This window comes from Halobellus captivus (assembly GCF_003697845.1).
GTDB classification, from domain to species: domain Archaea; phylum Halobacteriota; class Halobacteria; order Halobacteriales; family Haloferacaceae; genus Halorubrum; species Halorubrum glutamatedens.
On sequence record NZ_RDQE01000002.1, the window covers coordinates 57070 to 112935 of the forward strand.

Annotated in this window: 57 protein-coding genes (2 of these 57 cut by a window edge); 30 read left to right on the forward strand and 27 right to left on the reverse strand. The window is 68.0% G+C overall.

Annotated features, from left to right (window positions below):
* Positions 1-1140, forward strand: partial view of an outer membrane protein assembly factor BamB family protein gene (locus EAO78_RS02340; RefSeq protein WP_162498045.1) — the 3' portion only. The gene continues 330 nt to the left of window position 1, outside the view; only the last 1140 of its 1470 coding nucleotides appear in the window; its start codon lies beyond the left edge, outside the window; it ends in the stop codon at positions 1138-1140.
* A gap of 33 nt (positions 1141-1173) precedes the next feature.
* Here the strand turns inward: EAO78_RS02340 and EAO78_RS02345 are convergent, their stop codons facing one another.
* Entirely contained in the window at positions 1174-1656 is a 483-nt protein-coding gene (locus EAO78_RS02345) for a hypothetical protein (protein WP_122104258.1), read from the reverse strand.
* Between the two features lie 112 nt (positions 1657-1768).
* A complete protein-coding gene (locus EAO78_RS02350; protein WP_122104259.1) occupies positions 1769-4303 on the reverse strand; it encodes a methyl-accepting chemotaxis protein in 2535 nt (844 codons plus the stop codon).
* 157 nt (positions 4304-4460) lie between these two features.
* On the opposite strand from EAO78_RS02350, the gene EAO78_RS02355 reads away from it, so the two are divergent.
* The 3 genes from EAO78_RS02355 (at position 4461) to EAO78_RS02365 (ending at position 6961) form a co-directional block, all read left to right on the forward strand.
* On the forward strand, positions 4461-4778 hold the full coding sequence (locus EAO78_RS02355) for a DUF5785 family protein (RefSeq protein ID WP_122104260.1): 318 nt from the start codon (positions 4461-4463) through the stop codon (positions 4776-4778).
* A gap of 90 nt (positions 4779-4868) precedes the next feature.
* Entirely contained in the window at positions 4869-5924 is a 1056-nt protein-coding gene (locus EAO78_RS02360; RefSeq protein WP_122104261.1) for a DUF1611 domain-containing protein, read from the forward strand.
* Positions 5921-6961, forward strand: coding sequence for a dipeptide epimerase (locus tag EAO78_RS02365; RefSeq protein WP_122104262.1), 1041 nt, complete (start codon positions 5921-5923; stop codon positions 6959-6961). Before EAO78_RS02360 ends, EAO78_RS02365 begins: the two co-directional genes overlap by 4 nt.
* A gap of 36 nt (positions 6962-6997) precedes the next feature.
* Here the strand turns inward: EAO78_RS02365 and EAO78_RS02370 are convergent, their stop codons facing one another.
* Together EAO78_RS02370 and gpmI are read right to left on the reverse strand one after the other, a co-directional pair.
* Positions 6998-8140: a thiolase family protein gene (locus EAO78_RS02370; protein WP_122104263.1), complete on the reverse strand. Its 1143-nt coding sequence runs from the start codon at positions 8138-8140 to the stop codon at positions 6998-7000.
* Between the two features lie 71 nt (positions 8141-8211).
* The gene (gene gpmI, locus EAO78_RS02375) at positions 8212-9789 is read right to left on the reverse strand and encodes a 2,3-bisphosphoglycerate-independent phosphoglycerate mutase (RefSeq protein WP_122104264.1); all 1578 of its coding nucleotides are present in this window, start codon (positions 9787-9789) and stop codon (positions 8212-8214) included.
* A 206-nt stretch (positions 9790-9995) separates the two neighbouring features.
* Between gpmI and EAO78_RS02380 the strand changes: the two genes are divergently transcribed.
* The 3 genes from EAO78_RS02380 to deoC all read left to right on the forward strand — a co-directional run bounded on the left by EAO78_RS02380 (position 9996) and on the right by deoC (position 12402).
* A complete protein-coding gene (locus tag EAO78_RS02380) occupies positions 9996-10655 on the forward strand; it encodes an ArsR/SmtB family transcription factor (RefSeq protein WP_122104265.1) in 660 nt (219 codons plus the stop codon).
* 115 nt (positions 10656-10770) lie between these two features.
* On the forward strand, positions 10771-11691 hold the full coding sequence (locus tag EAO78_RS02385; protein WP_122104266.1) for a DMT family transporter: 921 nt from the start codon (positions 10771-10773) through the stop codon (positions 11689-11691).
* 72 nt (positions 11692-11763) lie between these two features.
* Positions 11764-12402: a deoxyribose-phosphate aldolase gene (gene deoC, locus EAO78_RS02390; protein ID WP_122104267.1), complete on the forward strand. Its 639-nt coding sequence runs from the start codon at positions 11764-11766 to the stop codon at positions 12400-12402.
* Positions 12403-12421: 19 nt separating this feature from the next.
* On the opposite strand, the gene EAO78_RS02395 is transcribed toward deoC, so the two are convergent.
* Positions 12422-14827, reverse strand: a complete 2406-nt coding sequence (locus EAO78_RS02395; protein ID WP_122104268.1) for an amino acid permease — start codon at positions 14825-14827, stop codon at positions 12422-12424.
* Between the two features lie 230 nt (positions 14828-15057).
* On the opposite strand from EAO78_RS02395, the gene EAO78_RS02400 reads away from it, so the two are divergent.
* Together EAO78_RS02400 and EAO78_RS02405 are read left to right on the forward strand one after the other, a co-directional pair.
* Positions 15058-15375: a BolA family protein gene (locus EAO78_RS02400; RefSeq protein WP_122104269.1), complete on the forward strand. Its 318-nt coding sequence runs from the start codon at positions 15058-15060 to the stop codon at positions 15373-15375.
* A 57-nt stretch (positions 15376-15432) separates the two neighbouring features.
* Positions 15433-15639, forward strand: a complete 207-nt coding sequence (locus EAO78_RS02405) for a hypothetical protein (protein WP_122104270.1) — start codon at positions 15433-15435, stop codon at positions 15637-15639.
* 76 nt (positions 15640-15715) lie between these two features.
* Here EAO78_RS02405 and EAO78_RS02410 read toward each other — a convergent pair whose 3' ends face one another.
* The 5 genes from EAO78_RS02410 to EAO78_RS02430 all read right to left on the reverse strand — a co-directional run bounded on the left by EAO78_RS02410 (position 15716) and on the right by EAO78_RS02430 (position 20942).
* Positions 15716-16507: a MogA/MoaB family molybdenum cofactor biosynthesis protein gene (locus EAO78_RS02410; protein ID WP_122104271.1), complete on the reverse strand. Its 792-nt coding sequence runs from the start codon at positions 16505-16507 to the stop codon at positions 15716-15718.
* A gap of 55 nt (positions 16508-16562) precedes the next feature.
* Positions 16563-16976 (reverse strand): DUF7124 domain-containing protein, encoded by a 414-nt coding sequence (locus EAO78_RS02415; RefSeq protein ID WP_122104272.1) that lies wholly within the window; start codon positions 16974-16976, stop codon positions 16563-16565.
* A 107-nt stretch (positions 16977-17083) separates the two neighbouring features.
* A complete protein-coding gene (locus EAO78_RS02420) occupies positions 17084-17272 on the reverse strand; it encodes a hypothetical protein (protein ID WP_122104522.1) in 189 nt (62 codons plus the stop codon).
* 77 nt (positions 17273-17349) lie between these two features.
* A complete protein-coding gene (locus EAO78_RS02425) occupies positions 17350-19542 on the reverse strand; it encodes a PAS domain S-box protein (RefSeq protein WP_122104273.1) in 2193 nt (730 codons plus the stop codon).
* Positions 19543-19700: 158 nt separating this feature from the next.
* A complete protein-coding gene (locus tag EAO78_RS02430; RefSeq protein WP_122104274.1) occupies positions 19701-20942 on the reverse strand; it encodes an NAD(P)/FAD-dependent oxidoreductase in 1242 nt (413 codons plus the stop codon).
* Between the two features lie 162 nt (positions 20943-21104).
* Here EAO78_RS02430 and EAO78_RS02435 point away from each other — a divergent pair, with 162 nt between their 5' ends.
* Entirely contained in the window at positions 21105-21701 is a 597-nt protein-coding gene (locus EAO78_RS02435) for a DUF6149 family protein (RefSeq protein ID WP_122104275.1), read from the forward strand.
* Positions 21702-21767: 66 nt separating this feature from the next.
* On the opposite strand, the gene EAO78_RS02440 is transcribed toward EAO78_RS02435, so the two are convergent.
* Complete coding sequence (locus tag EAO78_RS02440; RefSeq protein WP_122104276.1) at positions 21768-23267, reverse strand: FAD-dependent oxidoreductase; 1500 nt, start codon at positions 23265-23267, stop codon at positions 21768-21770.
* A gap of 5 nt (positions 23268-23272) precedes the next feature.
* Positions 23273-23968, reverse strand: coding sequence for a GNAT family N-acetyltransferase (locus EAO78_RS02445; RefSeq protein WP_122104277.1), 696 nt, complete (start codon positions 23966-23968; stop codon positions 23273-23275).
* A 110-nt stretch (positions 23969-24078) separates the two neighbouring features.
* Between EAO78_RS02445 and EAO78_RS02450 the strand changes: the two genes are divergently transcribed.
* Entirely contained in the window at positions 24079-24660 is a 582-nt protein-coding gene (locus EAO78_RS02450) for a class I SAM-dependent methyltransferase (RefSeq protein ID WP_122104278.1), read from the forward strand.
* 80 nt (positions 24661-24740) lie between these two features.
* On the opposite strand, the gene EAO78_RS02455 is transcribed toward EAO78_RS02450, so the two are convergent.
* Positions 24741-26156, reverse strand: coding sequence for an ATP-binding protein (locus EAO78_RS02455; protein ID WP_122104279.1), 1416 nt, complete (start codon positions 26154-26156; stop codon positions 24741-24743).
* 108 nt (positions 26157-26264) lie between these two features.
* Between EAO78_RS02455 and idi the strand changes: the two genes are divergently transcribed.
* A complete protein-coding gene (gene idi, locus EAO78_RS02460; RefSeq protein ID WP_122104280.1) occupies positions 26265-26861 on the forward strand; it encodes an isopentenyl-diphosphate Delta-isomerase in 597 nt (198 codons plus the stop codon).
* A 30-nt stretch (positions 26862-26891) separates the two neighbouring features.
* Positions 26892-27647 carry a DUF2064 domain-containing protein gene (locus EAO78_RS02465; protein WP_122104281.1) on the forward strand — a complete coding sequence of 252 codons (756 nt, stop codon included), beginning with the start codon at positions 26892-26894 and terminating at the stop codon, positions 27645-27647.
* Between the two features lie 46 nt (positions 27648-27693).
* On the opposite strand, the gene EAO78_RS02470 is transcribed toward EAO78_RS02465, so the two are convergent.
* The 5 genes from EAO78_RS02470 to EAO78_RS02490 all read right to left on the reverse strand — a co-directional run bounded on the left by EAO78_RS02470 (position 27694) and on the right by EAO78_RS02490 (position 33286).
* Entirely contained in the window at positions 27694-29649 is a 1956-nt protein-coding gene (locus EAO78_RS02470) for a molybdopterin biosynthesis protein (protein WP_122104282.1), read from the reverse strand.
* On the reverse strand, positions 29646-30914 hold the full coding sequence (locus tag EAO78_RS02475) for a molybdopterin molybdotransferase MoeA (RefSeq protein WP_122104283.1): 1269 nt from the start codon (positions 30912-30914) through the stop codon (positions 29646-29648). Before EAO78_RS02475 ends, EAO78_RS02470 begins: the two co-directional genes overlap by 4 nt.
* A 114-nt stretch (positions 30915-31028) precedes the next feature.
* Positions 31029-31916 (reverse strand): CehA/McbA family metallohydrolase, encoded by an 888-nt coding sequence (locus tag EAO78_RS02480; RefSeq protein WP_122104284.1) that lies wholly within the window; start codon positions 31914-31916, stop codon positions 31029-31031.
* A 118-nt stretch (positions 31917-32034) separates the two neighbouring features.
* Positions 32035-32976: a cell division protein CdpA domain-containing protein gene (locus EAO78_RS02485; RefSeq protein WP_122104285.1), complete on the reverse strand. Its 942-nt coding sequence runs from the start codon at positions 32974-32976 to the stop codon at positions 32035-32037.
* Between the two features lie 73 nt (positions 32977-33049).
* On the reverse strand, positions 33050-33286 hold the full coding sequence (locus tag EAO78_RS02490) for a hypothetical protein (protein WP_122104286.1): 237 nt from the start codon (positions 33284-33286) through the stop codon (positions 33050-33052).
* A gap of 127 nt (positions 33287-33413) precedes the next feature.
* Here EAO78_RS02490 and EAO78_RS02495 point away from each other — a divergent pair, with 127 nt between their 5' ends.
* The 5 genes from EAO78_RS02495 to EAO78_RS02515 are packed head-to-tail and all read left to right on the forward strand — an operon-like array spanning position 33414 to position 36259.
* Positions 33414-33605, forward strand: a complete 192-nt coding sequence (locus EAO78_RS02495; protein ID WP_122104287.1) for a zf-TFIIB domain-containing protein — start codon at positions 33414-33416, stop codon at positions 33603-33605.
* A gap of 3 nt (positions 33606-33608) precedes the next feature.
* Positions 33609-34376, forward strand: a complete 768-nt coding sequence (locus EAO78_RS02500; RefSeq protein ID WP_122104288.1) for a hypothetical protein — start codon at positions 33609-33611, stop codon at positions 34374-34376.
* 3 nt (positions 34377-34379) lie between these two features.
* Positions 34380-34718 (forward strand): hypothetical protein, encoded by a 339-nt coding sequence (locus tag EAO78_RS02505; protein WP_122104289.1) that lies wholly within the window; start codon positions 34380-34382, stop codon positions 34716-34718.
* 24 nt (positions 34719-34742) lie between these two features.
* Positions 34743-35198 (forward strand): nucleoside deaminase, encoded by a 456-nt coding sequence (locus tag EAO78_RS02510; protein ID WP_122104290.1) that lies wholly within the window; start codon positions 34743-34745, stop codon positions 35196-35198.
* 2 nt (positions 35199-35200) lie between these two features.
* Complete coding sequence (locus tag EAO78_RS02515) at positions 35201-36259, forward strand: carbohydrate kinase family protein (RefSeq protein ID WP_122104291.1); 1059 nt, start codon at positions 35201-35203, stop codon at positions 36257-36259.
* A 50-nt stretch (positions 36260-36309) separates the two neighbouring features.
* Here EAO78_RS02515 and EAO78_RS02520 read toward each other — a convergent pair whose 3' ends face one another.
* Positions 36310-37137 (reverse strand): BtpA/SgcQ family protein, encoded by an 828-nt coding sequence (locus tag EAO78_RS02520; protein ID WP_122104292.1) that lies wholly within the window; start codon positions 37135-37137, stop codon positions 36310-36312.
* Positions 37138-37248: 111 nt separating this feature from the next.
* On the opposite strand from EAO78_RS02520, the gene EAO78_RS02525 reads away from it, so the two are divergent.
* The 4 genes from EAO78_RS02525 to EAO78_RS02540 all read left to right on the forward strand — a co-directional run bounded on the left by EAO78_RS02525 (position 37249) and on the right by EAO78_RS02540 (position 39391).
* Entirely contained in the window at positions 37249-37599 is a 351-nt protein-coding gene (locus EAO78_RS02525) for a 4a-hydroxytetrahydrobiopterin dehydratase (protein ID WP_122104293.1), read from the forward strand.
* Positions 37600-37680: 81 nt separating this feature from the next.
* Positions 37681-38169: a hypothetical protein gene (locus EAO78_RS02530; protein WP_122104294.1), complete on the forward strand. Its 489-nt coding sequence runs from the start codon at positions 37681-37683 to the stop codon at positions 38167-38169.
* A 210-nt stretch (positions 38170-38379) separates the two neighbouring features.
* Positions 38380-38676 carry a hypothetical protein gene (locus tag EAO78_RS02535; RefSeq protein ID WP_122104295.1) on the forward strand — a complete coding sequence of 99 codons (297 nt, stop codon included), beginning with the start codon at positions 38380-38382 and terminating at the stop codon, positions 38674-38676.
* A gap of 1 nt (position 38677) precedes the next feature.
* Complete coding sequence (locus EAO78_RS02540; protein WP_122104296.1) at positions 38678-39391, forward strand: DUF4382 domain-containing protein; 714 nt, start codon at positions 38678-38680, stop codon at positions 39389-39391.
* Between the two features lie 13 nt (positions 39392-39404).
* Here the strand turns inward: EAO78_RS02540 and EAO78_RS02545 are convergent, their stop codons facing one another.
* Together EAO78_RS02545 and EAO78_RS02550 are read right to left on the reverse strand one after the other, a co-directional pair.
* Positions 39405-40781 (reverse strand): FAD-binding oxidoreductase, encoded by a 1377-nt coding sequence (locus EAO78_RS02545; protein WP_122104297.1) that lies wholly within the window; start codon positions 40779-40781, stop codon positions 39405-39407.
* Between the two features lie 70 nt (positions 40782-40851).
* Entirely contained in the window at positions 40852-42021 is a 1170-nt protein-coding gene (locus EAO78_RS02550) for a pyridoxal phosphate-dependent aminotransferase (protein ID WP_122104298.1), read from the reverse strand.
* Positions 42022-42215: 194 nt separating this feature from the next.
* Between EAO78_RS02550 and EAO78_RS02555 the strand changes: the two genes are divergently transcribed.
* The 8 genes from EAO78_RS02555 (at position 42216) to EAO78_RS02590 (ending at position 50819) form a co-directional block, all read left to right on the forward strand.
* The gene (locus tag EAO78_RS02555; protein WP_122104299.1) at positions 42216-43334 is read left to right on the forward strand and encodes an ABC transporter substrate-binding protein; all 1119 of its coding nucleotides are present in this window, start codon (positions 42216-42218) and stop codon (positions 43332-43334) included.
* 1 nt (position 43335) lies between these two features.
* The gene (locus tag EAO78_RS02560) at positions 43336-44469 is read left to right on the forward strand and encodes an ABC transporter ATP-binding protein (protein ID WP_122104300.1); all 1134 of its coding nucleotides are present in this window, start codon (positions 43336-43338) and stop codon (positions 44467-44469) included.
* A complete protein-coding gene (locus EAO78_RS02565; protein ID WP_238987603.1) occupies positions 44469-45431 on the forward strand; it encodes an ABC transporter permease in 963 nt (320 codons plus the stop codon). The genes EAO78_RS02560 and EAO78_RS02565 overlap by 1 nt, the downstream gene beginning before the upstream one ends.
* A complete protein-coding gene (locus EAO78_RS02570; RefSeq protein WP_238987604.1) occupies positions 45428-46261 on the forward strand; it encodes an ABC transporter permease in 834 nt (277 codons plus the stop codon). The genes EAO78_RS02565 and EAO78_RS02570 overlap by 4 nt, the downstream gene beginning before the upstream one ends.
* Before the next feature lie 76 nt (positions 46262-46337).
* On the forward strand, positions 46338-46541 hold the full coding sequence (locus EAO78_RS02575) for a hypothetical protein (RefSeq protein ID WP_122104301.1): 204 nt from the start codon (positions 46338-46340) through the stop codon (positions 46539-46541).
* 80 nt (positions 46542-46621) lie between these two features.
* Complete coding sequence (locus tag EAO78_RS02580) at positions 46622-47461, forward strand: acyl-CoA thioesterase family protein (RefSeq protein ID WP_122104525.1); 840 nt, start codon at positions 46622-46624, stop codon at positions 47459-47461.
* A gap of 368 nt (positions 47462-47829) precedes the next feature.
* Positions 47830-49059: an AAA family ATPase gene (locus tag EAO78_RS02585; protein ID WP_122104302.1), complete on the forward strand. Its 1230-nt coding sequence runs from the start codon at positions 47830-47832 to the stop codon at positions 49057-49059.
* The gene (locus EAO78_RS02590) at positions 49059-50819 is read left to right on the forward strand and encodes a 5-methylcytosine restriction system specificity protein McrC (RefSeq protein WP_122104303.1); all 1761 of its coding nucleotides are present in this window, start codon (positions 49059-49061) and stop codon (positions 50817-50819) included. The genes EAO78_RS02585 and EAO78_RS02590 overlap by 1 nt, the downstream gene beginning before the upstream one ends.
* A 4-nt stretch (positions 50820-50823) precedes the next feature.
* Here EAO78_RS02590 and EAO78_RS02595 read toward each other — a convergent pair whose 3' ends face one another.
* The 6 genes from EAO78_RS02595 to EAO78_RS02610 all read right to left on the reverse strand — a co-directional run.
* Positions 50824-51207 carry a hypothetical protein gene (locus EAO78_RS02595; protein ID WP_122104304.1) on the reverse strand — a complete coding sequence of 128 codons (384 nt, stop codon included), beginning with the start codon at positions 51205-51207 and terminating at the stop codon, positions 50824-50826.
* A gap of 155 nt (positions 51208-51362) precedes the next feature.
* Positions 51363-51500, reverse strand: coding sequence for a hypothetical protein (locus tag EAO78_RS18050; protein ID WP_203227810.1), 138 nt, complete (start codon positions 51498-51500; stop codon positions 51363-51365).
* 2 nt (positions 51501-51502) lie between these two features.
* Positions 51503-52054, reverse strand: coding sequence for a type II toxin-antitoxin system death-on-curing family toxin (locus EAO78_RS02600; RefSeq protein ID WP_122104305.1), 552 nt, complete (start codon positions 52052-52054; stop codon positions 51503-51505).
* 10 nt (positions 52055-52064) lie between these two features.
* Entirely contained in the window at positions 52065-54725 is a 2661-nt protein-coding gene (locus tag EAO78_RS02605; RefSeq protein ID WP_122104306.1) for a DUF1156 domain-containing protein, read from the reverse strand.
* Between the two features lie 189 nt (positions 54726-54914).
* Positions 54915-55646 carry a hypothetical protein gene (locus EAO78_RS17635; protein ID WP_136516477.1) on the reverse strand — a complete coding sequence of 244 codons (732 nt, stop codon included), beginning with the start codon at positions 55644-55646 and terminating at the stop codon, positions 54915-54917.
* 90 nt (positions 55647-55736) lie between these two features.
* On the reverse strand, positions 55737-55866 hold the end of the coding sequence (locus EAO78_RS02610) for a DUF499 domain-containing protein (RefSeq protein WP_122104307.1). Its footprint extends 3086 nt past the window's final position; 130 of the gene's 3216 nt are visible here — the last part of the coding sequence; its start codon lies beyond the right edge, outside the window — the gene reads right to left on this strand; it ends in the stop codon at positions 55737-55739.

Here is a 55866-nt window from a genome sequence, read left to right on the forward strand (position 1 = left end):
GGCGCGGAGTCGGTCATCGCGGTCACGACCGAGGGGACGGTTCTGGCGGTCGATCGGGACACCGGCGAGGAGCGGTGGTCGCTCGGCGTGAGCGGCCAACCGGGCGCGCCGACGATCCGTGACGAGACCGCGTACGTGGCCGACTCGGAGGGGACGGTGTACGCGTTCGCGACGTCGTCCGGCGAACTGGAGTGGTCGAAGGCGCTGGACGCGCGGTTCGATACCGACGGGAACAACGCCCCGGGGCTGTTGCTCCCGGCGGTCGCCGTGGGCGAGGAGTCGCTGTACGTCAACGTTCCCGACTCGCAGGCACCCCCTTCACGCCTGGTCGCGCTCTCGTTCGAGGGCGAGGTCGAATGGGAGTACTCGATCGAAGCCAGCGTCCTGTCGCCGCCGGCGGTCACGGAGGGCGGGGTGGTCGTGAAGACGCAGAAACACCTTCGGCTCGTGTCGTCGACCGGCGGCGTCGAGCAGTGGGCCGTCGACCTCCGCGGAGAGGCACATCACCCGCTGGCGGCCGGAAACGGCCTCGTCGCGGTCGTCGACGACGACCCGTTCGAGGCCCTTCGCTGTAACGCGTACGACCTCGAGACCGGCGAGCTCCGGTGGCGGTACTCGCTGGAGGAGGGTCGGCGAAGCGGAGGCGCGACGATCGCCGGCGGGATGGTGTACTTCGTGGCGACGACGGGCTCGCGAAGCGGGACGGTCGTCGGAGTCGGCCTGGAGGACGGCCTCGAACGGTTCTCGATCGACGTGGACAACCCGGCTATCGGGTACGGGCCCGTGCCGGTTCCCGACGGCATCTTCGTTCCCGACGGCACGTCCTCACGGCTGGTCACCACGGAGGCGTTCGACGGCCGCTCCGCCGAGGAGACGGACTCGACGTCGGAGGAGACGTCCGAGGAGACGTCCACGGAGGACGGCGGGTCCGACGGCGGATCGACGGCCGCGGACGACGACGGCGGCGGTTCGATAACTGATGAGGAGTCCTCGGCCACCGACGAGTCGGGAGCGACCACCGACGACTCCGGTTGGAACCTCCCGTCCCTGTCCGTGATAGAGAGCGTCATCGTGATCACGACGTCGCTCGCGAGCGCGCTGTACGGCGCGATCCGCGTCGCCGCGCGCTCCGAGAAGTGACCGTATCGCACGTCGTGGCCGGCGCGCTCGGTCTCACCCGTTCGTCGCCGTCCCGTCGAGTACCGTCCGGTCGAACACCGTCTCGTCGCCGTGTCGAACGATGATCCGGTCAGGGACCGGCGCGTCGACGAACGCGACGTCGACCTCGTAGGGATGGGCCTCGCCGACGTCCGGACACGCCTCTCCCTCCCAGTCGGGGTCGTCCTCCGTCGTCAGCCGCAACAGGAGTCGGGCGGGCGTCAGGTCGGCCTCGAGGAGGGTGACGCGGTAACACTCCCGTGCGCCGTCGAGCAACCGTCCCCTGACGACGAGGCGCGGCGGGTCGGCCTGGAGCGCTCGATGGAGTTCGGCGGCGTCCCGTGGACTCCCCACCTCGGGATCGAACCCGCCGGCGTGCTCGCGGCGGAGGGTCACTTCCGCTCCATCGACCGCCTCGGGGATCTCGCTCCACGGAGGCGTCGGACAACCGGCGAGCGGAACGGTCGCCGCGACCGCGAGGAGGGCTCTGCGTCGCATGCGCGGAGGACGGCGAGAATCGACCAAGTGTCTTGTGTGCGATCGAGCGTGTCGGCGTCGGAAGCGACCCGGCGTCGAACCCGATCCACCGCCGGGACGACCGAGTCGCCGCTCAGTCGTCGTCGGGTCCGACCGCGTCGTCCGGTCTGAAGTCGTCATCCGGCCTGAAGCCGTCGTCCGGCCTGAAGTCGTCGGCCGGTCTGAACCCGTCGTCGCGCTCCTCCGACCGGAACGCGTCGTCGCCGCCGTCGGTCTCGACGGCGGAACTCGAATGACCGTCGGATCCCGGCGTTGCGGCCGATCCGGCCGAGTCGTCCGCGTCGCCGAGGGAGGAACCGCCGGCGTCGCCCGCCACGTCGGTCTCGAGCTCGAAGCCGTCCTCCCGCTCCTCGCGGGCCTCGAACTCCTCGGCCAGAGTTCTGAGCTCGTCGGCGCGCGTCGAGAGCGACTCCGCGCTCGTCGAGATCTGTGCGAGCGCCGCGGTCTGTTCCTCGGCCGCGGCCGAGACGTTCTGTGCCTCGCTCGCCGTCTCGACGCTCACCTCGGCGACCTCGTCGATCATCGAGACCGCCTCCTGCGTGGAGTCCGCCTGGTCGTCGGTCGCGTCGTTGATCGACTGGATCCCGGCGTTGACGTCGGAGACGTCCTCCACTATCGTCTCCAGCGTGTCGACCGTCTCGTCGACCACGCCGCGACCCTGCTCGACGTCGTCCTCCATCGCGAACATGTCGTCCGCCACGGAGTGAGTCGACTCCTCGACGCCCTCGATCAGGGACTCGACCTCCGTCGTCGCCTCCGCGGTCTCCTCGGCGAGCTCTTTCACCTCGCGGGCGACGACGGCGAACCCTTCGCCGGCCTCGCCGGCTCGCGCGGCCTCGATCGACGCGTTGAGCGCGAGGATGTTGGTCTGCTCGGCGATGTCGTCGATCAGCCCCACCACCTCGCCGATCCGCTCGACCTCGTCGCGAAGCGCCGTCATCTCCTCGACGGTACTGCCCATCTCCGACTCGATCCGGTCCATGTGGTCGATCGCCTCGTTCGCCTTCTCGCGGCCCTCCTCGCCGGCGGTCGCCGTCTCCGCCGACCGTCCGGCCAGCTCGTCGGTCGAGGAGGCGATCTCCTCGACGGTCGCCGAGAGGTCGTTGAGCTCGGCGGCCGCGGTCGAGAGGTGTTGCTCCTGTCGTTCGGTGCCGACGGAGATCTCCTCGACGCTCTCGGCGACGTCGACGCTCGTCGACTCCACCTCCTCGCTGGAGGCGGTCACCTCGGAGCTCTGGTCGCCCACGGCCTCGGCGGCGTCCTGGATGGCGACGACGAGCGCCTCCATCCGGTCGAGCATCCCGTTCAGCGACTCGGCGATATCGGCCATCGCCTCGCTCTCGCTTTCGGGATCGAGCCGACGAGTGAGGTCGCCCTCGGCGATCGCGTCGATCGTCTCGCCGTAGTCGTCCGCCTTCGTCTCGAGGTGCGCCGAGAACGCCTCCGCCTCCTCGCGGGTGGCGGCGGCCTCCTCGGCGGACTCCTCGGCGGCCGCGATCTGCTCGCGCAGCGTCCGACGGATGCGGTCGATGAGCCCGGACAGTTCGCCGAACTCGTCGACGCGCGATCGGTCGATGTCGACCTCGAGGTCGCCCGACTCGATCGCCCGGGCGTACCCACGAAGCTCGTCGACGGAGCGGTTCACGTCCCTCGAGATCAGGATCCCCACGGCGAGGAGTCCGAGTATCGCGATCCCGATCAGCAACAGGACGCTCCGGGTCACGTCGTCGACGGTGCCGTACACCGCCCGTTCGGGTGCCGCGACGACGACGGCCCACGGCTTCCCGTCGACCGGGACGGTGGCCGCGACGAGCCGGTTCGCGTCGACGACGTCCTGTTCCGCGTCGGACACCTCGTCGACCCGCGACTCGGTCACGTCCGACCGCAGGTGTGGAAGCTCCTCGACGAGGAAGTAGTCGTTCAGGATCGCGTCTCCGTCGGCGGCGAGCGCGACCCGGCCGGTCCGCGTCGAGACGGTCTCTACGTTCCCGCCCTCGACCGGGGACGTCAACAGCGCTCCTCGCTGTGAGAGGTCGGCGGTGACCACGATCGCCTTGTCCGTATCGGTGGTGACCGGGCTGACGAAGCCGATGCGCTTCTCGCCCTCGACGGCGTAGGGTTCGAACGAGCGAGCGTCCTCGTGACTCTCGAACGCGCTGGAGTCCACCGCCCACGGTCGATCGGCGATCGTGTGTATCGTTCCCTCCTTCATCGGCGAGGTACTCACCACTATCGCGTCGGTCGAGAGGTCGTAATAGTGGACGTCGACCACGTACTCGGGGAGGGCCCGTTCGTTGTTTCGGAGTTCTTGTCGGATGGTGTGCTGGTTCGACGTTCGGATCCGACGGGACGACGAGATCCGCTCCGCGTGTCCCTCCCCTTCGTCGATGAATCCCTCGATCCCCTCCGCCTCGCGGTCGGCAGAGGAGATCAGCGTGTTCTGCGCGTCGGATTCGACGCTGGCTTGAACCTGATCGAACGTCAGCACGCCGGCACCGAGCAACACCGCCGAGACGACCAGTATCGCGCCCGAGATCTTGAAGAAGTAGCGGCCACGAAGCCGATCGTAGAGACGTCGGAGGACGCCCGATCCGTCGTCAGTAGGCATTGTTACGCCGTTTTTCCGACTGGGTGATAAAGCCACTCAGCCAGTTATTGGTACTGATACTTGGGGTGGACCGGCAGGTTCGATCGCCGGGCGAGCCCCGTGCCACCGCGTCCCGGTTTTCGTAACCACTATCCCCGCCCTCGCCGAACCTGCGGGCATGGACTGGCCACACGACCCCGACGGCGAACAGGGGAGCGAGGGCATGCGGCAGTACGGCCACGCGGTGCTCGCGAAGAAGATCGACGAGGAGGAGGACTTCCCGCTCTCGGCGGCCGACTACGTCGAGGAGTACGGCGACCACCCGATCCGGATCGACTACGAGACGGTCGTCTCCGTCGAGGAGATCTTCGAGGGCGTCGAGAAGGAGGAGTTCGCGGACTTCGTCGAGTTCCACCAGGAGCTCGGCCGAGCGATGCGCGAGAACGGCTACTGGTTCTACGAGGGCGCGGATCGGTTCGTCGGCGGATCGGCGTAGTTCGCCGACGGGTACGCCGATCGACGATTCGGCTCGATCGAGCGATCCGGCTCCGTCCCATTTAAGCCGCCCCGGAGTGACCGACTCGCCATGAGTAGCGAACGGATAGTCGTTCTCGCCCACGAGAAGTTCCCGGACGAAGCGAAGACCGCGCTCGGCGTGATGCGGTACGGCGACCAGACGGTCGAGGCCGTCCTCGACCGCGACCGCGCCGGCGACCGCGTCGCCGATCACGAGCCCGACCTCGCCGACGCGCCGATCGTCGACTCCTTCGAGGAGGCGCTCGCCGCGGCCGAGGGCGGCGTCGACGCGCTCTACATCGGTATCGCGCCGATCGGCGGCGGCTTCGACGAGACCTGGCGCGACGACGTTCGCGCCGCGATCGCGGCGGGCTGTGACGTCGTCAGCGGGCTCCACTACTTCCTTAACGAGGACGAGGAGTTCGTCGATCTGGCGGCCGAACACGGCGTCGAACTCCGCGACGTTCGAAAGCCTCCCGAGGACCTCGGCGTCGCGACCGGCCGCTCCGACGACGTCGACGCCGACGTGGTGCTCACGGTCGGAACCGACTGCTCGGTGGGGAAGATGACCGCCTCCCTGGAGATCGTCGAGGCCGCCCGCGACCGCGGTATCGACGCCGCGCTCGTTCCCACCGGCCAGACGGGAATCATGATCGCCGGCTGGGGGAACCCGATCGATCGCGTGGTATCCGACTTCACCGCCGGCGCGGTCGAGGAGATGCTCCTCGAGATCGGCGACGACCACGACCTGCTCGTCGTCGAGGGCCAGGGGACCATCATCCACCCCGCCTACTCGGCGGTCACCTGCGGGATCCTCCACGGGTCGATGGCCGACGGGCTCGTGCTCTGTCACGCCGCCGGCCGCGAGTCGATCCACGGCTACGAGGGGTTCGATCTCCCGCCGTTTTCCGACTACGTCGACCTCTACGAGGACCTCTCCGAGCCGGTCCACGAGACCTCCGTCGTCGCCGGCGCGGTCAACACGAAGGACGTCGGCGACGACGACGAGGCGGCCGACGTGGTCGACGCGTTCGGCGAGGAGGTGGGCGTTCCGGCCGCCGACCCGGTCCGCCACGGGGCCGACCGGATCGTCGACGGGATCGTCGACGAGGTGCTCGAGGGATGAGCCTCGAGGCCGGCTTCGAACGGGTCGCGATGGAGCTCGACGAGCCGTTCACGATCGCCCGGAGCACCCAAACGGAGGCCGAGAACCTGATCGTCCGCGTGACCGACGACGACGGGACGACGGGGATCGGCGGCGCGGCCCCCGCGAGACACTACGGCGAGACAGCCGACACCGTCGCCGCGGTGCTCCCGGAGCTGCTCGACGTCGTCGAGGACGTGGGCGACCCGCACGCGCTGACGACGATCGAAGGGCGAATGAAGGAGGTCGTCCGCGACAATCCGGCCGCCCGCTGTGCGGTCTCGATCGCGCTCCACGACCTGGCCGCGAAGCGGCTCGACGTTCCCCTGTACAGGCTGTGGGGGCTCGAGGCCTCGTCGACGCCGGACTCCTCCTTCACGATCGGGATCGATTCGGTCGAGCGGATGCGCGAGAAGACGGCCGACGCGGCCGACGCGGGCTACCCGATCCTGAAGGTGAAACTCGGCGGCGACCGCGACCGCGAGATCGTCGAGACGGTCCGGGAGGCCGCGCCCGACGCGACGATCCGCGTCGACGCCAACGAGGCGTGGACGCCCCGCGAGACCGTCGCGAAGAGCGAGTGGCTCGCGGAGCTGGGCGTGGAGTTCATCGAGCAGCCGGTTCCGGCCGAGGACCCCGAGGGACTGAAGTTCGCCTACGAGCGCTCGGCGCTGCCGATCGCGGCCGACGAGTCCTGCGTCACCGCCGCGGATATTCCCGCGATCGCCGACCGGTGTGACATCGCGAACCTCAAGCTGATGAAGACGGGCGGACTGCTCGAGGCGCGGCGGGCGATCGCGACCGCGCGCTCGCACGGCCTCGAGGTCATGCTCGGCTGTATGGTCGAGTCGAACGCCTCGATCGCGGCCGCGACCCACCTCGCGCCGCTCCTGGATTACGCCGACCTCGACGGCTCGCTGCTGCTCGCCGAGGACCCCTTCGACGGCCCGGACCTCGCGAGCGGCGTGATCCCGCTCTCGGACGCCGATCGTGCCGGAACCGGCGCGGTCAGGCGGTAGCTCCGAGGCCACCGTCCCCGCGCTCCGGACCGCCGACTACCGCAGGAACTCGACCGCGGCCCCCTGTCCGAACCCGACACACAGCGTCGCGAGCCCGCGCTCCGCGTCCCGCTTCTCCATCTCGTGGAGCAGCGTGACGGGCAGCCGCGCGCCGGAGGCCCCGAGCGGGTGGCCGATCGCGATCGCGCCGCCGTTGACGTTGTAGACGTCCTCGTCGATCCCGAGCTCGCGGCGGGCGTACTCACACTGGGAGGCGAACGCCTCGTTGAGCTCGACGAGGTCGTAGTCGTCGATCGTCGTCCCGGCGCGGTCGAGCAGATCCCGGGTGGCGGGGACCGGCCCGATCCCCATCACGGTCGGGTCGACGCCGGCGACCGCGTTCGTCCCCACCTCCGCGAGCACGTCCAGCCCGTGGTCCTCGGCGAACGCCCGGCTCGTGACGACCGTCAGCGCCGCGCCGTCGGAGATCTGCGAGGCGTTCCCGGCGGTGACGGTCCCGTCGCCGGTGAACGCCGGAGACAGCTCGGCGAGCGTTTCGGGGGTCGTGTCGGGGCGGATCCCCTCGTCCTCGTCGACGAGCCCGTCCGCGGTCTCGACGGGGACGATCTCGTCGTCGAAGCGGCCCGAATCGGTCGCCTCCGCGGCGCGACGGTGGCTCCGGGCGGCGTACTCGTCCTGCGCCTCCCGGCTCACGTCGTACTCCTCCGCGACCTTCTCGGCGGTCATCCCCATCTGGAGCTGGAAGACGTTGTACCGCTCGGAGAGCTCCGGATGGAGATGCTGGTAGGAGTCGCCGTCCATCGGGACGCGGCTCATGTTCTCGACGCCGCCGGCGATCACGCAGTCGCGGTTGCCCGCGGTGACCGCGTCGGCCGCGGAAATGATCGCCTGCATCGAGGAGGCACACCAGCGGTTGATCGAGGTCGCCGGCACCGACTCGCCGAGCTCCGAGAGCAGCGCGATCACCCGGGCCACGTTGTTGTCCTGTTCGGTCCGCTGCTGGGCGACCCCCCACATCAGGTCGTCGACGTGGTCGCTCGAGAGCCCCGTCTCCGCGAGCGCGTGGTCGACGAGCCGCGTCGAGAGGTCCTCGCTCCGGACGTCCGCGAAGACGCCGCCGTCCCGTCCCTGTGGCGTTCGATACGCGGCCGCGATCACCGGCGTCGTGGCGTCGGTCATGCCGGAACGGAGACCCGTGACGGGCTTAAATGGGCGTGGAACCGTGGAGAATCCTCCCGCAGTTTATCGTTTCATCGATCGGGGGCTTCGAGCAGGCTCTCGCCGGTCATCCCCGCCGGCCGGTCGAGCCCCATGAGCTCCAACGCGGTCGGCGCGACGTCACACAGCGAGCCGCCCGCCCGAACCGTTCGGCCGCCGTCGTCGCCGTCGGGCGTCAGGTAGACGAACGGGACGGGATTGTAGGTGTGTGCGGTGTGGGGGTCCTCGGGCGTTCCCATGTCGTCGGCGTTGCCGTGGTCGGCGGTGACGACCGCGTGGCCGCCGGCGTCGGCGACCGCCTCGAGCAGCCGGGAGAGCTGCGTGTCGACCGCCTCGACCGCCTCGACGGCCGCCTCGAAGTCGCCGGTGTGGCCCACCATGTCCGGGTTCGCGTAGTTCAACACGACCATGTCCGGGTCGTCGGTCCCGATCACGCGGATCGCCTCGTCGGTGAGCTCTCGGGCCGACATCTCCGGTTCGAGGTCGTAGGTCGGCACGTCCGGGCTCTCGACGATCGACCGAAGCTCCCCGGGGAACTCGACCTCCCGACCGCCGTTGAGGAAGTAGGTGACGTGCGGGTACTTCTCCGACTCGGCGATCCGGAGCTGGGTACCGTCGGCCGCGGAGACGACCTCGCCGATCGTGTTCGTCGGGAGCTCGGGCGGGAACGCCACGGGGAACGCGAACGTCTCGTCGTACTCCGTCATGGTCACCAACCCGATCTCGGGTCGGTCAACCTCGAACCCCCACTCCGGTTCGGTCCCGGTGAGCAGTCTGACCAGCTGGCGCGCGCGGTCCGCGCGGAAGTTGAAGAACACGACGGCGTCGCCGTCGGCGAGGGCGGGTTCGCCGGTAACGAGGGTCGGCTCGACGAACTCGTCGGTCTCGCCGCGGGCGTGTGCCTCCCGGGCGGCCGCGACCGCCGACTCGGCCTCGTGGGGTGCATCGCGGTTCACGATCGCGTCGTACGCCCGCCTCGTCCGATCCCAGTTCTCGTCGCGGTCCATCGCGTGATACCGGCCGGCCACGGTCGCGACCGCCCCGGTGCCGCGCTCGGCCGCGTGTTCCTCCACCGACGCGAGGAACTCGTCCGCGATCTCCGGGGCCGTGTCGCGGCCGTCGGTGAACGCGTGGGTCGTCGCGGGCACGCCCGCCTCGGCGGCCGCGTCGATCAGCGCCTCGAGGTGTGAGACGTGCGAGTGGACGCCGCCGTCCGAGACGAGTCCCATGAAGTGGACGCGACCGCCGGTCGCCGCGACGTGCTCGAACGCCGAGGCGATGGCGTCGTTGTCGAGGAACGACCCCTCGGCGAGCGCGTCCGTGATCCGGGTGTACGCCTGCTTGACGACTCGACCCGCGCCGATGTTGAGGTGGCCGACCTCCGAGTTGCCCATCTGCCCGTCGGGGAGCCCCACGCGCCGACCGTGAACGACGAGCGACCCGTACGCCCCCCGTTCGGCCGCGGCGTCGAACGTCGGGGTGTCGGCGGTCGCGACCGCGTCACGTCCCTGCGAGTCCGGGACGTGGGGGTCGACCGGTTCGAGCCCGGTCCGGTGTGGCGAGTCGCGGCCGAGACCCCAACCGTCGAGTACGACGAGTGCTGTCCGCATACCTCATCCACCCCGCCGCGCGGTAATTACCCTTCGCTCCGGACGCGGTGACGCCCCACGACGCCCCACGACGACCCGCGACGACCCGCGACGCCCCACGACGGCTCCTTCGGGTCGGAGTCCGTCGTTCGGGGCGGCTCGGCCCGTCGCTATCGGCCGATCGCGGGAAGCCAACCTTTTGTCCGTCCGACGCTAACCACACGTTAATGGACTCCGCGGTACTGCTCGATCTCCTCGGGAACGAGAACCGGCGACGCATCCTCCGACTGCTCGCCGAGAAACCCTGCTACGTCACGGAGATCTCGGAGTACCTCGGCGTGAGCCCGAAGGCCGTCATCGACCACCTCCGCAAGCTGGAGGAGGCCGGGCTGATCGAATCGACCACCGACGACCAACGGCGGAAGTACTTCCGTATCACCCGGAGCCTGCGGCTCGAGGTGAGCGTCTCTCCCTACGGATTCGGCGCGAAGAGCGCGTACCCCGCCAGCAAGGGTCTCGACATGTCCGGACGGTGTCCGCACCTCTCGATCGAGGTCCCCGACGGCGGCGAGGGCACGGACGAGATCGCCGACCTCGCCGCCGAGTACGGGCGGCTCCGCGAGCTCGACCGGGAGCTGTCGGTCGCCAAGCGGTGGGTCCACGGCCGCGTCGAGGACGCGCTCGCGGAGATAGACGAGCGGCTCGGCACCGAGGCGGACAGCCGGTTTTACGCCGCCGTGCTCGCCGCCCTGGCGGAGACCGACGGCTCCGTCGAGGCCGTCGTCGAGGAGGTCGGCGCGCCCGAGAACGCCGTCGTCGACGCCCTTCGGCGGCTCGCCGACGTCGGCGTCGTCACCCGTGACGGCGAGCGGTTCCGGATACGGTGAGTTCGCCGCCGACCGTCCCCGACGGTCGACTTCGTCGTCATGGGGACCCGTTCCGGCAGCCGGCGGCGGCGGCCGCTTTCGGAAGCTTTTGGCGGGGCGACTACCCACCTCCGACGTGAGCCGCTACCGTAACCTCTCGTTGTTCCTCCTCCTCGCCGCCGTGTGGGGCTCGGCGTTCATGGCGATAAACGCCGGGCTGGCGTACTTCCCGCCCGTGCTGTTCGCCGCCGTTCGGTACGACGTCGCCGGCGTGGTGATGCTCGCCTACGCGGCGTACGTCGTCGACGACCCGATCCCCCGCGGTCGCGGCGAGTGGAAGCTCGTCGCCGTCGGCGCGGTGCTCCTCATCGCGGCCTACCACGCCTTCCTGTTCGTCGGCCAGACGGACCCCGAGGTGACGAGCGCGGTCGCGTCCGTCACCGTCGGTCTCTCGCCGGTGTTGACGACGGTGTTCGCGCGGGCGTTCCTCCCCTCCGAACGCCTGACGGTTCTCGGCGTCCTCGGCCTCCTGATCGGGCTCGCCGGCGCGGGCGTGCTGGCCGCGCCCGACCCCTCGAACCTCGCCGCGGGCGGGACCGTCGCGAAGTTCCTCGTGTTCCTCGCGGCCGCGTCGTTCGCGCTCGGGTCGGTGCTCACCCGCGCGCTCGACGTGGGAATGGAGATAGAGACCATGGAGGCGTGGTCGATGCTGTTCGGCGCGGCGATCATGCACGTCGTCGCGTTCGGGCTCGGCGAGTCGGTGGCCGAGGTGGTCTGGACGACCGAGGCGCTGCTCGCGCTCGGCTACCTCGCGGTGGTCGCCAGCGGTTTCGGCTACCTCGTCTACTTCCACCTGCTCGACCGGGTCGGGCCGATCGAGATCAACCTCGTCTCCTACGTCGCGCCCGTGTTCGCGGCGCTCTCCGGCTGGCTCGTGTTGAACGAGGGGCTCACCCCGAACACGGTCGCCGGCTTCCTGCTCATCTGTTGCGGGTTCGCGCTCGTCAAGCGCGCGGCGATCCGCGAGGAGCTCCGGCGGCGGGGCGTGGGAGCGTAGTCCCGTCGAGCGTCAGGTCGGCGAACCGTTCCGACCCAGCAGGCCTTTGTCGCGTCCACACGAGTCGCCGGTATGAACCGACAGGAGATCGCCGCCCGGATCGACCACACCGTGCTCGGCCCGACGACGACGTTCGAGGACGTCGAACGCGTCCTCAGGGAGGCCGACACGCACGGGATGAACGTCTGTATTCCGCCGTGTTACCTCACGGAGGCGAGCGAGCACGACGCGACCCCGGACACGGTCGCGACCGTCGTGGGGTTCCCGCACGGCCAGTCGTCGATGGGCACCAAACGCGACGAGGCCGTCAACGCCTGGAACGACGGGGCCGACGAGATCGACCTCGTGATCAACGTCGGCCGGCTGAAGGCCGGCGAGGACGACGCGGTCGCGGCGGAACTCGCCGAGGTCGTCGCGGCCGTCCCGGTCCCGGTGAAGGTCATCATCGAGACCGCGCTCCTGACCGACGCCGAGAAACGCCGGGCCTGCGAGGCCGCCGTCGACGCCGACGCCGACATGGTGAAGACGTCGACCGGCTTCGCCGACGGCGGCGCGACGGTCCCCGACGTGACGTTGATGAGCGAGTATCTCCCGGTGAAGGCCTCCGGCGGCGTCGGCTCCTACGAGGAGGCGATGGCGATGTTCGACGCCGGCGCGGAGCGGATCGGCGCCTCCTCGGGGGTCGCGATCGTCGAGGGCGCGCCGGAGTGAACGAGAGGGTAGGAGGGGATTAGCGGTCGTCGCGAGCGTTCTCGTCGCTGCGGGCGTTCTCGTCGCCGTTCCCGGACGCCTCCTCACCCTCGGACGCCTCTTCGACCGCGGGCGTGTTCGGCTCGGACTCCACGCCGACCTCCGCGTACGAGTCGGCGCGGTCGCGGGAGCCGGACCCGAACAGCCGGTCGAAAAGGCCGCGGTCGTGGCGCTTCTCCGCGAGCAGCACCGAACACTCGACCTCGTAGAGCACGTCGAGCACGAGCGAGCCGCGGACCAGCCGCGAGAGCAGTCCCTTCTCCGTCGCGCCGATCACGAGCAGGGTCGCGTCGCGGGCGGCCTCGGCGATCCGCGACTCCACGTCGCCGGACTCGACGCGGAGCTCCGCGTCCCCGAGGCCGTTCTCGACCGCCCACGACTCGAGGAAGGCCTCCCCCGCCGCCCGGTCGTCGGCGACGTGAAGCAGCGTGACCTCGGATCCGAACTCGAGCTGGAGCGTCCGGGCGACCGCCGCCGACAGCTCCGAGTCGGGACCGCCCGCGGTCGGGACGAGGATCCGGGAGGCGTCGAACCCGCGATCCCGGAACACGAGGAAGTCACACGGCAGCGAGTGGGCGAGTTCGTCGACCGCCGACTCCGCGCGTCCCGGCGCGCCGTGGGAGTTCTCGCCCCAGCCCATCACCGTCAGGTCCGCGCCGTAGGTCCGCGCGGCGTCGAAGACCTCCTCGAACACGCGGTGTGAGAGGACGACGTGGGTCTCCACGTCGACGCCGAACGTCTCGGCGTCCTCCTTGGCCCGGTCGAGCAGGTCGTGGGCCGCGTCGTGCGCGCCGCGGTCGCGGGCGGCCTCCAGCGACGTCTGGTCCGGCACGTTCGCGATGTTGATCGCGACGACCGTCCCGTCGCGCTGCTTGGCGATCGCGGACGCCAGCGTGATCAGGTGCTCCTCCGTCCGCGGGTTCGCGATCGGCACCATCACCCGGTAGTCGCCGCCGCTGGGTTGGAGGGAGGTCGCGGCCGACACCGCAGCTTCGGGGAGTTCCTCCGAGCGGTCGAGGATCCACGTTCCCAACACGCCGCGAGCTTCGACCTTCGAGCGAGCGTACCCGAAGTACCAGAGGGCGGCGAAGACGACCAACCCGGCCGAGAGCAGGATGATCCGGGGGTTGATGTACGCGATCAGCGCGAACGACGACACCGTGCCGATGAGCGGAACGATCGGGTAGAAGGGCACCTCGAAGTCGGGGTCGTACCCCTCGACCTCGGACTCGCGCATCACGATGAGCGCGAGGTTCAACAGCCCGTAGACGATGAGGTGGAGCACGGACCCCATCGTCGACAGCGACTCGACGCCGCCGGCGACGAGGAACGCGAGAATGAGCCCGCCGGTGAGCGCGATCGACTTGTACGGCGTCCCGAAGCGCTCGTGGATCTCGTTGAGTTTCGGGGTGACGATCTTCTCGCGACCCATCGCGAAGTTGATCCGCGACGACGAGAGGATCGACGCGTTGGCCGAGGACGCGGTCGCGAGCAGGCCGCCGATGAGCAGCATCGCGGCCCCGATCCCGCCGAGCGAGTAGCCGAACACCGCGTAGTTACCGAACAGCAGCCTTGCGGCGTCGACGACGGCGGTCTCGTTGTTCGCGACGAGTTCGTTCGGGACCGCCGCGAGCAACACCACGAGGAACAGCGCGTACACGACGGTGACGATGACGACCGACCCGAGGACCGCGAGCGGGAGGTTCCGTCCGGGGTTCTTGATCTCCTCGGCGACCGAGGTGATCTGGACGAATCCCAGATACGAGACGAAGATGATCCCCGTCACGGGGAGCACCTGGCTCGTCGTGCCCTGCGGCGCGATCGGTCGCAACGACTCCATGTCGGCGTTCAACAGTCCGACGACCGTGAAGACGGCGAGGATGCCCAGAAGCGACATGACGATGACGATCTGGAGCCCGCCCGTCTCCTTCGCGCCGAAGTAGTTGACCGCGATGAAAAGCAACGCGCCGGCGAGCCCGATCACCTGTGCGGCCTCCAGCGTGAGCGGACCGACACCGACCGATCCGAGCCCGACGAGCGCGTTGACGTACTCGCCGAAGCCGTACATGTAGAACGCGGAGGCGAACGCGAGGCCGAGCCAGTTCGCCCAGCCGGCGATCGAACCGAAGAGCGGCCCGAGCGCTCTGTTGACGTAGAAGTACGCGCCGCCGGACTTCGGCATCGCCGTGCCGAGTTCCGAGGCCGAAAGCGCCGTGAACAGCGCGATCACGCCGCCGAGGACGAACGTGGCCGCCGCGAGCGGGCCGGCACGTGCGACCGCGGTGCCGGGCAGCACGAAGATGCCGGCACCGATCATGGTCCCGATACCGATCGTGAGCGCCGCGAGCGGCCCGAGGTCCTTCGCGAGTTCCTCGTCGCCGCTCACGCGCGCCCCTCCGTCGTGACGTCGTCGTCGACGATCGACACGACTGGCTTCGAACACGGGGTCATGGAGTACACTCTCTCGGCAAGGGATTTAGTCGGTTCGTTCATCTTCCGGCGGGCGGACGACGAGCGAGCCGGCGTGCAACGAGCGAGCCGGCGTGGCGTCTCGTGAGGCGTCCCCGCCCGGGAGATCCCGGTCGGTTTTTGCCCGTACACGACGGAAGGAGAACCATGACCATCGACACGGCACGGGTCGAGGAGCTGATCGAGTCGGGGATCCCGGACGCGGTCGCGCGGGTGTCGACCCCGCGGATCCACGACGACGAGGACGAGGACGCCCACTTCGCCGCGGTCGTCGTCTCGCCCGCCTTCGATGGCGAGTCGCTCGTCGACCAGCACCAGCGGGTGTACGACGCCGTCGGCGACCACATGACCCGCTCGGTCCACGCGCTGGAGATCAAGACGTACACGCCCGAGGCGTACGCCGAACACGGCGACGGGAACCTGGACGACGACCTCCGGACGGCCGGACTGCTCCCGGTCGAATAGCGTCGAGCGGGTGCGACCTCCGGGAGGCTTTCGGTCCCGGCGATCGTCGGTCCTCGCATGAGCCCGTCACCCTCCACGCTCGATCGGCTCCGAGACGCCTCCTGGCCGGTCGTGATGCCCTTCGTCCTCCTCTTTCTCGCCGGCGTGTACCGCCGAGCGAGCCGGATCGATCCCGCGTTCGGCCTCGTCGTCGTCGCGTTCCTCGTCATGAACGGCGGGCTCGTCGCGCTCGGCGGATGGGCGGCGGGCCGGGAGCGGGACTGACGTTCGGGCCGGGAGCGGGACTGACTCCGCGGTTCGGGGGCGACGAGGGATCTTCGACCCGGAAGGGAGGACCGGTTCAGCGATCGGTGGCGTCCGCGTCGGCGTCGCCATCACCGTCGTCGTTTTCGTCGCCGTCGCCGCCGATGTCCGCGCTGGCATCGTCGACATCGCCGTCGCCACCGTCGGACGATTCCGCGCCCCGATCGGCCAACCCCGTGAGATGACCGACCTCCGGGAGGATGATCTCCTCGACGCCGAGGCGAACCGCGTTCTCCGAGCCGGGGAGACAACAGACCAGGGTTCCGTCGACGACGCCCGCGGTCGCGCGCGATCCGACCGTTCGCGTGCCGATCTCCTCGGCCGAGAGCCGGCGGAACAGCTCGCCGAAGCCGGGTAACTCCTTCTCGAAGAGCGGGTCGACCGCCTCGGGCGTGACGTCGTCGGGGGTCACGCCCGTGCCGCCGGTCGTCACGATGGCGTCGGTGTCCTCGCGTCGCGCGAGCCGGTCGACGGTCCCCTGAACCCCGTCGAAGTCGTCGTCGACGAGCTCGCGAACCGCGACCTCGTGGCCCGCGTCCTCGAAGGTCTCCACGATCCGGTCGCCGGAGGCGTCCTCGTCCAGTGATCGAGACGAGGAGACCGTGACGACGGCGACTGCGACCGTCGCCGCGTCGTGTGCGTGATGGTCGTGGCCGCCGTGATCGTCGTGGTCGTGGCCGCCGTGATCGTCGTGGTCGTGGCTATCGTGGCCGCCGTGATCGTCGTGGTCGTGGCTATCGTGGCCGCCGTGATCGTCGTGGTCGTGGCTATCGTGGCCGCCGTGACTATCGTCGACGTGACCGTGATGATCGTGATCGTCGTCGCTCATGTACGGCCGTTCGTTCGGGGACGTGAAAACGTCACTCGTCGCGGGCGGGGGCCTCTCAGGGCCAGTCGTCGCGGGAGGCCTCCTCGGATTCCTCGGCCTCCTCCGGCGTCGCGAGGGTCCACCCTGCGGCCTCCGCGGCGTCCTCGACGTCGAGGAACTCCCAGCCGGTCGCCTCGGCGACCGCGGCGTCGTCCTCGTCGACGCCGACGAAGACGTGCCGGTCGGTGTCGAACTGGCTCCTGATGTTCTCCAAGCTCTCCTCGACGCCGCGCGGTCCGGAGAAGAAGTCCTGGCGCACGCGGTGTTTCCGGGTGAAGTTCGTGACGACGTACGTCGGCTTCTCGCTTACGACCCCGACGTACTCCGTCCACTGTCGGGCGCCGCTGAACACCGCGTTCGGGTCGGCGAGTGTCTTCAGCGCCTCGAGTTCGAACCCCAGCGTCATGTCGCTTGATCCGCCGCTGTCCATGCCTCACCTTTCGCGTCGCGGGCGAAAACGACTTCGCTTCTCGCGTGAGTCGCGATCGAGAACTCCGAGCGAGAAACGAACGCGAACGACCGAGGGTCACGGCCGACTCAGCGGGCGCGGATCCGGTAGTAGTCGGTGAACTTCACCACGTCGCCGTCCTCGAGGTCCGCCGACTCCGGCGCGGTCCGCGGCCGCCCCGCCAGCTCGGCGACGGCCGCCTGCGTCGCCTCGTCGAGCTCGTCGTAGTGACGGACCCGCGCGTCGGGTGGCACTCTCCCGGTGCGACGCAGCCGCATCCGTCGTCCCTCGTCTCGGAACGCCATATGGTACTATTTATCATGGTATTTGTTAACTCTTTTGGAGAGGTCGGCGGTCACGGGTCGTCGGCGCGAACGTCGCGGCGCGGCAGCGTGACCGTCACGACGATGCCTCGAGGATCGGCGTCCGCGACCGTCGCCGACCCGCCGGACTGCTGGAGCACCCAATACACGAGCCACAGGCCCAGTCCGCTGCCGTGATACAGCGCGTCGACCGCCCGGCCGGTCTCCAACACGTCGCGGTTCATCCCGTCCAGTCCGGGCCCGTCGTCCGTGACCTCGATCACCACCGTCTCCGCCGTTGTCCCCACGGAGACCTCGACGGACGGCCGGTCCCGGTCGTGATGGACGATGGCGTTGTGGATCAGCTCCTCTATCGCTCGATCGATCCACTCGGTCGCGGACGCGACGGCCTCGCCTTCCGCCGGCGTCGACGCCGAGACCGTCGCCGCGGGGAACTCCGCCGCCGTCGACTCGACGAGCTGGTCGACCGTCTCGCCGACGTCGACCGGCTCCGGCTCCGTCGGGTCGCTCAGCACCTCGGTGATGTGATGGGCCTTCTCGCTCGTCGTCAGGAGTTCGTCGGCACGCGAGACGATGGCGGACGCCGACTCGGCGAGGTCGGCGGCGTCCGCCTCGGTGGTCGTCCCCGCGTCCCGGTCGAGGACCTGTTTCGCTCGACCGCGGATCACGGTCAGGGCGTTCCGGAGGTTGTGTTGTAACACCCGATCGACGACGCGGAGCTGACGGGTCCGGTTCTCGCTGTCGGTCACGTCCCGAAGGACGCCGACGACTCCGGCCGCTTCGACGTTCTCCCCGGAGGCGTCGAGCGGGTAGTAGCGCACGTCGAACGTGCGAATCCCCCGGTCCGGATGGGTCCGCGTCGTCCGGTACTCGATCGAGTGCCCCCGGAGCGCGCGGTCGACGTGGCGTTTCACGTCCGGATACTGCTCGTCGTCGACGACGTCGCCGACCGTGAGCCCGCTCACGTCCGTATCCCCGATCCCGTGGTACGTCCGGTATTGTCGGTTGGCGAATAGGAACCGTCCGTCGTGGTCGACGGCGGCGATCAGGTCCGTCGCGCCGTCGATGGCGTGTTTGAACTGCTCCAGCTCCCGCTCGCGGGCCTTGATGTCGGTCACGTCCCGACAGATCGCGAACGTCCCCGCCAGCTCGCCGTCGGCGTCGTAGTACGGGTACCGCCGCGTGCTGAACGTCGCCTCGCGCCCGCTCCGCTCGAACGTCGGAGTGACCTCGTACTCGGCCGTCTCCTCGGTCTCGAGCACGTCCGTCCGGCGTTCGTCGATCGTCGTCGCCGTCTCGGGATCCATGAACGCGAACTCGTCGTTCCCGTACAACTCCTCCCGCGGGACGCCCGCGAACTCGCTTACGGCCTCGTTGAGCAGTTCGAACTCGCCCTCGAGGTTCTGTAACAGGATGGGCTCCTCCAACTGCTCGACGATGGCACGATACCGTTCCAGTCGTCCCACGGCCGCCTTCCGCTCGGTGATGTCCGTCTGGATCGCGACGAACCGCGTGACGGTTCCCGCCTCGTCGAGGACCGGCGCGATGGTCTGGTGGGCGTGATACAACTCGCCGTTCTTCCGCCGGTCGACGATCTCCTCCTCCCACACCTCGCCCGCGCGGATGGTCTCCCACAGCGACTCGAAGTAGTCGTCGGACATCCTCGCGGAGTTGAGTATCGCCGGCGTCTCGCCGATCGCCTCCTCGGCCTCGTAGCCGGTGTGTTCGGTGAACGCCGGGTTGACGTACTCGATCGTTCCGTCGGGGTCGGTGACGTAGATCGCGTGGCCCGCCTGCTCGACCAGGTTTCGAAACGTCCGTCGCCTGTCGCCCTCGGCGTGCTCCCGAAAGGTGCCGGTGTACACGCTCCCTCCGTCGGCCTCGTGGTCGTGGAACCGAGCCGAGAAGGCGTGGACCTCCCCGTCGACGGACGCGATCGGGATCGTGACGTCGCCCGCTCCGACGAGTCGCTCGGGGTCCCCGAGACGCGCACGGAGCGAACGCGCTCGCCGTTCGGCGGTTTCGTCGGGGATCAGCGACGTGATCCGCCGACCGAGGAGGTCGTCGGGGGCGTACCCGAGCACCGATTCGACCGCCGGGTTCGCGTAGACGACCGCCCCCCCGTCGTCGAGCGAGATCACCGGGTCGGAACTCCCCTCGACGAACGACGCGAGGACCCCGTCGTCGAACGAGTCCGGCCGGTCGTCGGGGGTGTGGCGTGACATTACCGATCCGCAGGTCGTCACGACGTGAAAAGGTACTGCTCCCTTCGAGAAGGTGGGAAGGCGGCGCGGGAGACAGCTTCGGGGGTGACCCCTGACTGCCGTCCGGTCAGTGTTCCGCCGGTCGGTCCTGCTCCGCCGGTCGGCGCTCGGCCGGCCGGTCAGTGCTCCGTCGTCGACGCGGCCAGGTCGTCGACGGAGAAGCCGGGCTCCATCAGAAGCTCCGTCTGACCGCTCACGTCCCGCTTCTCACGCATCAGCTGTTTGAACGCCGACTGCGGCGAGAGGTCGCCGATGAGCACGCCGCCGACGATCCGACCGTCCTTCAGCGCGACGCGACGCCACTCCCCCTCGTCGGTGGTCGCCTCCACCGAGTCGTCGCCGAGCGTCGGATGACCGAACGAGAGGAAGGGGAAGTCGAAGTGCGTGATGGAGTACGAGGAGACCCACTCGAACTCCGCGCTGCCGTACTCGGTCATGTTGCGGGCGGCGATCGTCCCCTGCTCCTTCGCCGACCCCCACGAGCCGTTCTTGGCCTGCTGGCCGAGGACGAGGTCCTCGAAGGTGGTGACGTCGCCGGCGGCGAACACGTTGTCGACGTTCGTCCGCATGTACTCGTCGACGACGATCCCGTCGTCGGTCTCGATGGGCGTCCCCTCGACGATCTCCGTGTTCATGTTCAACCCGATCGCCACGCCCGCGAAGTCGCACTCGTAGCGCTCGCCGTTCGGGTCGACGGCCGCCTCGACGCGCCCGTCGTCGTCGACCTCGAAGCGGTCCACGCCCGAGTCGAACACCGGCTCCACGCCGCGCTCGCGCATCGCCTCGTGCATGATCTCCGCGCCCTCGTTGGAGAGGGCGTACCGCCACCAGGAGTCGCCGCGCATCAGGTACTTCGCCTCCACGTCCTGCGCGCCGCAGATCGCCGCGAAGTCGATGCCGAGCAGTCCCGCGCCGACGATGACGCCCCGCTCGGCGCCCTCGACGCTCTCCTTGATCCGCCGGGCGTCCTGGAACGTCCAGAAGTGGTGGATCCCCTCGGCGTCGGCGTTCTCGACCGGTAGCTGCTGGGGCGTGCCGCCGATCGCCAGGAGCAGCGAGTCGTACTCGACGACCTCGTCCTCGTGGGTTCGGATCGCGTCGTTCTCGACGTCGATGTCGACGACCAGCGTGTTCAACCGGAGGTCGACGTCGTGGTCGTCGTACCACGACTCGTCGTGGATCGAGATCGGCGCTTCGGGGAGTTTCCCCTTCGCGAACTCCTTTATCAGGATCCGGTTGTAGAGGGACTCCCCCTCCTCGGTGATGACCGTGATCTCGGCGTCAGGCGCTTCCTCGCGGAGGGTCTCCGCCGCGGAGGCCCCCGCGATCCCGTCCCCGACGATCACGTACGAATCGCTCATGGGCGGCGTTTCGGATTGGGGGTTAATGTGGATTGTCATCCGCGTTCAGAACCGTGACAGTCCCTCGCTCGCCCCTCGTGACCGTCCCCTCCCTCCGGAATTCGCGTCCCGGAGCGGCCGCGGTCGCCACAGATTCAAGGTCGTCGCCGCCCAACACGCGGTATGAAGATCCGGCAGAACATCCGCCACTGGGCCGCGAAGAAGGCGCTCACGACCCCGGTGGTCGGCGACGTCGCCAACGACAAGCTCGTCGACCTCCACACGAGCATCTTCCTCAACAAGGCCGACGAGGAGCGCCGGGAGGAGCGGAGGGAACACCTCGACGACTTCTTCGACGCGACGATGGACGCCTACGTCGCCGCCCTCGAGGCCGGCTTCCCGGAGGCGGAGGCCCGCGAGATCACCCACGTACAGGCCAACTTCGACTTCTTCAATCACGGGTGGACGGAGATGATGGAGATCCCCGGCGACGAGCTGGAGGAGCACTACCGCCGGTACGAGTCGTTCTTCTCGAGATACGGGATCACGATCGACGACCCGCTCGGGGAGTTCCGCCCGGCCGACGGGATCGCGGACGCGCCGGAGACCCCGGAGCGACTCGAGACGCCGGAGTACGAGAACGCTCTCGCCGGCTTCGCCGACGACGTGTACGTGGAGACCGACGACGGCGAGACGGTCGTCGGCGGCGACACCGAGGAGCCCGAGGAGGTCGATCCCGCCGCCGCGCCCGGGCTCGACGAGGACGAAGCGAGCGCCTGAGCGGGGCGAAGCCAGCGCCCGGGCGGAGCCCTCGGGGTGAACCGACGGTCCCTCTCCCGGTCCATCTCAGCCCCACTCGAAGCCGGATCCGTCCCGCTCGCTCGCCGGATCCGCCGTCGGTTCGGGATCCACCGTCGTTCCGTGATCCGCCGTCGTCCCGGAGTTCGTCGCCGTTTCGGCGTCCATCACCGCTCCGGCTTCCGTCGGCGTTCCCGGATCCATCAACGCCTCGGCGGCCGCGACGCCCGCGGCGACCCGCGCCTCCGGCGACCCGCCGAACGGGTCGACGTGGCTCCCCGGGCCGGCGTACGTGACGCCCGGTATCCCGGCCGCGGCGAGGTCGACCGGCACGCGCTCGCCGGGGGACCTCGCCACGGCCGCGGCGGGATCGCGAGCGACGTGGATCGATCGAACGTCCTCCCTCGAAAACGACGGAAACAGGTCCTCGAGCGCCGAGAGCCATCGATCCCGGACCGATCCGTCGTCGCCGTCGGCGGGTCCTCCTCCGCGGCCGACCAGATACGTCAGGTGCTCGCCGCCGTATCGGGCGGGCGGGACCAGGTCCGTGTGCGCCAACAGCGTTCCGAACGGTGCGTCCCCGCCGCCGGAGAGCGCCCCGGGCTCGACCGTCATCCGCCACGAGTCGACGATCGGCTCGGCCGTCGTGACGAGCGCACACGTCCCGGGGACCGCCTCGACGCCGGGATCGACCCCCGACACGTCCCGAAGCGTCGACGGACCGCCGGCGACGACGACGCCCGCACACTCGACGATCCGACGGCCCGCCGGCGTCTCGACGGTCACCGCCACCGCGGCGTCGGAACCGACACGGCCGCCCGCAGCGTCGGTGCCGCCACGGCCGCCCACGGGATCTACCCGGATGACGCGGCTCCCCGTTCTAACCGCCCCTTCACCGATCGATTCGATGATCGCGTCCACGAGGCGGCCGGTCGAGCCGTCGACGTAGTCGACCGCCGTCCCGCGCCGGTTCCGCGCCGCCCACGATCGGAGCCACGGCGCGAGCCACGCCGCGGAGACCTCGCCGGCGCGGTCGCCGAACGCCGCGCGGAGGTCCGGCTCGACGTACCCCTCGTAGGTCGTACGCGACGCCCGATCGACGACGAACCTCTCGGCCGTCGTCGCGTCGAGATCGGCACGGGAAACGGACCCGTCGCTTCCGTCGTCGCTCGCGTCATCGAGGGCCCGAACCGCGCGTGTGAGGCGCACGAATCGAACCGCGTCGACGACCCCGGTTCCCGGATACGCCAGCCGTTCCCACGGGGCGTCGAGCCGGTGGACGACCCCGTCGCGGTAGCGGGCGGTCCGGCCGCGTCGCCGGGCGATCCGGTCGCCGAGGCCGAGATCGGCCGCGAGCGACGGGAGGGCGTCGGCCGTCGGGGAGACGTAGTGCGGGAACCGCTCCAGGGGGTCGCCGGCGGTGTCGACGGTACGCGCGCGGCCGCCGACCGCGTCGCTCGCCTCGAAGACCCGGACCTCGTGGCCCGCTTCCCGGAGCCTGGCGGCCGCCGAGAGTCCGGCGAGCCCGCCGCCGACGACGACGTACATGTCGTCTAGGACGGGCCGTCGTCGGTAAGTGTGTTGCGGGGATCGGTCGGGTCGGCGGGATCGGTCGGGTTGACGAGGTCGGGCGGACCGGCGGAACCGTCCCCTTCGCCGTCGAGCCGCTCGGCGAGGAACCGTCGAACCGCATCGGGGGCGTCGCCGTCGCGGTCGCGGAAGACGGTCAGGCCGGCGCGGTACCGCTCGAGGTCGTCGTGGTTCGATGCGGGCGAGTCGGCGGATCGCTCCAGTTCGAGTTCGGCGAGTCCCGTCTCCTCGCCGGTGTAGGCGAACCCGCACTTGTAGAGCGCTTCGTAGGCGAACGGGTTGTTGACCGCGATCCGGACGCGGTCGTACCCCGCGTCCGCGAGCCACGGGACGGTCCGTCGGATCAGCTCGGGACCGACCCCCTCGCCGCGTCGCGCGACGTGGACGGTGACGTATCGGAGCCGACAGCACGCGGGGTCGGTACGGTCCGGCGAGAACGAGACCGCCGCGAGGACGTCCGTCTCGAACTCGTCCGGATCGACGGTCTCGGGAAGCGGCTCCGCGGGCGTCCACTCGGGAACGGCGTCGGAGCCGTCCCCGGTCCGGAGGAGCGCCTTGCCCGTGTCGCCGACGACGAACTTCCCGGCGTACGCGAACGCCCGGTAGTCGAGCCGGCACGTCGTCCCCTCGCCCGGCGCACCGGGCACCGTGAACTCCATGCACGGGAACACGCGTTCCGGCCGCTAAACCGTCCCGGTGGGACGTGCAGGGACCGCCGGCAGCCACTTCGACCGAGGCATATAACTCCGCGCCGGCCGCACCGGACGCCATGTACGGCCTCGGCGACGTCCGCTTCTTCGACCGGATCGCGCCGCTGTACGACCTCGTCATGCCGCCCGCGAACGGCGCGGCGCTCTCGGCGGGGTTCGACCGGGCGGAGCGACCGATCGACCGGCTGCTCGACGTCGGCGGCGGCTCCGGGCGCGCGTCGGCCGCGCTGACGGGTCCCGACGTCACCGTCGTCGACGTCTCGTCCGGGATGCTCCGTCGGGCGCGGAACGCACGGGGACTGTCGGCGGTCGCCGGCGACGCGGGGCGACTCCCGTTCCGCGACGGGAGCGTCGACGCGGTCATGGTCGTCGACGCGTTCCACCACCTGCCGGACCGGGAGGCCGCGCTCCGGGAGGCGGGGCGGGTCGTCGCGCCCGGCGGCGTCCTCGTCGTTCGCGAGTTCGATCCCACGCACCCGCTCGGGCGGCTCCTCGTCGCCGCCGAGCACGCGATCGGCATGGGGTCGCGGTTCTCGACGCCCGACGCGCTCGCGGACGACATGGAGGCGGCCGGATTCGACCCGGCGGTCGTCGACCGCGGGTTCGGCTACACCGTCTCGGGGGTGCGAGCCGATCGCTGAAGGGGTCCGTCTACGGCGACCCGTCGAGTTAGTCTAAAAAGCGGTCCGTGTGCGAGTAGCCTGAAAACCGGTCCGTGCGACTAGTCCTGCGGGTGGCCGTGCGCGTGGGCGTCGTCGTCGTGCTCGTGGCCCTCTCCGTGGTCGTGGCCGCCGCCGTGGTCGGGTCCGCTGTCGTCGGTCTCGCCGAGCACCTCCGCGCCCTCGCCGTCGATCATGTCCATGTTCTTGAGGTTGTCCCGCTCCTCGAAGTCCGCGACCGCCTCCATGACGTCCTCCTGGGTGATCGTCATGCGGTCCTCGGTCAGCGCGCCCAGGACGGCCTCCCGAAGCACCATGCGGAGGTCCGACCCCGTGAGGCCGGTGGTTCGGTCGGCGACCTCCTCCGGGTCGAAGTCGGCGATCTTCATCTCGCGGGTAACCACGCGGAGGATGTCGGCGCGCATGTTCCGGTCGGGCTTGGGGAAGTTGACGATCTCGTCGAAGCGCCGCCAGGCGGCCGCGTCGAGCTGGTCCGGGTGGTTCGTCGCGCCGATGAGGAGCACCTCGTCGCGGACGAGCGACACCTCGTCGATCGACTTGAGCAGGGTGTTGACCGCGCGCTTGAGCGCGGCGTGTTCGTCCGAGCGGCGCGTCTTCGCGACCGAGTCGAACTCGTCGATGAAGAGGATACACGGCGAGAGCCGCTTCGCCACCTCGAAGGTCTTCTCGACGTTCTTGGCCGTCTCGCCGAGGTACTGGCTCGTGATCATCGACATCTTCACCTCGACGAGCGGGATCCCGAGCTGGTGGGCGAGCGCCCGCGAGACCGTGGTCTTCCCGGTCCCCGGCGGGCCGACGAAGAGCAGCTTTCCGATCTCGCGGAGCCCGATGCTCGCGAGGTACTCGCGGTGTTCGATCGCCTTGACGATCTTCTGGATCTCCTCCTCCTGGTCGCCGGTCAACACGAGGTCGGCGAGCGTGGTCTCGATCTCCTCGGGCGCGCGGACGTTGACGAGGTCGAGCATCTCGCCGTCCTCGTCCTCGTCGAAGTACTCCTCGAGGAGCGCGTCGATCCAGACGCGGTCCGCCTCGATCGGCCGGACGTTGTCCCGCGCCTCCTCGTGGGAGACGGGCGCGTCGAGGCCGTCGGCGGCCGCGAGCGCCGCGACGAGCGTCGGGTTCGAGGCGATCCGGTCGGCGTCGGCGTGATCGCGGTACCACTCCAAGCCCATCGCCGGTTGGGTGAGCGTGATCTCGCCGGAGAACTCGGTGTGTTGGGTGAAGAGGAGGTCGGAGACCGCGTCCCAGGGCCGTTCGACGCCGGTCGCCGTTCGGGTGCTGGCGTCCGTCGCCTTCAGCGGGCGCTCGACGCCGCCGGGGGCGTCCTCGACCGCGTCGTCCGACCAGAACACCCGGCGGAACCGGGGCGGGAGGTCGTTCTCGTCGAGGTCGCGGTTCTCGGTGTAGAAGTGCGTGGTCAGAACGAACTCGACAACGTCGAGCGCCGGGTCACTCATCCCCGTTGGGTAGCCGTGGCAGGCGTTTAAGCGCGTCGAACCGAGACCGGATCCGCGCTCTCCGCGCCGTATCGAACCCTTATTAGTCTCGGTGTGAGACGGGGAGGTATGAGTTCCGACGACGCCGAGGCTCCCGATCCCGACGGCGGGGGTTCCGACGCCGACATCGACCACGAGAACGCCACACAGGACGTCGTCGCCGTCGATCCGGACGACGCGCCCCAGGGCACCGTCAACCGGCTCGACGCCCACACCGGCGACGGGATCCGCCACCGGGCGTTCACCTGTCTCGTCTTCGATACCGACGGCCGAGTCCTGCTGGCCCAGCGCGCGCCGACCAAGCGGCTGTGGGACGGCCACTGGGACGGCACCGTCGCCTCCCACCCCGTCGAGGGACAGTCCCAGGAGGACGCGACCGCGACGCGCCTCGAGGAGGAACTGGGTATCACGCCCGACCAGTACGACGACCTCCGGGTCACGGACCGGTTCGAGTACAAGCGCTACTACCCCAACGAGGGCGTCGAGTGGGAGGTGTGTGCGGTTCTGAAGGTCACGCTCGAGGACACCGACCTCGATCCCGACCCCGCCGAGATCGGCGGCCGGATGTGGGTCGACTACGAGCACCTCCACGAGAACCCCGCGCTGTACCGCCAGCTTCGCCTCTGTCCCTGGTTCGAGATCGCGATGCGACGCGACTTCGCGTAGTTCAAGGCGGAGCCGCGATTCCCTCCCCCTATGACCGTCGTCGTCGTGTTTGCGAACCCGCCCCGCGAGGGGCTCGTCGCGACCGGGCTGGCGGAGTCGACCCCGCTCTCGACCGCCGAGGCCGCCGACCTGTACGAGGCCGCCTTCCGCGACGCCGTGCTCGCGGTCGACCGCTCCGGCGGCGAACTGCTCGTCAACTATCCCGACGAGGACTCCCTCCCCGAGCCCCATCGAACCGACACCCCGCCCGAGGCCGAACTCCGCGCGCTGGTGGCCGACACGCTCGGCGGGACCGGCGACGTCCGCTTCGAGCGGCAGGTCGGCTCGACGTTCGGCGCGCGCGCCGGCAACACCGTCACGCACCTGCTCCGCGAGGAGGGAGCGGACTCGGTCGCGGTCGTGACGCCGACCGCGCCGCTGCTCTCGCGGACGACGATCGACTCGGCGGCGATGAAACTCCGGACGAACGAGGTCGTGATCGGACCCTCGACCCGGGGACGGGCGTACTACGCGGGCTTCGCCGAGCCGATCGACTTCGAGGGCGCGTTCGACTCCCCCGCGCTCCCGACGCTCGCCGCCCGCGGGAGCGACGCGGGCCACGACGTGGACTTCGTCGGGTCGCTCCCCTCCCTCGAGACGCGCGCCGACCTCCTCGACACGCTCCCGCTGCTGCGGGCGCGTTTCGCCGCGGAGCGGATCGTCCCCGACTACACCTCGGCGTTCGTCCACGAGCACGGCCTCGACGTGGTCGTCGAGGACGGCGAGGAACGGATCGTTCGGGACTGAGGTTCGGGCGCGTGGACATGAGTTCCGCGTCATCGACGCGATCCGCCTACGCCGAGTAGCCCGCGATCCCCTCGATCAGCGTCGCGATCCCGTCGTCATCGAGTTCGTCCGCGAGCGACGCCACCGCCTCGCGGTCGGCCCGGTCGGCCGCCGCGCGGACGGCGACCGGCTGCTCGCCGAGCGGGACGAACCCACAGTCCAGCCGTTCGGCCGTCTCGCGCAGGGCGAGCCCGGCGTCGGCGTCGCCGGCGAGCACCCGCCGGACCGGGCTCTCGAACGCCCGGAGCGTCAGCACGTAGCCGTCGATCCGCTCGGTCAACTCGCCCGGCGAGGCCGACCGCTCGGCCGCGAGGTCCTCGAGCGCGTCGTCGAGTCCCCGTCGGAGTCCCGTCCCGGTCGGCCGGTTGACGAACCGGAGGTCGCGGTCGACGAGGTCCGCGAGCCCCTCGACCCCCTCGGGGTTGTCGGCGGGCACGACGAGGCCCCACTCCCGCCTCCACTCGCCGAGGACGACGTCGTCGACCTCGCGATCGGTCGGCCCCGCCGTCACGGCGACGTCGGGGACGCCGTCGCGGAGCCGGCGGTATCCCTCACGTGAGCCGACCGGGAGGTACCGCGGGTTCTCGAGCCGGTCGAGCAGGCGGTTGACCGCGGGGTCGTCCTCGCCGACGCCGAGCAGGGTCGGCGGCCGGACGTCCGGCGAGAACAGCTGGACCGTGACGGGCTCGCCCGCTTCCAGATACTCCGTGTCGGGGTCGACGGCGACGACGCCGTCTGCCTCGACGAGGCTCGTCGTCGCGCCCGACCCCTTGTCGACGGGGTAGACGAGGGGTCTCTCCCGAGCGCCCGCCGGTCCGTCCGCCGCCGTTTCGTCGCCCAAGTCCAACAGCCCGACGGGCATCAGCCGGAGCCGTCCCTCGCCGTAGCGCTCGCGGACCGCCATCCGTCCCTCGACGGTCGCGGTCCGCGGCTCCGGGAGCCCGGCGGCCTCGCGGACCGCCGGCGCGACGAACGTCCGGAAGATCGTCAGCGCGGAGACCGGGTAGCCGGGGAGCCCGACGTAGGCGGACTCGCCGCCGTCGGCGCGGTCGAGCCGCCCGACCAGCATCGGCTTGCCCGGCTTGACCGCGACGCCGTGGAGCAGGAGCTCGCCCCGCTCCTCGATCACGCGGTAGATCACGTCGACCGCGCTCGCGGAGGTCGACCCCGACGAGAGGACGAGGTCGCACTCGTCGGCCGCCTCCCGGAGCAGCCGCTCCATCTCCGCGTAGTCGTCGCCGGCGTGCGGGTAGAGGACGGGCTCGCCGCCGGCCTCCGCGACCCCCGCGGCGATCGTCGTCGAGTTCACGTCGTAGATCTCGCCGCTCGAGGGGTCGAGTTCGTCGCCGGGGCGCACCAGCTCGTCGCCCGTGGAGACGATCCCCACCCGCGGTCGACCGCGGACGGGGACCTCGTCGACGCCGAGCGCCGAGAGCAACCCGATCTCGCGGGGAGTGAGACGGGTTCCGGGACCGAGCGCGCGAGCCCCCGCGGCGATGTCCGCGCCCGCGGCCATCACGTGGTCGCCCGGCGCGACCGAGGTCCGGAACGCGATCCGATCCGTCCCGTCTCCTCCCCCCGCCGACTCGTCCGTGCGCTCGACCATCACCACCGCGTCCGCGCCGTCCGGCATCACGGCCCCGGTCGACACCTCCGCGCAGGTCCCGGACTCGACGGTCACCTCGGGAGTCGCCCCCGCGTGGACCGCGCCGACGAGGTCGAGCTCGACCGGGTCCGCCTCGTCGGCGCCGAACGTGTCGCGGGCGCGGACCGCGTAGCCGTCCATCGACGCGCGGTCGAACCCCGGCACGTCGATGCCGGCGTCGACCCGTTCGGCGAGCACCCGTCCCCTGGCCTCCGCGAGCGGGACCGATTCGGGCTCCGGCACCAGATCCAGCGACGCGATGGCGTCGCGGGCAGCGTCGGGCTCGGCGAGGTCGCGGAACTCCTTGCGCTCCGTCATTCCGTCACCTCCCAGAGCTCGACGTCGACCACGGCGCCGGCGTCGAGCCCCTCCCTCCGCTCCGGGACGACGACCCAGCCGTCCGCGAGCGCGACGCTCGAGAGGACGCCCGACCCGCTCGCGCGGGTGGGCGTCGCGACGAACGCGGGGCCGTCCGCGTCGCGGTCGGCGTCCCCGTTGCGGTCGGCGTCGACCTCGTCGGACAGCTTCACGCGGGCGAACGTCCGCGTGCCGGGCTCGCTCGCGACCTTGCGGTCGAGTCGCGCGCGCCGGGTCGCGAACGGGTCGGCGGTCGTTCCGCCCACGCGCTTCTGCACGGGACGAAGGAACTGGACCGCGTTGACGATACAGGCCACGGGGTACCCCGGAAGCGACACCACGGGCGTCCCGTCCACGCGACCGAGACACACCGGGTGACCGGGTTTGAGCGCGACGCCGTGGACCAGGACCTCGCCGAGGTCGTCGACGACCTCCGGGAGGAGGTCGCGCTCGCCGACCGAGGAGCCGCCGGTGGTGACGACCACGTCGGCGTCGAGGTCGCGCTCGATCGCGGCCGCGAGCGCGTCCTCGTCGTCGGTGACGACCTCCCGGTACCGGGCCTCGCCGCCCCACCGCTCGACCAGCCGCGAGACGGTGAGCCCGTTCGTCTCGATCACCTCGCCCGGGGCGGGATCCGCCTGGACGAGCTCCTCGCCGGTCGGGATCACTGCCACGGTCGGACGCTCGTGGACGACGACCTCGTCGAGGCCGACCGACTTACACAGCCCCAGATCGGACGGTCGGAGGGTCTCGCCCGCCTCGTAGAGGCGCTGGCCGTCCGCGACGTCCTCGCCGGCCGCGCCGACGTTCTCGCCGGCCGCGACCGCGTCGAACGTCTCGACCTCGTCGCCGACCGACTCGACGTGTTCGATCATCACGACCGCGTCCGCGCCGTCGGGAAGGGCGCTCCCCGTGTGAACCCGGGCCGCCTCGCCGGGTGCGATCGACCCGTCCCCGCGGTCCCGCTCCCGCAGGACGGCCGGCGACCGGTCGGACGCGCCGAAGGTGTCCTCCGCGCGGACCGCGTACCCGTCCATCGCCGCCCGGTCGTAGCCCGGCACCGGTGCGGGCGCGTCGATCGGCTCGGCGAGGACTCGCCCGTCGGCGTCGGGGAGGGGGACCGTCTCGGTCCGGCCGTGGGCCTCGGCGGCGTCGACCAGCGTCGCCCGCGCCTCGGCGACGCGAGTCCGTCGCTTGAACCCGGCCTCGTGTCTGTCGTGGCTCATGGCCGTCCGTTTCGCCTCCGCGGGCAAAAACCCCGCTTCCCCGGCGGTCGCCGGACCGAGCGGTTCGGCGGATCGAACGGTTCGGCGGATCGCCCGGCCTTCCGATCCGCGGACCTACCTGAACCACGAGAGCGCCCGTCCGAACCGGTGGACCCCCTGTGAGAGGCCGACCCGAGCCATCGAGGCGGCCTCCGCGGCCCCGCGTACCGCGGCGGCCGTCCCGCGGCCGACGCCCGTCCGGGCGTAGTACCCGGACTTCCGTCCGGCGGCGACCAGGTAGTGTCTCGCCGCCATCGGGACCGGCGCGCGCTTCCCGCTCGCGCTCGTCGTCCCCTCGCGGACGGCCGCGAGGACGTCCGCTGCGGTGACGTCGTCGACCGACGTTCGTCCCCGGACCGTCAACTCGGTGAACGCCCGGCCGACGTAGTTCAGGTGGTGGGCGTCGCTGGCGGCGACGCCGGGGTAGCCGTGGAGCGCGGCGAAGCGCCTGGCGCGACGGTTGCGATAGCCGGTGAACAGCCAGGCGTTGAACACCTCGATGGCGTCGACTTCGTCGATTTCGCCGGGCGAGTCGCGACCGTCGGCCGTGTCACCACCGTCGGCCGCGTCGGAATCCGGCTCGGGGACGGGGACGTGTCGCCGCCGGACCCCGTGACGCGACCGCTGGAAGGGATGCGGAACGACCGCGATCCCGCCGTGGTCGTGGATCCACGTCACCGTCTCCGCGTAGGACTTCCGCCGCGGCGGCATCCGGTCGACCCCGATCGCGAGCAGGTGGCCGTGAGCGGTCGACACCTCGACGCCGGGGATGCCGATGAGCCCGTATTCGGGGGCGAGTTCGGCCGCGCGTCTCGACTCGCCCATCGTGTCGTGGTCGGTGATCACGACCGCGTCGAGGCCGATGTCCGCGGCGTGTTCCAAGATCAGATCGACCGGCTCGTGGCCGTCGTAGCTGTCCTCGGAGTGGACGTGTAGGTCGATCCTGACGGTGACGCTGGACACGTCCACGGGTAGGCCGTCGACGATATATAAAGGTCCGATGCGCCGCCGTCGTCGATCGAGTGCCGAAGGCGGGATCGGAAGCGAACGGCGGGGATCGGCGGGACGACGAGCCGATGCCCTAACCGAACAGCCCGCGGATCCGGTCGACGACCGACTCCTCGTCGGCCTCCGCCAGCTCCTCGGCCTGCTGCCGTTCGCGGAGCTCGCGCAGCGCGGCGGCCTGGTCGTCGGTCCCCTCGCCGCTCGCGGTGTTCGCCTCGCCGCCCTGGAGTCCCTTGAGCTGGGAGACCGCGTCGTTCACCGTCCCGGAGGTCGTCCGCGTCTCGGTTGCCGACCCCGAGAGCGCGTCGCTGTCGACGTCGACGTTGTCGACGGCGGTCGTGTTCAGCTCCAGCCGGCGGCCCTCCGAGCGCTCGACGCCGCCCCAGGTGAGCTCCGCGTCGTCGAGCTCGCGCTCGATGTCTGCGCGGACCTGCTCGTCGGTGACCGTTTCGGTCCCCGAGCTCCCGTCACCGCCCGAACCGGCGTCGTCGGCCGCGCCGCCGGCCGCCGCGGCTCCGACTCCGCCCGCCGCTCCCGCCGCCGACGCCTGCTCGACGCGGTGGGCGACGAGCGCCGCGCCGGTCGCGCCGATGACGGCGACGAGCCCGACGCTGTAGAGGGCGACGACCTGCGCGCTGTAGTCCGGCGGCTCGGGGACGTTCCAGTCGTGGGGATACACGCTGACGAACCACGCCACCGCGACGAGACAGACCGCCGCGCCGCCGCTCCCGAGGTAGAGCATGCGGCGGTCGACCGGGAGGAGGACCACGACGCCGAGGAGGAGCCCCGGGAGTCCGAGGGCGGCGGCGACCGCGGCCACCTGTCGGACCGAGTACGTCGAGAGCGTGTTCGACGGCAACGTCGCGCTGTAGAGGAACACGGCTATTCCGACGATCCCCAGGCCGAGCCCCACGAAGAAGAGCCCGAACCCGGCGTACACGTCGACGGCCCGGTCCGGGTCGCCGATGTACCGTCGGTAGTAGCCGAAAAGCGGGTTCGTCTCGCTCGGATCGCTCATGTCTCGACGTTTCCGCCGAGTCTAATGATTGTTGCCCCCGCGTCCGCGGGTCGGCTCACCCCTCGCCGTGGCCTCAGCTCGCCGGCTCCATCTCCTCCCAGCCGGCCGCGTCGCCGCGCAGCAGCGATCCGACGATCCAGACGACCGCGTCGACGCCGCGGTCCGCCTCGAGGTCTCCCCGCTCGACGCGTTCCACGAACCGATCCAGGTCGTCGAGGTCGATCCGTCCGCAGGCCACCGCGTCCGTGATCGTGTCCGTGTCGCTTTCCAGCACGCCGAGAAGGTTCGTGTCGACCGCGTTCGCTCCCATTACAAAAAGAACTACAAACCGAGTTAATATACTAGTATCGGTTCATTCGATGTGATATACTCATGAAATAATCCCGTTCGACCCCTGTGTTTTTCACGGCCGGCGTCCACCACTCACCCGAGAGACCGTGTCGACCGAGTGCCCGCGCTGTGGATCCGCGCTGACGACGTTCACGCTCGGCGGGGCCGAGGCCGTCGGCTGTGACGCCTGCGGCTACGCCGGCGTCGAGGTCGACCACTCCGGCGAGCCCCGCATCGTCGAGAGCTGGGAGGAGGCGCTCGAACGGTTCGGCGGGGAGAGCAAGCGTAGAGAGGAGTGAGGAATGTCATCGCTCGATATCACCGACGACCACCGAGAACGCATCGAGGCGCTCCGCGCGGAGCTGGCCGACCGACACGCCGGCCCGTACGCGACCGTGGGGACCGGGGAGGTCCTCTCGTATCTGCTCGACCTCGCCGAGGCCGTCGACGACCCGGACCGCTCGGCCGACGCCGATCGGCTGGCAACCGGGGAATCCGGCTCCGAAGCCGATACCGAGGGCGTCGACGACGAGGGTTCCGACGCCGACGGGAGATCGGAACCCTTCGACCGGGAGTCGGCCCGCGAGACGCTCCGCGAACGCAACCGGAGACACGGCGATCCCGAGGAGGCGGAGCGCTCGGACCTGTACTCGATCGCCGCCGCGTTCGACGTCGCCGGCCGCAGCGACATGGCCAAGGACGAGCTGGTCGAGGCGATCCTCGACGCGGCCGCGGGGCTGGCGGACGACCCCTTCGCCCACGTGGACGTGACGGTTTCCGGGGCCGACGCCGACGCGGCCGACGTAGACGACGCGGCCGACGCAAACGACGTAGACGACGAGAACGCCGAGGACGACGCGGACGGCGAGGCCGATAACGGAAACGAGAACGACGCGGCCGACGGCGGTGCCGGCCAGCTGAACGCGATGATGAGCCTGCTCGACACCCACGACGACAAGTGGCGGGAGGGCGACGGCGACGCGCGGTACGAGGTGGAACTGCCCGACGGGGACGTCGAGACGGCCCGCACCAAGGACGACGTGCGGGCGCTCCTGTTCAGGAACTACTGACCCATGGGACTCCTCACGAGGCTTCGCGAGTGGTTCGGCGGCCTGCTCGGCGGTTCGAGGGAGACGGACGAGGCGGCCGACGAGGAGACGGCCGGATCGGAGCCGACGGAACCGGCGGGACCGGACGACGAACGACTCGATCCGGGTGCAGCCACCGAGACCAGGTCGGACGCACCCGACGACGCGGTCGACAAGCTCCGGGAGCTACGGCAGGCTTCGCCGCCCGAGGAGGAGATGGAGGAGAAGAAGGGGAACGAGGAAACGAAGGAGAGGGAGGAGAAGGAGGGATCGGCCGACGAAACCGAACCGGACGAGCCCGCCGCCGGCGACGGGAAGCGTTAGGTCGCGGCGGTCGAAGGAACGGACATGCGCACGGACCAGGAACACGTCGCGCGGACGATCGAACTCGCCGAGGAGGCGACCGCGGACGGGAACACCCCGTTCGGCGCGCTGTTGGTCGTCGACGGCGAGGTGCGAAGGGAGTCGAAGAACACGACCCTGACCGACGAGGACGTCTCCGCACATCCGGAGCTCAAGCTGGCTCGATGGGCCGGCCGCGAGCTCTCGGCCGAGGAGCTGGCCGACTGTACGATGTACGCGAGCACCGAGCCGTGTCCGATGTGTACCGCCGCGATCCACTACACCGGGATCGACCGCGTCGTCTTCGGCGTCGCGGGCGAGACGCTCCACGAGCTCACCGGCGGGGGGATCCCGATCCCCGCCGCCGAGGCGATCCGGCGGGCCGACGGCGACACTACCGTGGAGGGACCGATCGCGACCGAGGCCGCGATGGCCGTTCACCGCTCCTTCTACGGGGAGTGACGATGCCGTCCGAGAACGTCGACGGCTCCGAGAACGTCGACGGCACCGAGCCCGCCGAACGCGCCGAAACCCCCACCGATCCGCCGCGAGTCACCACCATCGGCGCGGCCGCGGTCGACGAGTGGTACGCCGTCTCGAACCTCCCGGAGCCGGACGGCGGCGCGTACGCGAGCGAGGTCGAGACCGCGCCGGGCGGCGTCGGCGCGAACGTCGCGGTCGGTCTCGATCGGCTCGGCCGCGACGTCGGACTGGTCAGCCGCGTCGGCGACGACGAGTACGGTCGCCTGGCGCGCTCCTGGCTGGCCGAGACCGGCGTCGACGGGTCACGGGTCGAGGTCGGGGACGACCCGACGACGCGGTCGGTGATCCTCAGCGCGCCGGACGGCGAGCGCGCCATCGTCACCGCCGGGGAGAGCGTCCGGGAGCTCCGGCTCGACTCGGCGACCCTCGAGTCGGTCGTCGGGAGCGAGGTCGTCTTCCTCACGGCGTACGCGCCGGACCGGGTCGCACGCGCGGTGCTCGAACGTGTTCTCGACGCGCCCGAGGCCGACCGGCCGGCGCTCGTCTTCGACCTCTCGGGGCCGGTCGCGGAACTCGCCGGTCGCGGGACCGAACCGGGGACGGTCCACGGCTACCTCCACCACGCCGACCTCTTCGTCGCCGGCGGCGTCGCCGCGCCCGCCTACTTCGGCGGACGCGAGGCCGCAGTCGACCGGCTCGCCGCGGTCCGCACCCCGTCCGTCGGCCCCGCGGTCCTCACCCACGGCGCGGACGGGATGACCGTGATCGCCGACGGCGAGACGACACGGGTCGACGCGTTCGAGGTCGACGTCGTCGACACGACCGGCGCGGGCGACGCGTTCCTCGCCGGCCTGATCGATCGGTGGCTCCTAACGGAACGCGACCCGACGGCGGGTCCATCGAAGGCGCTCGTCGACGCCGTCCGATTCGCGGCCGCGGTCGCGGCGATCAACTGCACGGAGCGGTTCACACAGGCCGGGCTGCCGACCCGCGAGGAGGTGCGGGCGTTCCTCGCGGAACGCGACGTGGATCTGCAGTGACGGACGAGGTGGGCTTCGGTGACGGGAGAAGTGAGCGACCGAGACCGGACTCACCGAACCTCGTCCGCCCGCTCCACGAGCTCCGCGACCCGATCGGGGTCGACCGGCGCGGTCGTCTCGCCGCCCTCCTTCAGCGCGGTCCCGACGATGACGCCGTCCGCGACGCCGAGGATCTCGCCGATCGTGTCGGGGCGGACGCCGCTGCCGACGAACACCGGCGTGTCGAGCCCGTGCCGTTCGCGCTCGGCGACGACCGCCTCCAGCGCGCCGTCGTCGACCGCGTGTCCGGTTCCCGACCCCGAGGCGATCACGGCGTCCGCGAGGCCGCGTTCCGCGGTGTCCGCGAACGACTCCGCGGAGTATCCCGCCGGAGTGAGCGGCGCCGAGTGTTTCACGTCGGTGTCGGCGAAGATTCCGACGTCGACGCCGAGCCGCTCGCGGAGTCGGATCGTCCCGTGGGCGCGTCCCTCGACGATCCCCTGGTCCGTGACGCGCGCGCCCGTGTGAACGTTCACGCGGACGAACTCCGCCCCGACCGCGGCCGCGACGGAGACGGCCGCCTCGGCGTCGTTCCGGAGGACGTTGATCCCGAGTGGTAGGTCGACCGCGGCCGCGACCTCGGTCGCCGCACGGGTCGTCGCCGCGACCGTGTGTTTCGGCACGTCGTCCGGGTAGAACGGGGCGTCGCCGAAGTTCTCGATCATCAGACCGTCGACGCCGCCCGCCTCGAGTCTCGTCGCGTCGCTCACGGCGCGCTCGACGGCCGCGTCCATCGCGACCGCGCCGTCGTCGGGCGCGGCCGGCGCGCCCGGGAGCGCGGGCAGGTGTATCATGCCGATCACCGGCGCGTCCGTGCCGAACGTGGAGTCGAGGTTCACGCGTCTCCCGAGGAGTGCCCCCGTTTTAATGCCCTCGTCGTGCGGGCCGACTGCGGCTCGTCGTCCCCCTCGCACGGAAGCTACAAACCCCTCCGAGACCAACGGTAGCTCATGACATCCTCGCTCGCCGACGAGCCGGTGGAGCCGTCCGCGGAGGACGACGAGCCGCTGACGCCGGGAGAGTACGCCGACCACCTCGACGAGCTCGGCGACGCCTGGGAAGTGGTCGAGGAACACCACCTCGAGGCGACGTACGCCTTCGAGGACTTCGCGAGCGCGCTCGCGTTCACGAACGACGTGGGCGAGCTCGCGGAGGCGGAGTGGCACCACCCCGATATCCACCTCTCGTGGGGGGAGGTCCGCATCGAGATGTGGAGCCACGACATCGACGGCCTCCACCGGTCCGACTTCGTGATGGCCGCACGGATGGACCGGATCTACGACGAGTACGGCGAGGCGTGACGTCCGGCCGGGAAGACCGGCGGAGCGAGCCGGAGTCGGTCAACGAACGCCTTTAAATCCCTCCCGGAGAAACGGAGGGCAATGAGCGACAACGTCTTTCTCGTCCCGATCGACCCGGAGAACTTCGATCGAACCGTTCGGTCCACGGTCGATCTCGACGAGTACGACGACCGGCCGGAGCCGCTCGCGGACGTCGAGGAGGCGCGGCTGTGGGCCGTCGACGACGACAGCGGGAACGGCTCGACCTTCGACCGAATGGAGTCTGGCGACCTCCTCCTCTTCTATCACGACGGCGAGTACGTCGCCACCGGACGGGTGGGCGAGACGTTCACCGACGATGACCGCTGGGTCAGCGGCACGTTCTGGACCGCGTTCCCGACCACGCGGGTGTACACGGTCGAATCGTTCGCGCCGGTCTCGGTCCCCAAACGCGGCGTCAATCGCATCTTCGACTACTCCGCGTCGTACACGCCGGGGTTCATGCGCGTCGCCGACGCCCGGGTCACTCGCGACCTGTCCACGATCGAGACCGCCCTCGACGCCTACACCAAGCGGAACGCCGAGGCATAGGCGGACGGACCGAACGTTTTCGGTCGCCGCCGATCGCCGCGGGACAGCGTGACGCTCCGTCGATCGTCCCGTCGATCCCTCCGAACGGCCACAGCTCCCGGATCGACGGTCTCGAGACCGCTCGAACCGGATTAACTCGAGTTAATTCGGGACGAACCGGGCGAAGCGATTGGATCATTGAAGCCCGTGGACGATCGAGGGGCAGTCGCAATGAACGTCATTCGAACCGCGCTCCTCGGAGCGCTCGCCGCGGTCGTACTGATCGGAACCGGCGTCGCGGCCGGCGGCGTCGCGGCGGCCGGACCGAACGCACCGGGCGACGTCGGCCCGAACGCGGCCGCCGGCGACGACGCCGGGCCGCCGAGCGACCTGCCGGGACCCGTCCCGGACTTCGTGGGCGACCTCCTGGACGCGATCGACGGCTTCCTCTCGGGCGAGATCGGAAACCTCGGCGACGCGGTGAGCGACCTCGCCGGTAACGCCGCCGGCGGCGACGGGGGTGTCTGAGATGGGCGATCGACTCGATCGACTCGCGATCGGTCGTCGTGACTACCTCCGCGCGACCGGTGCCGCCGCGCTCGGGACCGCCGGGATCGCCGGCTGCGTCGGCCGCGCGACCGGCACGCTCGCGACGTCCGTCACCGACCAGCCGGCCGACATCGGCGACTTCGAGTCGCTCGTCGTCACGATCGACGGGGTCTGGATAGGGCCGGAGGGCGGTGACGGGGACGGCGAGGACGGAGAGGACGAGGCCGAAGACGACGAGGCCGAAGACGACGAGAACACCACCGGGACCGATACCGGTGGAAGTGACGCGGAAAACGGCACCGAAACCGATGACGGCGAGGGCGACGACGCCGACGAGGACGAGCCGCAGGGACGCGAGTATCACGAGTTCGACGAGCCACAGGAGGCCGACCTCGTCCAGTTACAGGGCGAGGAGACGCAGCTGATCGACGAGCGCGAGCTGGCGATCGGGACCTATCCGTACCTCCAGCTCGACGTCTCCGGAACCGACGCGACCCTCGCGGAGGGCGGCGAGGCGACCGTCGAACTGCCCGGGAACGCGCCGCTCACCTTCAACCAGGAGTTCGAGATCAGAGAGGACTCGGTCACGAGCTTCACCGCCGACTTCGCGCCGGTGAAACGCGGGGACGGGACGTACCTGCTCCGGCCCGTGCCACGAGGCATCGAGGTGAGCTACGACGAGGACGGCGAGTAGCGCGAACCGACCCTCACTCGGGGAACACCTTCCCGGGGTTGAGCGTCCCGTGGGGGTCGAGCGCGTCCTTGATCGCGCGCATCGCCTCGACGCCGGTCTCGCCGTGTTCGACCGGGAGGAACTCGCGTTTTCCCTGGCCGATCCCGTGCTCGCCGGTGGCGGTCCCGCCGAGATCTATCGCCTCGGTGACGATCGACTCGTAGATCTCGTGGGCCTCGGCGACGGCACCCTCCTCGTCGGGGTCGACGAGCACGTCGAAGTGGACGTTGCCGTCGCCGGCGTGGCCGAACGTCGGGATCGGCGCGTCGTGGGCGTCGGCCACCTCGTGGACGTGCGCGACGATGCTCGAGAAGGAGCCGATCGGCACCGCGACGTCGCCGGCGTGGAGCGACTCCAGTTCGGGGTAGTACGCTCGGACCGCGTCCGCGAGCTCGTGGCGCGGCTTCCAGACCTCGTCGGGGTCGGTCTCGCCGTCGAGGAGGACCTCGACCGGGTCGTGTGCGTCGAGTATCGCTCGGGCGAACTCGATCTCCTGCTCGAGGCCGTGGTCGGCCTGGAACTCCAGGAAGAGCGTCGGCCCCTCGGGCAGGTCGGAGCCCACGTAGTCGTTGACCATCCGGGCGCTCAGCTCGTCGACGAGCTCCACGGCGCTCACGTCGACGCCCGAGCCGACGAGGTCCGCCGCGGCGGCGGTCGCGTCGTCGAGCGTCCCGAACGTCGCCCGGCCGACCCGCGTCCGCTCGGGCCGCCCGGCGAGCGAGAGCGTCGCCCGGGTCACCACGCCGAGGGTGCCCTCGCTGCCGACGACCAGGTCCCGGAGGTCGTACCCCGAGGAGGTCTTCTCGGCCCGCGTCCCTGCCGTGAACACGGAGCCGTCGGCGAGGACGACCTCGATCTCGCGCACCCAGTCGCCCACCTTCCCGTACTTGACGGTCCGCTTCCCGCTGGCGTTCGTCGCGATCATCCCGCCGATCGTCGCCATGTCGCCGGAGGTCGGCAGCGGCGGGAAGAAGAGGCCGTGGGCGGCGACCGCCTCGTCGACGTCGGCCCCGATGACGCCGGGATCGACGTCGACCTGTCGGTCCTCGGGGCGCACGTCCAGAACCGCGTCCATCCGGGTCAGGTCGAGGCTGATCCCGCCGCGGGCGGGGACCGCGTTGCCCTCGATCCCCGTGCCGGCCGCGAAGGGCGTGACCGGGATCCCCCGTTCGGTCGCGGCCGCGAGGACCTCGGACACCTCGGCGGTCGACTCCGGCCAGACGACGACGTCGGGCGGGGAGGCGTCCGCGAGCGCGGTGCCCCAGTCGGTTCCGTGGTGGTCGCGGTCGGCGTCCGTCCTCGACACCTGATCCGGCGAGAGTATCGACCGGAGAAACGACGCGTCGGTCATGCGAGAGCCTGGCGAGTGACGGGCAAAAAGGTAGCGGCCCCTCCGACGACGGGGCAGTCGGCGTGTCGCGTTACGCCTCCCAGAACCGGCTCTCGTCGAGGCGATCGATCGCGCGGCCGATCGTCTCCTCGTTCCGCGAGAAGGTGAACCGGACCCATTCCTCCCCGTCGTCGGTGTAGAAGCTGCTCCCGGGGACCGCGGCGACGCCCGCCTCGCGGATGAGCCGGAAACAGAACTCCGTGTCGTCCTCGTCGGTCGGGTACCGCGTCAGCATGTAGTAGGCCCCGTCCGGTTTCACGGGGTCGAGCCCCACCGACCGAAGGCCGTCGTACAGCTGTTCCCGCCGGCGCTCGTAGGAGTCGGACAGCTCCTCGTAGTAGCTATCGGGCAGCGAGAGTGCCTCGACGCCGGCGTGCTGGAAGGGGGTCGGCGCGCAGATGCTCGTGTAGTCGTGGAACTTCCGCAGCTCCGCCGAGAGCGGCTCGGGTGCGAGCACGAACCCGACGCGCCACCCCGTGACCGAGTACGTCTTCGACATCCCGGTACAGACGACGGTCCGCTCGGCGAGGCCGTCGACCGTCACCGGGCTCCGGTAGTGGTCCGCGTAGACGATGTGCTCGTAGATCTCGTCGGTGATCACGATCAGGTCCTCCGCGACGGCGACCTCCGCGATCAGCTCGAGCTCGTCCGGCGTGAACACCTTCCCGGTCGGGTTGTGCGGGTGGTTCAAGACCAGGATCGACGCGTCCGCGGCGGCCTCGCGGAGCGCGCCCTCCTCGACGGCCAGCCCGTCGGTGATGTCGATCGGGATCGGCTGCCCCTCGGCGAACTGGACGCCGGGGATGTAACTCTCGTAGGTCGGCTCGAAGTAGACGACGCCGTCGCCGGGGTCACACAGCGCCAGGAGCGAGGACATGAGGCCCTCGCTCGTGCCGCTCGTGACGGTGACCTCCGTCTCCGGGTCGTACTCGATCCCCTTCCAGTCGGCGTAGCGTTCGGAGACCGCCTCCCGGAGCGCCGGCAGTCCCCAGGTGATGGTGTACTGGCTGTCCGTGTCGACCGCCTCCTTGGCCGCTCGCTTGACCGACGGCGGCGTCTCGTCCTCGTCCGGGATCCCCTGTGAGAGGTTGATCGCCTCGTGACGGTGCGCCTCGCGAGTCATCTCCCTGATGACCGACTCGTTCATTCCACCGACGCGGCGGCTCCCGAGCGACCGATCGAACGCGTTTCCGAAGGTCATACCTCCGCTATCGAGGCGAGTATAAAAACGGACCCGGTTTCGGAGCCATCGAACCCGGTCGATGATGACATTCGACGGACTGCGGCCATCTGAGTTATCCGATGTCCCGCTTCCCGGTACGTTTATTTGCGCGGATCGAAGTTGATCCTTCGTGATGGAGTACGAAGCACACGAGCTAGCGACGGAGAGGAAACATGCGTAAACTGACCGACGGATCGACGAGCCTGAACCGCCGTCGCTTCCTTCAGGGAGCGGCGACGACGGGCGTCGCGGCCGCGGCCGGGTGTCTCGGCGGCGACGGCGGGGGCGACCGGGTTCCCATGGACGTCACGGAGTGGCCGCCCGAGGACCTGGAGTCGAACCTGAACCTGTGGAACTGGTACGACTCGTGGGCCGAGTACGCCATCGACGCCTTCGGCGACGAGTTCGACGTCGACGTGAGCAACTCCGGCTACTCCTCGGCCGACCAGTGGTACTCACAGCTCCAGGCCGGCAACGACGAGATAGACAACATCGCCGCGACGACGAACTGGGTCGAGCGGTCCATCGAGAACGACTTCCTCCACGAACTTCCGGTCGACGTCATGCCGGCGTGGGAGAACATCAGCGACCGCGTCAAGGACGCGAGTTCGTACCAGCAGGACGGCTCGGTGTACGGGATCCCCGAGGCGTTGGTCTTGTACCCGCTCACGTACAACGATGAGTACTTCGACTCGGCACCCGACTCCTGGGGCGTCCTCTGGGACGAGGAACACGAGGGCGACCTCTGTATGTGGGACAACGCCACCGTCTCCTGTCAGATCGCCGCGCTCTACACCGGACAGGACCCGATCCAGCCCGACGACTACGACGAGATCGAGGAGGTCCTGATCCAGCAGAAGCCGCTCCTCCAGACCTACTGGGGCGACTACCAGCAGGGGATGAGCCTCTTCGTCAACGAGGACGTCGTGGCGGGGCCGCTCACGATGGGTCGGACCTACACGGCGCGGTTCCAGGAGGGCGCGCCGGTCCATTACACCGCCCCACAGGAGGGCGCGATGTACACGAGCGACCTCTTCGTGATCCCGCAGGGCGCGCCGAACCCGATCGCGAGCCTCCAGTTCACCAACTGGGCGAGCGAGACGGAGCACGCGGCCCAGCTGTTCGAGACCATGGGCTACCAGCCCGCCGTCGACATCAGCGACGAGCTCTCCGAGGAGGACGCCGAGTTCACGAACTGGCCGGACGAGTGGGACCTCGTCTTCTCGGAGACGCTCTCCGACGAGGTCCGCTCGCGATACGACGAGATCTGGACGGCAGTCAAGGCCGCGTAGAATGTCGTTGCTGCGCGTCCGCGGGTTAACGAAGGAGTTCGGCGACCTGGTCGCCGTCGACGACGTGGACTTCGACGTCGAGGACGGCGAGTTCGTCTCGATCCTCGGCCCCAGCGGGTCCGGGAAGTCGACGGTGCTCCGGATGGTCGCGGGGTTCGAGGAACCTACGGAGGGTGAGATCGCCCTCGACGACGTCGGGATCGTGGGGTCGCCGCCGTTCGAGCGCGACGTGAACATGGTGTTTCAGGACCTCGCGTTGTTTCCGCACCTCACAGTCGCCGAGAACATCGGCTACGGCCTGAAACAGTCGGGCGTCCCGGCCGACGAGCGGCGCGAGCGGACCGAGGACATGCTGGAGATGGTCCGACTGGAGGGCTACGGCGACCGCACTCCGTCGGAGCTCTCCGGCGGGGAACAACAGCGCGTCGCGCTCGCCCGCGCGCTCGTCAACGAGCCGGCGCTCGTGCTGTTCGACGAGCCGCTCTCCTCGCTCGACCGCAAGCTCCGCCAGCACATGCAGGGCGAGCTTCAGCGGATCCAACTCGAGACGGACACGACGTTCCTCTACGTCACCCACGACCAGGAGGTCGCGCTCGCGGTCTCCGACCGGCTCGTCGTCCTCGACGACGGCCGGATCCAACAGGTCGGGACAGTCGAGGAGCTCTACGAGGCGCCCGAGAGCCGGTTCGTCGCCGACTTCATCGGCGACGTCAACGCCGTGGAGGGACGCGTCACCGCCGTCGAGGACGACGGGATCGCCATCAACACGGGCGACGAAGCGGTCACCGTTCCCCGTACCACGGCCGAGGAAGTCGCGGTCGACGATGCCGTCGACGTCTGCATCCGGCCGTTCCAGGTGCGCGTCGAATCCGCCGACGCCGACGGTTCCGACGCCGACGCTCCCGCCGACACCGACGGGACGTTCTCGACGACCGGGGTCGTACGGAGCCGGAGCTACCAGGGGAGCGACTCGCAGTACGGGATCGAGACGGACCGGTGGGGACGCCTGTCCGCGGAGGTCCGGTCCGCCTCCTTCGAGATCGACGACCGCGTCACGGTCGCGTGGGACGCCGCGGACGTCCACGTCTACCGTCGTGACGGGGACGGTTCGCCCGGCGGGGACGGAGGGTCCTGATGCCGGAGTCGCCGTCCTCGACCGACGAGCCCGCCGACGGATCCGGGGACGAGCTCGCCACGGATGGGGGCTCCACGGCCGGCGTCGACGGTCGGATGAGCGGTCTCACGACCTACCTCCGGGAACGCCCGCGGCTCCGAACGCTCGCGATCGCCGGGCCGCCGTACGGGATCCTGGTGCTCTTCTTCGCGATCCCGCTTCTCGCGATGCTCGTCGTCTCCTTTCAGGCCGACCAGATCGGCGGGGCGTGGACGCTGCACAACTACACCGACTTTCTCACCTCGGAGACGTACCTCACGGTGGTCTGGCGGACGTTCCTGATCAGCGTCCAGGTGACGGCGATCGTGGCGGCCGTCGGATACGCGCTGGCGTACAGCATCGTTCGGTTCTCCCGGCGGACGACGCTGCTTCTGCTGCTCGTCATCCTGCCGTTCTGGACCAGCTACATCATCCGGATGTACGCGTGGATCAACATCCTCCAGAGCGACGGGGTCCTGGACTCGCTGCTGGACCTCGCCGGACTGCCGGCGCTGGGGCTGTTGTACACCGACACGGCCGTCCTCATCGGCTTCACCTACGTCTGGTTGCCGCTCGCGGTGTTGCCGTTTTACGCCTCGTTGACCAACCTCGACGGAGACCTCATCGAGGCATCGAAGGACCTCGGGGCGGGGCCGATCCGGACGTTCCTCTCGGTCACGCTCCCGATGACCATAAACGGGGTGGTGACCGGCATCGTCCTCGTCTTCATCCCCACCTTCGGCTCGTTCATCACGCCGCGGCTGCTCGGCGGGACGAACAACATCATGATCGGGATGGTGATAGAGAACCAGTTCAAGAGCGCCTTCAACTGGCCGTTCGGCGCGGCCATCGGGATGGTGATCTCGGTCGTCGTCGTGGCGCTTCTGGTGGTCGCGATGCGTCTCGGCGGCGGGCTCTTCGGCGCCGGAGGTGAGACGGCGTGAGCGCCATCGACCGGGTCACGGACCCGCTCGAGCGGTTCACGCAGGCACACGCCGCCCGCATGGCCGCCGCCGTGATCGTCTCGGTGATCGCGTTCCTCTGGTTGCCGATCGGCGTGCTCGTGTTCATGTCGTTCGCCGACGGCGGCGTGTTGTCGTTCCCGCCGGACGAGCTCACGCTCCGGTGGTACCGCGAGTTCCTGACGAACGACGCCGCGATCGACGCCATCGTCACGACGCTCACCATCTCGATCCCCGCGACGGGGATCACGGTCGCGCTGTCGACGATGATCGCGTACGCGATCGACCGGTACGTCTTCCCCGGGCGGAGCTGGCTCCAGCTTCTGGCCACGCTCCCGATCATCGTCCCGCTCGTGGTGACCGGGGTCGCCATGGTGTTGTTCTTCAAGGGGACCCTCGGACTCCCGGACTACGTGGCGGTGGTGATCGCCCACGTGATCCGGACCGTCCCGTTCGCGACGCTCGTCATCCTGCCGACGTTCCTCTCGTTCGACAGGGGACTCGAGGAGGCCTCGAAGGACCTCGGCGCGGACGAGTTCGAGACGTTCCGGCAGGTCACGCTGCCGAACGTCTTCCCGGGGGTCGTCGCGGGCGGTCTGCTCGCGTTTACCCTCTCGTTCAACGAGTTCGTCTACACCTACTTCGTGAAGGGGTCGGGCGATCCCACCCTTCCGGTGTACATCTGGAACCAGATCCGGTACAACGTGACGCCCGAGGTGAACGTGATCAGCGTGGTCTTCCTCGCGGTGGCGGTGTCGATGGTGCTCGCGGCCGTCTCGATCACGCGAGTCGAACTGATCGCACAGCGCTGACGCCGGGCCGAGGCTCGAGCGTCACCGCGTGCTCCGGCGACGGGACGTTTTTGCCCCTCGCCGTCACAGGACCGGTATGGATCCACCGGACGCGGCGCTTTTCGGCATCGCCGCGGTCGTCGCGGCGACCGTGGTCGGTGCGGTGGTCATCGCCGGCCTGCTCTTCGGGTTCGACGAGTCCGTTCTCCGTCCCTTCGCGCTGCTCGCGGCGGAGCCGTTCGCGTGGATCGTCGTCGCCGCGCTGATCGTCGCCGTCGTCGGCCACGCGTACATCGACTGAGGTGCCCCGTAGGCGGACGGACCTCGTGCCGTTTGCCGTTTTCTGTACTATCATGCCCCTCAGTGTGATCGGTGAAGGACGTGCAAACGATTCCCGGCCACCGAGTCCGATTCGGCGAGCTCGCCGGCTCGCTCGTCCACGGTGCGACGTTCTTCGACTGGTCGTTGATATCCACGCAGGAGATGACTGAAGCGTTCGATCACTCCTTTCAGGAGATCCTCGCCGCCGACGGCATCCCGTACGCACCGGTCGTCGCCGGTACCTCCGTCACCCGCTATCCCGCCGTTGGCGACGTCGTTACCGTCGACACGGTGCCGGTGAACGTCGGCGACTCCAGCGTGGAGTTGCTCTACGAGATCGATAACGGCGACGGTGAACGGCTGGCCACGGCACGAATAGTTCACGTGACGATCGCGGGAGACGGATCCGCGCTGCCGTTGCCCGAGCAGACCCGCTCGGACTTCGCCGACGCGTCCGTCGATCGCGACCCCGACGTCGGGCCCGGAACGGGGACCGACACGGGCGGGGAGACGCCCACGTTTTCGTCGTCGTTCCGGATCCATAGCCCCCACATCGAGGGGGCGGATCTGGCGTACTTCGAGGAGTATCCACGGTTCGCCGACATCGCGCTCGAACGGTTCCTCGACGAACGGGGAACCAGTCTCGCCGAATTACGCGGCGACAAGGAGCCCTACCGCATCCGTGACTGGAAGTGGGAGTTCAAAGCGCCCGTCCGATTCGACTCGACGCTGCACGTGAACTGTGACGTGATGGCGGTCGAGCGTGACACGATCCGGGTCGCACACGAACTGTCCAGTAACGGCCGGACCAACATCGAAGGAGTCACCGAATACGGATGTTTCGACCGGACCGGCGAGTCGGTCCCGTTCGATGACGCCATGCTGACTCCGTTCCGCTGAACCGGGGCGCTAAGTCCCCTTCCTCAACGAGCGGCGACCGACGACAGGGTCCCCTTTGCCGAGTCCAAGTGGACGTCAGAGCCGGTCGGACGGGAGTTCGTCGACGACCTCCGGAATGAAACAGACACGTCCAGTGGGGGCCGAACCCTCGGAGCGAACGGTTCGCGTCGGTTTCGATGAGCGGGGTCGTGGACGGACTCGACCGGGAGCTAGACGACACGTGGTCGCTGTTCGACACGAGCGATCCGGACCGAACCCCCACAGAACCGATCGGGTTTGAGCGTACGGTTTTCCGGCCGTACCACCTGACACTCTCGTCGTCGTTTTCTGAAGGGATTTTATATACTCCCCACTACCTGTATTCGATAATGAGCGACTCGTCGGACGACTATACACTCGAAGATGCGAGAGACGAAGTCGGAATTCTCCACCGTGTAACCGACGACGTCGTCGAAGGGATCCGGAACGCGGGGAGCGAAGACGTACTGGAGTTTTTGATCGAAGACGAGAGACTCGACGTGGTCCACGACGGAGAGCGTGGTTTGGGTCAGGTCCGACGTGCCGTACTGGAGTCCCCGCTGGCCTCAGACCGCCTCAAGCGCGTCGTGAGTCTTCGCGGTGACGAAACGCCCGAGGAGATACTCGTTCCGAACGACGTGGAGCGCAACGCCAAGGTCGCGCTCGACGCCGGGAAGCCGGTCGTCCTGTACGGGCCGACCGGCACGGGGAAGACGACCTTCGCCAAGCAGCTCGCACGTGAGACCGGCATCGGGTACACCCTCAACACCGCGACGCCCTCGTGGACGCCGTCGGACATCATCGGGGGGATCAGTCCGGACTACACCGGCGACTCGCTAAGCTACCGGACGAAACTCGGGTGCGTGTCCGAAGCCGTTCAGCGTGCTCGCCGGTTCGACGTCGAGTACGGCGTCATCCTCGACGAGATCACCCGGGCGGACATCTCGAAGATCTTCGGCCCGCTGTACACCGCCATCGAGAACCCCCATCAGACCATCTTCGAGACCGACGAGGGCGAGACCATCGAACTGGACGAGCGGGTGAACATCATCTGTACGATGAACATGTCTGACCGGACAGTGAACGAACTCGACAACGCGATCACCCGGCGGTTCGCCATGATCGAACTCGACGAGTACGAGGAGGACAAGCGCCGACAGCTGTTCAAGGACTGGATCACCACACACGTCACCGACCACACGGACCTCGGCGAAAGCGAGATCCTCCGCCTGTTCGAGCGGGACTACCGGGGGATCAACCACGGCCACGAATCGACGTCACAAGGGTCGATCATGCGCTTCGGCCCGATGCATTACCGCGACGTCGCCGTCTTCCTCGGCGTCGGCTGTCGAGAAGGCGGGGAGTACGAGTACGACCAGACCGACGCGGTCGGACAGGCGTTCCGGACGTACATCGTTCCGCGACTCCTGAACGCCGCCGCGTTCCCGCAGATCGAGCGCATCGCGGAACACTACCGCGCGATGAACGGCGAGTTCGAGGAGTTCGATCTCGCACCGGCGGCAGAGTTGGCCGAACGCGAACTCGAACAGGAGCGACGCCAGATGGGCTCCTACGAGTAATGAGCACCGTTGACGAAGTCTACGAGTACGGGCAGGACACCTTCAACGTCCCCGAGCGCGGGGAGATCCGGATAGAGGGCTGTCCGTCGTCCATCGGGGACCAGCTTCGTCGCGCTTCGTTCACGCAGCAGAGTCCCGGCGTCTTCACGAAGAGTCAGGCGGCACTCGACGGCGAGCAGGAGTACGAGGTCGTCACGGTCACCGTAGACGGCGACGAGAACGAGATACTCCACGTCGAGGCGACGGACATCATCGGCGTCGTGAGCCTCACGCCGTCGTCGAAGGTGCAGGTCGATCCGAAGATCGACTGGGAGCACATCTTCGATATGCTCCTGGCGGTCTACGATCAGAACCGCTCCATCGAGTACCACGGGATCCCGCTCCGGGACTTCCTCTCCGACGACATCCATCTCGACGACGTGTTCGTCGTGCTGGCGATCAACTACCTCGATGGGTTGGAGACGATACACCGGCAGGGGTACATCCGCGACCTGGTCATCCGACGCCTCGACAGTCTCGACGGTCGGGGTGAGATCGACGTCGAGCAGACCCTACTGAATCACGCTCGCGGGACGCTGGAGCCACACTGGATCCGCAACGAGACCGAGTACGACAACGCCGCGAACTCGCTGCTCCACTTCGCCGGAAAGACGCTGCTTCGGCTCTTCCGGCAGAACTCCCACGAGAACGACCACCCCGCGTACGACCGCATCTTCTCGGAAGTTCACCGAGAGGTGGAGCGCCTGGAGAGCATGGGTGTCAGCAGCGGGTTGGACCGGATGGACGCGTATCGACGCCTGTCGCTCAGCGACCTCCCGAAGCAGCGACGGTACTACCGGAAGGCGTTCGACGTCGCCAAGGCGGTGATGTCGTCGTCGCTCGGCCAGCAACTCCGTGACGGCCCGCGAGAACTCGTGGTGGACTACGTCCTGAATATGGAGTCGCTGTTCGAGCAGTACTCGCAGGTCGTCATCGAGCGCGAGCTCTCGTACATCAAGTCCTACGACCACCTCGGCGACCTCGACGACGTGACGCCCGTCCGGTCACCGTCCGTGAACCCGTTCGCGGGTGAGGGCCAGATCTACCACGAACCGGACCACGCGGTACAGGAGGGCGACGAGACGCTGGCTGTGCTGGACTCGAAGTACTACGCGGAAGGCCACGACCCGGTGAAGGAGTCGCCGTCCCGGTCGCGGCTGTTCAGCTACGCCTACCTCCTTCACTCCGATCGGCTCGCGTTCCTGTGTCCGCTTCTCGAACCGAGGCGTCGTCGGGTCACCCAGACCGGTGCCGAACTGCATATCGTCTCTCCCGAGCAGGAGTTCACCCTGGAAGAATACGGTGACGTCATCCAGAGGTACCTACACGAGGTACTCGTCACGGGATCACCCGAACTCGAAGCGTTCCGCGCCGTCGCGGAGAACCGACTGTGCCTCGACGGTATCGAAGAAGCGGAGCTGAGCGACGCGAAGTCGATGAGCGGTCCGTTCACCTTCAAGGACGCTCGGGACTTCTCGCTACGCGTACTCAAGGCTGCTGCCGACGAACATTCGTGGGAGGTCCGCAATCGGTACGACTTAGAGCAAGACGGTGACTGGACGCGAGAACAAATCGAGACGCGCTGTGAACAGCGCTACGAGCATACGACGACGTGCGTGCCGGTGTTCTGTCGTGACCACGGGCAAGAGTGGATCGACCTCTACTTCCTCCAGAACGGATCCGGTGAGGTGGAGAAAGAAGGGCCCCTGAAGCTGTTATAGCGTGTCAGAACGGCGCGATGAGCCACTCCCCGTCTCCTTTCCGTTCGAGTTGTGGACCGAAGACCTGCTGGAGCGAGTAGAGTTCGTCGTCGTATCGGAGGTCGTAGGTCTTCCCACTCCGGTGGAACGACCCTTCGACGACGAACTGTATCGTGGGACTTTGATACTCCAGGTCGTTCGCGCGTCGGTCCATCTCACGGGCGAGTTCATTCGCCAGGTCATCGTCACCCAGGGTGTCCGCGAGTCCGACAACGCTCACTTTCTCGGGTATATCGTCTTCCGTGAGCCGCTGGAGGAACTCTTTCACGGGGATCTGATGTTCGAAGGTCTCGTAGGCACCTTCGATGACGAGATTGTACCGTCCGGGTATCTGTCCGGGGCCTGCCATTACTTACGGAACGTCGCCGAGGGGTCAAAAAGGGGTGCGGTACCTCAGTCTTCGCTGAAGAGGTCCTCCGGGGGAGTCAACGCCTCGAAGTCTGGTGGGTAAGCACGCTCGTCGGTGTCGGCTCGCAGTTCGGGACGAGGTTTCTTCACGCTCAATCACTCCCGCGCGAGTTCATCGTAGATCTCTTCGTGCTCGTCGAGATCTTGCTGGCCGAGGAAGCGGATGAGATACCGCCGTGCCTCCTCGGAAGACATTTCGTCGGGGATCGGCGGTTGCTCACCTTCGGTAGCCATTCTTATTCCCCGCTACGCGTGCTGTTGTCATAACCGTTCGGTTCATCCGTGTCCTCTTCGGCCGACTCGATTCCGAGGCCGTCCGGAAGACTGTCGCTCGCGTCGATCCGTGATAGCCAGAGTTCGACGGTCGCCTGAAACTCCGGTGAGAGAGGCTCGGTGTGTTCTCGAAAGTACGAGAGCACGGTGTCGGCTTCGACGGCGGCCTCGTCTGTCGCTAACTCCTTCAGAATCTCCTTGATTCGACGGTCGTAGTCGAATTCCAATCCGTTCAGCGCGTAGAAGAGACGCACTGACATCAACGCCGTACGCTTGTTCCCATCGATGAACGGGTGGTTTGCGGCGAGGAGTCGAAGGATCTGATACGACTTCTCGTGAATGCCTTCGGGTGCCTGACCGAAGTGCCCCTCACGTATTGCATCCACGGCGTATTCGACATCGCCGCGCGAGGACACTCCCGGTTCGGTGTCGTCGTTCGACTCGACGATGAGCTCGTGTATGGTCAGGATGTCGTCGGCCGAAAGGTACCGTGTCGATTCCGAATCTCCATCCATCGTTCGCTCCTCAGTAACTCGTGATGTCCCGGTCTCCGAGCACCCGCGTGTACGTGTCGTCGCCGGTCACGTCGGCGAGCCGGCCGGCGAGCTCGCGCAGGTCGTCATCGACGTCCCACTTCTCGACGTAGTTCTGGACCGCCTGGCCCTTCTCGTAGCGGTAGCGGAGGAACTGAAGTTTGTCGAGGTTCGAGAGGTGTTCGCCGCCGTCGCCGTTGACGCGCTCCTGGATGTACGCCTGGCGTTTCTCGTCGTCCCACGTGCCGAGTTCGAAGCCGTCGTCCTGGTTGTACAGGCGCGTCTCTTTGAGGTCGTCCGGGGAAGCATTAGTCCCGCGGCAGAGCTTGTTGACGTCATCGAAGGAGGGGTTCGACGTGTCGAGCAGGTCGATGAACACGTCCTCGACGCCGATGTCGCTGGCCTCCTGGATGATGCCGTAGATCTCCTGGACGACCTCCTTCGCGGACATGATCTCTCCGTCGCGCTGGACCTTCCCGTGGTGTTTGGAGTACTCGCGGAAACACGCGCCCATCTCCATCACGCCGATGTCGCCGCGGGAGAGATCGCGGTTCTCTTCGAGTTGCTTGCGAGTGCGTCGGGCCGTGCGGTAGATGTCTCGGCGGAGAGAGTTCCACGAGGCGGCTTCGGTGTCGTCAATGGGACGGGCGACGACGACGATGTCGAAGGAGACGGCTTCGCCCTCGATGAACTTGCTAATATCCGCAGTAACAGGATATGTGGCAGTCACTTCAAATCCTACATCACAGAGTGATTCTAGTAATTCTCCCCAGGATTCCGAGTCACTGTGATGGTATGTGAACGAAAGGACTCCGTCGTCTTTGAGCGCTGTTCGGATGGAAGTGAATGCTTCATGTAGCTCGGATTCGAACTCTTCCGATCCTTTACCAAGATACGGGTTAGCAACGATACTCTCAGCCCGAGGTGTCTGGTCTTCGTCGAATCCCTCATAACGGTCCTCGAGTAGCGTCTTTAACCAGACGTAGAAGTAGTCTGCAACCTCCGAATAAATGATATTGTCATAGTAGGGTGGATCTGTGATCACAGCGTCAAATTCATTCTTTGTTTCCAACTTTCTCATATCACCCAGATGAATGGTTGAATTCTCACCAATCGGCTTGGAGAATGGTTCTGATTTTACGGACTCACCATCATCAACATATCTTTCAGTAGGAGCAGAAGCGTATTCTACCCCTGTCTTGACCATATCAAAGGACGATTTGAATGTTCCACGTCCGAAGTCTGCACCCCAGACGTTGTTCTCGACGGGATACATAGGAGGGTCAAAGGAGTTCGTTCTGAAGAAGTCCCCAATCTTGTTGTAGCCCATATCATACGACACCATCATAGTATTCGTCCGAAGAGAATCAGAAAACGCCAGCAAGAGGTACTCAGATATGTTTTGGTCTTCAATCTGATCTATCGACTGAAGGATTTTCGAGAAGGACAACAGTTGCCGCTCATTAAACATATCTGTCCATTCACTATATCCATGGTCAAATACTGGGTTCCGCTCAGAAGTCATATGGCCAGGTGGAATCTTCTCATCGGGCCGATATTCGTGGAGTTCCTCAGAGGTTTCCCATTCTTGTTTGGCTTCCTCAAAAAGAGAAGTATCCTCAGCTACTACTTTCTTATACCCTTTGTGTACACTCTTTTCCTTGCCAGCTTCATCACAGTGGTCACAGTAATATTCGACAGCATAGAGTCGGAGATCATATCCTCCCTGTTCCTGAATCGCGTCCGTAATCGCGTACTTTTGCCCGCAGTCAGGGCAGTTGTACTTCCCCCCGCGTGAGACGTTTCCTTCCTTCGGGACAAAGCCGTGACCACAGTCGTTACAAACACCCTCCGACTGCCAGTCATCTACTAGCGTCACCGAACCACAGTCCGGACATAGCACGTTGTACTTGTCGTCATTTTCATAGCGACCAGCAGCAATGCGGTAATCCTTGAACAGCGGAACCGTGTGCCCGCAGGAAACACAATCCAACTCCTTCACCCAGAAGTTGTACATCACATCCGCTTCGTGGTCGCCGTTCGGGCAGGGCGTCTTGTAGTACTGCGTGATCTCGTCGGCGACGTCCTCCTTCACCTGCTCGAATGCTTCCTCAAGCTTTTCGACGTCAGTCTTGCCCGCTTCGAGTTCCTTCTTCGTGACGAACCACGCGACAGGGTTCAGGTCATTCCCGACGACCTCAGCGCCGAAGCGCGATGCCTCGACGAGCGACGTACCACCGCCCATGAACGGATCGAGGATCTTCTTGTCCTCGACGCGGACGTCCTTGGGGTAGAGTTTCCAGAGGCTCTCCGGGTCGGTCATGTCCACGCGTTCGAGCAGCGATGCGACGTCGAGGTCGGATTCGCCGTCAGCGTCGTCGCCGTAGGACGCGAGCGTGCTTCCCTCGTGGCCCGGCTCGAACACCGAGATCTTCTCCGGGTCGTCCAGCAGCGTGTAGAGAGAAATAGCGCGGAAGACACAGCCGAGGCGTCGCGCCCACCACTTGTGCATCGTGTAGATCGGGCGGTAGTACATCTTCGCCCGGCCCTCCTTCTCGGCGATCTCGTTCACGCGCTCGATGGGAAACCCGCGCTCGATGGGGAGTTCGGTCCGCTCGTGCCGCTCCTGCGAGGACCCGGATTGCTCGGACATGATTCAGTATGTAGACGGAATTACGCAGGAACCTCATAAGTGTGCGTTCTCGATGACGGTGAAGTGGCGACGACTGGCGGATCACGCGGTTGTATACAGAACAATCTCAGATCAGATCGTTCGTGCGCTACAACTACCAAACAACGAACGTTCCAATTTGGACAGTCGATTCCGTGGAATAAATTCCAGTTATAGTGGAAGTAAATATAATATGATTGCGAGCGCCGTTACGACGATCGGAAACGATAGACCGACAAGAATGTGAAACGTCAACAAGGATTCTCGAGAATGACTTTTGTGAAGGAGGTATAATATGAGTAAAATAATGGCGACACTAATGACTCCGCTCAGGACTGCTCCGAATTGCCCATGGACTTCGGCGAGGAAGGGTGCTATCGTAACTAGGACCACCACCGAAAGAGCGGAAGAAAGAGATATAGCAACGAGATCTCTGAAGAATGCGGACGGTTCCGGTATTTCTTCAGACCTGTATTCATGTATGGCGGCACCTACGATAATGAGCAAATAAACCGCTCCAATGACGCGGGTCTTAACAACTGAATCAACAAAAAGAAGAATGACGAAAATAATCCCGAGTACCCATCCGATATGATATTCGTTAAATTCTCCAGAGACGGGTAGAAAACGATCGAATCTTAAAATAATGCTCTGGTATGCGCTCCTTACATAGTCGTGATATGTATGTATGAATCTACCAATGAGGAGAGTTCCGAAATAAGCGAGGAAGGCGACGAGAAGTGTGGTATTAAGAATGGAATACTCTGATTGTGGTGGAATAATACTTGAACTATCAGCGATCATCAATCCGGAAAGGATTGCTGCAGCACTGTACAGTTGACCATGGAAATCGTCTAGTTCGATCTCACTGAGACCGTCTTCAGATGTTTCATTTTCACCCATATTTCATTCTACGTTCGAAGTAACAAAAAGATAATTTATCGGAGTACGTAAACGGCCGTTAGTCACAATATAAGGCTCATCGTCTGTTTTCTACTTCTGGAAGCTGATCTCGATCTTCAGACTCGACGCCTCCTCGGGCATCCGCTCGAAGAGGTCCTGCACCTTCGTGTAGTCCTGTTCGGACCGCAACGTCAAGCTGACCTGCGTGCGCTCGACGTCG

What these genes read in the sequence shown, in the direction of transcription:
- EAO78_RS02345 (WP_122104258.1), bottom strand. Translation starts at nt 1,656, where the DNA reads ATGCGACGCAGAGCCCTCCTCGCGGTCGCGGCGACCGTTCCGCTCGCC.
- EAO78_RS02350 (WP_122104259.1), bottom strand. Translation starts at nt 4,303, where the DNA reads ATGCCTACTGACGACGGATCGGGCGTCCTCCGACGTCTCTACGATCGG.
- EAO78_RS02355 (WP_122104260.1), top strand. Translation starts at nt 4,461, where the DNA reads ATGGACTGGCCACACGACCCCGACGGCGAACAGGGGAGCGAGGGCATG.
- EAO78_RS02360 (WP_122104261.1), top strand. Translation starts at nt 4,869, where the DNA reads ATGAGTAGCGAACGGATAGTCGTTCTCGCCCACGAGAAGTTCCCGGAC.
- EAO78_RS02365 (WP_122104262.1), top strand. Translation starts at nt 5,921, where the DNA reads ATGAGCCTCGAGGCCGGCTTCGAACGGGTCGCGATGGAGCTCGACGAG.
- EAO78_RS02370 (WP_122104263.1), bottom strand. Translation starts at nt 8,140, where the DNA reads ATGACCGACGCCACGACGCCGGTGATCGCGGCCGCGTATCGAACGCCA.
- gpmI (WP_122104264.1), bottom strand. Translation starts at nt 9,789, where the DNA reads ATGCGGACAGCACTCGTCGTACTCGACGGTTGGGGTCTCGGCCGCGAC.
- EAO78_RS02380 (WP_122104265.1), top strand. Translation starts at nt 9,996, where the DNA reads ATGGACTCCGCGGTACTGCTCGATCTCCTCGGGAACGAGAACCGGCGA.
- deoC (WP_122104267.1), top strand. Translation starts at nt 11,764, where the DNA reads ATGAACCGACAGGAGATCGCCGCCCGGATCGACCACACCGTGCTCGGC.
- EAO78_RS02400 (WP_122104269.1), top strand. Translation starts at nt 15,058, where the DNA reads ATGACCATCGACACGGCACGGGTCGAGGAGCTGATCGAGTCGGGGATC.
- EAO78_RS02405 (WP_122104270.1), top strand. Translation starts at nt 15,433, where the DNA reads ATGAGCCCGTCACCCTCCACGCTCGATCGGCTCCGAGACGCCTCCTGG.
- EAO78_RS02410 (WP_122104271.1), bottom strand. Translation starts at nt 16,507, where the DNA reads ATGAGCGACGACGATCACGATCATCACGGTCACGTCGACGATAGTCAC.
- EAO78_RS02415 (WP_122104272.1), bottom strand. Translation starts at nt 16,976, where the DNA reads ATGGACAGCGGCGGATCAAGCGACATGACGCTGGGGTTCGAACTCGAG.
- EAO78_RS02420 (WP_122104522.1), bottom strand. Translation starts at nt 17,272, where the DNA reads ATGCGGCTGCGTCGCACCGGGAGAGTGCCACCCGACGCGCGGGTCCGT.
- EAO78_RS02425 (WP_122104273.1), bottom strand. Translation starts at nt 19,542, where the DNA reads ATGTCACGCCACACCCCCGACGACCGGCCGGACTCGTTCGACGACGGG.
- EAO78_RS02430 (WP_122104274.1), bottom strand. Translation starts at nt 20,942, where the DNA reads ATGAGCGATTCGTACGTGATCGTCGGGGACGGGATCGCGGGGGCCTCC.
- EAO78_RS02435 (WP_122104275.1), top strand. Translation starts at nt 21,105, where the DNA reads ATGAAGATCCGGCAGAACATCCGCCACTGGGCCGCGAAGAAGGCGCTC.
- EAO78_RS02440 (WP_122104276.1), bottom strand. Translation starts at nt 23,267, where the DNA reads ATGTACGTCGTCGTCGGCGGCGGGCTCGCCGGACTCTCGGCGGCCGCC.
- EAO78_RS02445 (WP_122104277.1), bottom strand. Translation starts at nt 23,968, where the DNA reads ATGGAGTTCACGGTGCCCGGTGCGCCGGGCGAGGGGACGACGTGCCGG.
- EAO78_RS02450 (WP_122104278.1), top strand. Translation starts at nt 24,079, where the DNA reads ATGTACGGCCTCGGCGACGTCCGCTTCTTCGACCGGATCGCGCCGCTG.
- EAO78_RS02455 (WP_122104279.1), bottom strand. Translation starts at nt 26,156, where the DNA reads ATGAGTGACCCGGCGCTCGACGTTGTCGAGTTCGTTCTGACCACGCAC.
- idi (WP_122104280.1), top strand. Translation starts at nt 26,265, where the DNA reads ATGAGTTCCGACGACGCCGAGGCTCCCGATCCCGACGGCGGGGGTTCC.
- EAO78_RS02465 (WP_122104281.1), top strand. Translation starts at nt 26,892, where the DNA reads ATGACCGTCGTCGTCGTGTTTGCGAACCCGCCCCGCGAGGGGCTCGTC.
- EAO78_RS02470 (WP_122104282.1), bottom strand. Translation starts at nt 29,649, where the DNA reads ATGACGGAGCGCAAGGAGTTCCGCGACCTCGCCGAGCCCGACGCTGCC.
- EAO78_RS02475 (WP_122104283.1), bottom strand. Translation starts at nt 30,914, where the DNA reads ATGAGCCACGACAGACACGAGGCCGGGTTCAAGCGACGGACTCGCGTC.
- EAO78_RS02485 (WP_122104285.1), bottom strand. Translation starts at nt 32,976, where the DNA reads ATGAGCGATCCGAGCGAGACGAACCCGCTTTTCGGCTACTACCGACGG.
- EAO78_RS02490 (WP_122104286.1), bottom strand. Translation starts at nt 33,286, where the DNA reads ATGGGAGCGAACGCGGTCGACACGAACCTTCTCGGCGTGCTGGAAAGC.
- EAO78_RS02500 (WP_122104288.1), top strand. Translation starts at nt 33,609, where the DNA reads ATGTCATCGCTCGATATCACCGACGACCACCGAGAACGCATCGAGGCG.
- EAO78_RS02505 (WP_122104289.1), top strand. Translation starts at nt 34,380, where the DNA reads ATGGGACTCCTCACGAGGCTTCGCGAGTGGTTCGGCGGCCTGCTCGGC.
- EAO78_RS02510 (WP_122104290.1), top strand. Translation starts at nt 34,743, where the DNA reads ATGCGCACGGACCAGGAACACGTCGCGCGGACGATCGAACTCGCCGAG.
- EAO78_RS02515 (WP_122104291.1), top strand. Translation starts at nt 35,201, where the DNA reads ATGCCGTCCGAGAACGTCGACGGCTCCGAGAACGTCGACGGCACCGAG.
- EAO78_RS02525 (WP_122104293.1), top strand. Translation starts at nt 37,249, where the DNA reads ATGACATCCTCGCTCGCCGACGAGCCGGTGGAGCCGTCCGCGGAGGAC.
- EAO78_RS02530 (WP_122104294.1), top strand. Translation starts at nt 37,681, where the DNA reads ATGAGCGACAACGTCTTTCTCGTCCCGATCGACCCGGAGAACTTCGAT.
- EAO78_RS02535 (WP_122104295.1), top strand. Translation starts at nt 38,380, where the DNA reads ATGAACGTCATTCGAACCGCGCTCCTCGGAGCGCTCGCCGCGGTCGTA.
- EAO78_RS02540 (WP_122104296.1), top strand. Translation starts at nt 38,678, where the DNA reads ATGGGCGATCGACTCGATCGACTCGCGATCGGTCGTCGTGACTACCTC.
- EAO78_RS02545 (WP_122104297.1), bottom strand. Translation starts at nt 40,781, where the DNA reads ATGACCGACGCGTCGTTTCTCCGGTCGATACTCTCGCCGGATCAGGTG.
- EAO78_RS02550 (WP_122104298.1), bottom strand. Translation starts at nt 42,021, where the DNA reads ATGACCTTCGGAAACGCGTTCGATCGGTCGCTCGGGAGCCGCCGCGTC.
- EAO78_RS02555 (WP_122104299.1), top strand. Translation starts at nt 42,216, where the DNA reads ATGCGTAAACTGACCGACGGATCGACGAGCCTGAACCGCCGTCGCTTC.
- EAO78_RS02560 (WP_122104300.1), top strand. Translation starts at nt 43,336, where the DNA reads ATGTCGTTGCTGCGCGTCCGCGGGTTAACGAAGGAGTTCGGCGACCTG.
- EAO78_RS02565 (WP_238987603.1), top strand. Translation starts at nt 44,469, where the DNA reads ATGCCGGAGTCGCCGTCCTCGACCGACGAGCCCGCCGACGGATCCGGG.
- EAO78_RS02575 (WP_122104301.1), top strand. Translation starts at nt 46,338, where the DNA reads ATGGATCCACCGGACGCGGCGCTTTTCGGCATCGCCGCGGTCGTCGCG.
- EAO78_RS02585 (WP_122104302.1), top strand. Translation starts at nt 47,830, where the DNA reads ATGAGCGACTCGTCGGACGACTATACACTCGAAGATGCGAGAGACGAA.
- EAO78_RS02590 (WP_122104303.1), top strand. Translation starts at nt 49,059, where the DNA reads ATGAGCACCGTTGACGAAGTCTACGAGTACGGGCAGGACACCTTCAAC.
- EAO78_RS02595 (WP_122104304.1), bottom strand. Translation starts at nt 51,207, where the DNA reads ATGGCAGGCCCCGGACAGATACCCGGACGGTACAATCTCGTCATCGAA.
- EAO78_RS18050 (WP_203227810.1), bottom strand. Translation starts at nt 51,500, where the DNA reads ATGGCTACCGAAGGTGAGCAACCGCCGATCCCCGACGAAATGTCTTCC.
- EAO78_RS02600 (WP_122104305.1), bottom strand. Translation starts at nt 52,054, where the DNA reads ATGGATGGAGATTCGGAATCGACACGGTACCTTTCGGCCGACGACATC.
- EAO78_RS02605 (WP_122104306.1), bottom strand. Translation starts at nt 54,725, where the DNA reads ATGTCCGAGCAATCCGGGTCCTCGCAGGAGCGGCACGAGCGGACCGAA.
- EAO78_RS17635 (WP_136516477.1), bottom strand. Translation starts at nt 55,646, where the DNA reads ATGGGTGAAAATGAAACATCTGAAGACGGTCTCAGTGAGATCGAACTA.